Below are 53,438 nucleotides of genomic sequence, written 5' to 3'. Positions count from 1 at the left end.
GGAACCGAGCGGGTGGTGACCGAAGGCCATCTTGAATGTCGGTGTCGCACACTCTTTCTCCGAATGCGCGATCGTCAGTGTCGCGTCCAAGTCGGTGATCAGCGGATGCTCGGCATCGATCCCGTGATCCGGCGAACAGTCACCAGCACGGTCCCACGCCGCGGCACGGGCGGCCGCGCGCGCAGATCGTATGGCGGACAGGGATTTCGGCGCATCCGCAGCCAGCACGGCGATCGTCCGCGACACCGTCGGGTCCGACGCCACCGCACCGAACACGCCCGGCTCGGCCCGCAGCATGCCGATATCGGCCGAACAGTCCCCGCCCAGCGCGACCGCGATGGCCAGATCCAGCACGATCTTGCCCGGATCATGCACGGATAAAGGTTTCCGCCACGGCTCGAGCACCTCCGACAACCCGCTGGTCAGACCCACCGCCTCCGCAGCGCGCAGCAGCAACACCGTCCCCGCTTGCGACACGACACCCGAACCAGCCCCGTCCGCGGCCAACCGCGGATACGGCGAACTACACTTACCCACCTGAATGGTGCTCCTGACAACGCGAACAATACGACCTTCGACAAGCCGTATTATCGCAGCTCAGAGCACCATTCTTCATTCACGGCGCGCCGCCTATCCCGCACTCTGGTGAAAGCCGGAGGCTAATGCGACCAGCGCAGCGTCCAGGCTGTGCTGAAGCCTCCTTCCTCGTGGGCTCGATTGTCCCGAGTAGCCGCTGGAGTCAGTCAACCCACGCTCCGCTCTCCGGGGGTTTACAGGCTCAAACGGCTGAGGGGATGGCCAGTATGAGGAAGCAAGGGAAGGGCAGTCGCTGTTGCTTTTGACCGTCCAAACGCCCTCATACAACCGCGAATTGCTACGCACTCTGCCGTATCGCTGTTCTCGAAACCAATTGCTGCACAACACGATTACCGTACGAGCCCGGACAACACATACCCCCGAACCAATCAGAAGGTTGGGAGTTCGAGTCTCTCCGGGCGCGCATAGTTATCGAAGGTAGCTGAAATTCGGTGACCTGATTCAATCCTGCCTCCTCCGGCAGGCTGTGTGCAGAGTGCTGCGGCGGAGCCGCTGTTTGCAGCCGGGTTGTCACCTCCACCATCTACCATGGATGACACGCGATCCTCGGAAGAGGGATGAGGGGGACATCATGACGGCCACACTTCCGCACAATGTCAGGACGCTGACCGCCGACGACGTGCGAAGCGAACTCGCTCGGCTGACCGCAGCGGTCGAGGCGCGTGGTTACACGCTCGACCAGTTCAAGGAAGCCGGCGAACGCTGGGAGCTCGACGCGGACGAGCGGGGGCTGCTCTCGGACGTCTGCGGACTGGAGTTCTTCCTCGACCGCATCGGTCGTTGAGCAGCCTGCAAGAGCAGGCCGCCGACTTCGCAGAACGACTGACCAATACGGTCCGGTATGTCTCCGGACCGGACTGTGCTGCGTTCATCGCCGATGCGGTGCCGAGGCCAGCTCCTTCCGGGTTCGCCAAGAACCGGCCAGCGGCATCGTGCTGTTCGACGAGGTCGGCGAGTTCCTGCGCCTCACAGCGGATTATGTCTGTGAATGGGACCGCGATAGAGAATTTCTTGCGATCGAACAGTCGAAGGTTGCCGTGTACGTCGCTGAAGATGGGCGCCAGCCATTGTTCCGATACGAGTTCGAGCGGGCGACGAACTCGCGGATTCCGTCGGCGCACATCCAGTTCCATGGTGAGCATCCCGAGCTGGAACGAGTGATGCGTGAGTGTGGGGAGAGCACCCCACGAGCCAGGAAGCGAAAGGAAGGCAAGACCAAGTCGGTGCTCAGCGCCTTGCACTTCCCGGTCGGCGGTCCGCGATTTCGCCCGGTCCTCGAGGACGTACTTCATATGCTCATCGAAGAACTGGGCGTCAAGCCGCAGGCCGGGTCTGTCGGCGATGCCTACCGGTACCTCGAGGCCGCTCGCGAGCAGTGGCGATGGACTCAGGTGGCGACTTGCGTGCGAGACGCGCCGTCCGCTGCCGTCGTTGTGCTCCGCAAGCTCGGGTACCGCGTAGAACTGCCTCCCGACGGGCCGAAGCCCGATCGAGGCGACAAGCTGCGCGCGATCTGAGAATACCGAGTACAACGCGTCGACCGGAATACCTTGCGGCCAAAGTTCTTTCAGATCCATGAGGAGCGTGAGTTCGCAGAGACCGAGGTGGGCGTAGTAATGCGTTTGCGCGGTCAACGTACCCAGCTCGGTGCTTCCCGCTCGGGGTTCCTGAGGTTGACTCATTCGCCGTACCCCGGCAGGGCCGACCATCGCGCGAAACTCATACGCGGTTCGACGGTTTCGACGTCGGCAACGCCCATGACGGCGTCCAGCGTGAGTGTGTCGAGGTGTGCCGGAGATGGGGCGATCACGGCGTCGGCTTCTGCCGCACGCGCTCTGTCGGCCAGCGGAATCAGACTTACCTCCGGTGGCCAGACCAGTCGATAGCCGAGGCGGCGCGCCAACCTGCGCACCCGTGCTGCGTCCCAGTCCGGTGCGACGCTGACAACCGGGTCGATCCAACCCAGTGCGGTTGGTGGGTGGGCCGTCATCGGGTGGTCTCTCGGGTCCGGTGTTTACCGGCTGAGCGCATCAATCCGATTACGTTGTCGCGCTTGGCACCTTCCTCGGTCGTTGAGGAGCACCCGCCGCCGGGGAGTGGTCTGTCGCCAGCTGGGCGTCACCAGGGCGGGATCGGCCGTGCGCTGGTTCGGGATTGCGTCGACCCGGCGGCGGGGCCTGCTGATAGCGTCGCCGCCGGTCGGTTCGGTTCGATGCAGTTCCGCGTCCACAAGCGTCCACAGCGCGCTTACGATGAGCGCATGGACGGCGGGGACCTCGACTACACGGTGGTCACCGGTGCGCGTTTGCGCGCTGCCCGCGAGGCGGCAGGGGTCAGCCTGTCGATGCTGTCGGCGCGGACGCATTACTCCAAATCCCTATTGGGACAACTGGAAACGGGTCAGCGTCGGGTCTTGTCGGAGCACATTCGCGCCTACTCCGATGCGCTGGGGATTGGCTCCTCGCTGTTCATCGAACCCTCCGACGGGGAGAAGGCAGCGGCCGAGTGGCTGAAGCGCATCGAGGCGTCGGATATCGGTGGTGACACCCTCGATCGGATAGAGCTGGCGGTGGACGACTTGGCGGCGGCTTATCCGACGACGCCGCCGGGCGAGTTACTTGTGCGTATTCGGCAGTATCTCGGTTACGCCGGCCGTCTGATGGACAGCAGGATGACGTTGGCGCAGCACCGGCGGTTGCTCGTTACGTCCGGATGGTTCTCACTGCTGGCCAGCACGTGCCATATTGATCTCGGTGAGTTGCCCGCCGCGGCGGCGCGCGGGCATTTGGCTTGGGCTCTCGCGGCGGAATCGGAGCACCGCGAGATATCGGCGTGGTGTCTCGAAACACGAGCGTGGCAGAAGCTGACGGATGGTGAGTTCGCCGAGGCGGCCAAGCTGTCGCGGTCCGCCCAGGAAGTTGCCCCGGAGGGCACCTCGGTCTATATCCAAGCGACCGCGCAGGAGGGGCGCGCGTTATCCCGGCTCGGCGACGGCAAGGGCGCGTACGGAGCACTCCGCAGAGTCGCGAGGCTGGTATCCGGAATGCCTGCACCGGACCGGCCGGAACACCACTTCCAGTACGACCCAGCGAAATCCGATGCGTATGTGGCTACGACACTGGCATGGCTCGGAGACCCGGCGGCCGAGTCCTACGCGCGGCATGTCCTCGCCGACCTCGCCGCCGCGCCGGCTGCACGTCCGCGCCGTATCGCATCGGCGAACCTCGACCTGGGCCTGGCTCTCGTCGCCGCCGACAAACCCGACGAGGCCGCGCACGCCGCGCTCACGGCGGTCACGTCCGGGCGACTGGTCCCATCGAACTATTGGCGGGTGTCCGAAGTCGTGGTCGGAATCGAGAACCGCGATTCGTCCGACGCCTCCGTCGTCCGGGATGCTTTCCGAGATATCTACTCGGTACCACCCGATAAATCGTCGTATCTCTGAGCCTTCCGGGCTTATTGCCAAGGTAGCCAGAATATTTCGAGGTAGCCTGTTGTTACGAAAAGTCGAGGTGTGGTCGTTGGACGATGTTCTGGTAACTCTGTATCGACGGGACGGGCGACGATGACACGGATCGCGATCACTGGACACCGTGGATTGCCTTCGGCAACAACGGAACTGGTGGACAAGGCATTGCGTTCGGAGCTGGCGGAGCGCACCGATGACGAGCTGGTGGGCTCGAGTTGTCTTGCCGACGGCGCTGATGCCTTGTTCGCCCGCGCTGTCCTCGACGCGAGGGGCTCGCTCGTGGTCGTGGTACCGCGCAGCAGTATCGGAACGGTCTGCCTGTTGAACATCACCCGATATACGACGAGCTGATCAGACGAGCAGGCGATGTAATCGCCCTGGACTACCGGGAATCCACGTCTGAGGCGCACCAAGCCGGGAGCGAGCGGATGCTCGATGATGCCGACGAACTGTTCGCCGTGTGGGACGGGAAACCGGCGCGGGGATACGGGGGTACCGCCGATGTGGTGGCTGTCGCGCGGCAGCGAGGGATGCCGGTGACGGTGATCTGGCCCGATGGGGCGCAGCGGGACTGATGGTGGTCGGCATTTCCTCTCGAGGTTCGGGAGGTGTGTGCGGTTCCGGGCGAATCCGAACCGCTGCGCGGATTTCGAACAGAGTCTCCGGAACCCGCATCCCTTACTGCAAGGGCTTCATGAAGGTCCAGAGGTGTTGTTCGTTGTCGTAGGCGCTGTATTCGCGGTAGCCGTAGAACTGGTCCACGGGCTCGTAGATGATGTGGGCGCCTGCGGATTTGGCGGTGCGGTAGTGGGCGTCTACGTCGTCGACGATGATGGACATGCCCTCGGTGCAGGCGCCTACCTGTTTGGGGGAGCGGAGGGCGAATTGCTCGGAGACCTGGTGTAGCCAGATGACGCCGTCGCCGGCGGTGAGTTCGGCGTGGTGGGCTATTCCGTTCTCGCCGTGGTTGATTTGGCCGGGTTCGAAGCCGAAGGCTTCGGTCAGGAATGTGTAGGCGGCGTCGATGTCGGTGTAGACCAGGGTGGGGATGCGGCGTTGAATGGCGGTGTTCAGCATGGCCATGTCCTCCAGGGTTTCGAGTAGTTCGTGGGTGTCGGGGGTGCGTTGGTCGGCCAGCGTGCCGGTCATGGTGGTCAGGCGTTGGCGTAGGCGGTGGCCGATGGCTAGGTTGTGGTCGAGTTGGGCGATGTGGCGGTTCATCATGGCGACCAGGTCGTAGTCCGGGTCGTCGAGTGCGGCCGACACCTCGTCCAGGCGTAGGCCGAGCTGCCGGAGCAGGTTGATCCGGTACAGCCGCTCCACGTCTTCGGACGAGTAGAGGCGGTGTCCGACTCCGCTGCGGCCGGACGGCGACAGCAGGCCGATTTCGTCGTAGTAGTGCAGCGTCCGGACCGTCAGGCCGGTCGCCGTGGCCAGGTCACCCACCTTGAGGTAGCTCGCCTTCGTCACAGTTCCGACCGTAGGACCTCACGCCGCGGGAGGTGCAAGTCTTGTTTGGTGAGACATGGTCGGTACCGAAAAGTCAGGAAACTTTGTCGGCAGCGACTCGCCATCAGACCCGGGAATCGGCAGTGGGTCGACCGCCCGACGTACGGTACAGCCTGGGCTTTTTCAGCGCTCATACACGAGAAGGGAGAGGTTCTCCATGCGTGTATCCATTCCTCGGGGTGCAGATTATCTGGCTCTCGCGACCGGTGAGTCGCGGATTCTCCGGCTGCGGTTTTCCGAGCCGCCGGCCACAGCGATCGCTCGCCTGCCGGCCTTCGAGCCTGGCTCGCCACAGCGGGTGCTGCTGCTCGGCGCGAACGGTTTCATCGGGATCAACATGTTGCGGGCACTACTGGACGACGATCGGGTGGAGGGGGTGACCGTGCTGGTGCGGGCCAAGACATCACGCGGCATTCGCGACCGAGTCCTCGCCACGGCACGCCGCTTTCACGTGACCCTGCCCAACGTGCACAAACTGGTGGTGCTCGAGGGCGACTACACGCAGCCCGATTTCGGGCTCGCCCCTGCCGACTATGGGCAGCTGCAACGCGCGATCGGTGCCGTGGTTCACGCCGCCGGGTCCACCCTGTACGCGCCATATCTGCACCACCGGGGCCAGGGATTGGTGCCGATGCTGCGGCTGATCGAGTTCTGCCTGGAAGGGCGCGTCAAACGTCTCGAGGTCATCGGCTCCGCCGCGTCTGCGGCGTTCACCCGTCGCCGGGACTTCTTCAAGTTCGATCTCTTCCACTCCGGATATCCACGGAACAAGTGGGTCACCCATCAGGTCGCGGTCGAAGCGCACCGCCGTGGCGTGCCCGTAACCATGTGCTTGGCGCCGTACGTCATGGGCGGTCCGAAGACGGATTTCCACGATCCCGGTGGCCGCTACATCGCGTACCGCATGTACAGCTACCTCCGCGAGATCGGCAAGATCTACGACTCCGACGTGCAGCTCCCCTGCGCGCCCGCCGATTGCGTCGCCGACGCCGTCGTGGAGAACCTGTTCTCCCCGGACCCCAGAACCGTTTACTACCCCTACATGCCGTTCACCGCACGCGATGCTGCCCGGCTTTTCGGATGGCAGCCGGTTCCGATGCCCGAGTTCATTGCGGCGCTGCGGCGCACATATCCGTTGAACTCGCCCGGACGGCTGCGCACGCTCCTCAAACCGTCTGCCGCGACCCAACTGCAAATCAAACGAGCGCTCATCCTGCGCACACTGCTGAACCGCCGCAACGAACAAGCCCTCCGAACCAGTGTCGAGCACCTCCTCGAGATCGGTCGGCCGGTCACGCTGCCCGGCGACATGACGCCCTCGGATGTCATCGCAGCCTGCATGCGCACCAACGCACCCCGAAGCGACAAACATCTGACGCGAGACATAACAAGCCCCGCTGAACCGCAGCCCAAATTCGTCGGCATCAGACCCTGACCAGCCTCGGGGTGAGCACCAAATGCGTTCAGACCGAGTCCGGATCTCCTTGGCGCGGGCGTCTATTCGCTGTCGAGGCGGAACGCCGGCCTCAGTCCGGGGGTAGTAGAGGGCGGCGGAGTTCGGTGACCGCGATGCGGGCGGATTCGGTGATGGCGGCGTCTACGACGGGGAGTTCCGGGTCGGCTCGGGCCGCGCGGGTGAAGACCGCTACCGCGACAGGGTATTCGTCGGGGAACTCTACGACGGCTACCTCGTTGCGGATTACGCCGATGGTTCCGGTCTTGCCTGCGACCGAGACGGTGCGGTGGGGGAAGGCGGCGGCGATGCGGTGCGGCCAGACCTGGCGGCGCATTACCGAGCGGACGAAGTCGGTTTGTTCGGGGGACAGCACCCGGCCGGCCCACAGGGCGCGTAGGAGGCGGGTCATTTCCTCCGGCGTTGTCGCGCTGGTGTAGGACGGGTCGTAGGCGGAGACCGACCAGGCCTCGTCGTTCTCCGCGAGGGTCGCGAATGCCTCTGCGGTGGTGTGGGTGTCGGTGTCGCGGACCAGGCTGCGGTGCAGGTCCGCGGTGCCGCCCACGATCCGGGTGCGGGTGAGTCCGAGGTCGTTCAGTAGTTCCTCGACCGGGCCGAGGCCGGTCTCGCCGAGCAGCACGTCGGCCGCGGCGTTGTCGGAGACCGTCATCATCGAGGTCGCCAGGTCCCGCAGGCTCATGGTCACCGGGTCGCGCAGGACGGCGATGCCGGTCGGTCCGGGCGTGCAGTCGGCCGGGAGCACGGTGAGCCGCGCGGTGGGATCGATCCGGCCGGCGTCGACGTGCCGGCAGAACGCGACCAGCAGCGCCAGCTTGTACACCGACGCGATGACCACCCGCTCGTCACCACCCACCGAGATCTCGGCGGCGGAGGTCTCGGCGGCGGAGTCGTCGCAGCGGCGGGCGTGCAGCCAGCCGGTGCACCCCGCGTCGGCGAAGACCGCGCGGATCCGGTCCGCGGCGCTCACCGCAGCCGCTCCCGGAACAGCACCCCGTCGACGGCGTCGGCGTGCGCGTCGGCGCCGGGCCGGTGGACGACGCGCACGCGCAGCGCCAATGCCTGCGGCGCCAGGCGTATCCAGGTCACCCCCGGGGTATCGGCGGGCGGAATCGCGGTGAGCCCGAAGCTTGTTCCCGCGGCGGTCGCGGCGAGTACGGCGCGGTCGTCGGGCGCCGGCACGGTCGGTGCGTCCAGGCCCCGCTCGCGCAGCAGATCCAGCAGGGTGTCGACGGCGGGCGGGTTGGTGGCGCGCGGCGGGCAGGCGAAACTCAGGCCGGCGAGCATCGGGAAGCCCGGCCGCTCGGCGGCGGCACTGCGATGGTCGGCCGGAACCACGAGCCACCTCGGCACCTTGACGACCGGCCGGGCCTCGACGCCGTCGACGAGCGCGGGATGCTCGATCACCGCGACGTCGCACAGTCCGGCCCGCACGTCGGCGACCAGGTCGACGGTCGTGCCCACCGTTGTGGCTACCGTCGCATCCTCGGCAACGGTCGTGCGCAGCGCGCCCACGCAGGCCGTGACCATCCGGTCGGGCAGCGCCGCGGTCGCTCCCCAGTGCACGGTGCCACGCGAGTTCGCGATGCGGTGGGACTCGGCGAGCAGGCGCTCGGCATCGTCGACCAGCAGCCGCGCCCGGGGAAGCAGTTGCAGCCCGGCCGAGGTGAGTACGGCGCCGTGGCGGGTGCGGTGGATGAGATCGATGCCGAGATGCCGTTCCAGGCGGCGAAGTCCCTGCGACAGCGGCGGCTGGGTCATGTCGAGCGCGGCCGCCGCCCTGCCGAAATGTCTCTCGTCCGCGACGGAGACGAAGAAGCGGAGGTGGCGGATCAGATCCATGCGGTCATTGAACCAGCGGTCCGGCGGGCCACCGGCACGCTGCCCGCGCGCGGTCGGTGCCGGAGCCGAACCGTTCGGCGAACCAGCGGCGATATCGAATTCGACTCGCACACGCCCGGGTCGGATATTGGCGGCGGCCGCCGCATCGGTGGTGGGCTGCGGCGGTGATCTCATCAACAGCAACACTTCGGGTTTCGCGCGGCCGCCGGGTCGTCGTCGCGACGATGGCCGCGCTGTCGCTCGTCGCCGCGGGCTGCGGTTCGGATACGGAACCCGCGACGGCGAAGGCGCCGGCCGATGCGGGCCGGGCCTTCGCCGATCTGGAGACGCAGCACACGGCGCGACTGGGCGTCTACGCGGTCGATACCGGCACCGGCCGCACCGCGGTCCATCGCGACGGTGAGCGGTTCCCGGTCGCGTCCACGTTCAAGGGGCTCGCGTGCGGCGTTCTGCTGCGCGACCATCCGCTGTCGACGGGCTACTTCGACCAGGTGATCCGTTATCCCGCAACCGATCTCGTCGATGCCTCGCCGGTGACCCAGAAGCGCGTCGACACCGGCATGACCGTCGCCGAGCTGTGCCACGCCGCGATCACCGCGTCCGACAACACCGCGGGCAACCAGCTGCTGAAGCTGCTCGGTGGTCCGGCGGGCTTCACCGCGTCCCTGCGCTCCCTCGGCGACACCGTCACGCGCCTGGACCGCTGGGAAACCGAGCTGAACACCGCGATTCCCGGCGACGAGCGGGATACCACCACGCCCGCGGCCCTCGCCGCCGACTACCGGCTCCTCGTTCTCGGCGACGTCCTCGGCGAATCCGAACGGGCGCAGCTGAAGTCGTGGCTCGTCGACAACACGACCGGCGGTGCGCGGATCCGCGCCGGACTGCCCGCGGGCTGGATCGTCGGGGACAAGACCGGCAGCCCCGCGTACGGCGGCGCCCTCGACGTCGCCATCGCGTGGCCGCCGGATCGCGCGCCACTGGTCATCGCGGTGCTGAGCGGGAAGTCCGAACCGACGGCCGCCGCGGACAACCCGCTGGTCGCCGAGGCCACCCGTGCGGCGGTCCGGGAACTCGGCTGAGTCGCACGAACATCGCTGCCGCCGTTCGGTGCCGGGTGGCTCTCCCGTCTGATTGTCACGTTGTGTGGGGTGTAAGCCGTGTGGTGGCGGCGGAAGTGGTCTGCGCTGCTGTCGGGGGCTCGGTCGAGTCGCGCGAAGATCGTGGTAGCCGTTCGGTGCCGAGCCACCTCTCCCCGGACCGATCGTCACGTTGCGCAAGATGAGCCGCGCGGCGGTGACGGTGACGAGAACCGGGTAGGTTGCGAGATTTGCTGGTCGTCCGGGTAGCCCGCGCCCCGGGATCGTCCGCCGAACCGGCGCGGACATGGTTGCCGCGTTTCGTCTGTGACCGGATGCCACGCGAGCGGGCCTGCGGGCGATGCCGGCGGCGTGCCCCTGGTTTCAGCGGGTCGTCTCGATGATTTCACCCTGCTAGGTTCAGAACGATTTTGTCGGGTGGAGGAGCGGCGGGGAGTCATGACGGATCCGGTGGTGCAGGTCGACGTTGTTGCGCTTCGTATGCTGGCGGCGAAGTTGGCGATCCACGCGGCGCAGGCCAAGGGATTGACTCCCGCCGAGTCCGGGCAGGAGGCCGTGGCAGCGGTGCCCGGTTCGGCGATGGCCGCGGCCGCGGCGGGGCTGGTCGACCCGATCACCCGCGCCTACGGATCGATCGCGGCGACCTTGCAGAACCTGTCCGAGACCGCGGGCGGTTCCGCGGCCGACTATGAGGCCGTCGACAAGGCATTCGCCGTGGCCCTCGCCCGCTATGAGCGGGGCGCGCAGTGACCCTGACGGTGTCTCGGATCCGGGCCGGCGATCCGGACCGGTTCGCGACGGCGGCGACGCAGCTGACCCAACTGAATCAGAAGTTCATCACCACCATCGCCGATGTGAACTCCGATTTCGATACCGCGCTGGAGAACTGGCACGGTGCGGGCGCGTCGAAGGCGTCCATCCGCAAGACCGGCGACACGGTGGCCGCCACCCACATCTCGACCGCGGTGGCCGACCAGGTCGACGCCCTCAACGACGCCGCGGCCGCCCTGGGCGCGGCCCGCAAGGTGGTGGTCGATACCGCCGACGCCGCGATCGCCGACGGCTGCACCGTGTCCGAGGACGGGCACGTGAGCGCCCCCGATTTGGGCGGCGGATTCTGGCAGCCGCTCGCCGACGACGCGGCCGAGACCTACGAGGCGAAACTGCGGCCCGCGCTCATCGGCTTCAACGAACTCGACGTCCTCTACGCGTCGAAGCTCACCGCCGCCAACGAGGCGCTGGCGGCACTGGTCAAGGATCCCTCGGGCGGCGCGCTGTCGGACCGGGTGCAGCAGATCATCGACGGCACAGCGCAATTGCCGGAGGATCCGAAGGCCTTCGCCGCGTTCTGGGATTCGCTGACACCGGCGGAGAAGGACGCCCTGTTCGCCGACGATCCGGCCATCGGCAACCGGGACGGGATGCCGGCGATCGACCGCGACCACTACAACCGGATCAGGCTCGCCGACGAGCTGGCCCGTGCCCGTTCGGGCAGTGATCCCAGGCTGGCCGACAACCTGCGGGACCTCGAGGCGATCGAGCGGACGCTGAATCAGGACCCCAACCGGATGCTGCTGGTGCTCGACACGCTGTCGGGACGCCAGCCGCATGCCGCAGTCTCGGTCGGCAATCCGGATGTCGCCGACCACATCTCGGTCACCGCCCCCGGCGTGGACACCACCGTGAGCGATTCGCTGGAGGGCATGACCAGCGAGGCCGACGCGCTGCGGCGGACGGCGATGACACAGCTCGACAAGGCCGGCCGGGGGGACGAAACGGTCGCGACCGTCGTCTGGATCGGTGCGGATCTGCCGCAGCCCAAGGCTTCCGGTCCCGGGGGCGAGGTCCAGATGGCCAGTCCCGCACTGGCGTTGGCGGGTTCGGAGAAGTTGTCGTCGTTCTACGACGGCCTGGCGGCATCCCACGACGGCGGCACCGATCCGCATCTCACCGCGGTCGGGCATTCGTACGGATCCACGATGACCGGAATCGCCATGCAGCGCCAGGATTACGACGCGGTCGACGATCTCGTGGTCTATGGATCCCCCGGGGTCGGGGTTCCGTCCAACAGTGGCGCCGCCGAGGCCCTGCACCTGGATCCCGGTCACGCCTATCAGATGACCGCCCACAGCGACCCGGTCGCTCAGCTCAACACCTTCGGGATCAGCCCGGGATACCTTTCCGACTTCAAGGACATGTCCACCCAGTCGACCACCACCCCCGACGGGGTGGAACGCGACGGAGCCACGGGTCATGCCGAATACGCCCGCAACGGCGACAACGGTCAGCTCCGCACCTCCGGTTACAACACCGCTGTCGTCGTCGCCGGTCTGCCCGACCAGGTCATCGAGGGCGACTCCGGCGGTGAGGTCGTCCTGAAGGACATCTTGACCGGGCGGATCATCCCGCATTGATCCGTTCCCGACTCGCGACCCTGGCCCTGACCGTTGCGCTGCCCCTGACAGGATGTGGTGACATGCACGCCGACTCCGCCGGCCCCTCCGGCGAGGGCGAAACCACCCGCGCCGCACAGCGACTCACCGAACTGCCTTCCCTGGAAGCGACCCAGGCGCAACTGACGTCGGTGGTCGAACAGCTCGGCGCCTACATCGCCACGCTGGTGCCCGGCATCCAGTGGCGATGGAACCGCGAGCAGAGCCGGAGCGGCTGCGCCCGGCCGTACGACCGCACCGGCGGAGCGAACCTGTACCTGCGGAACTACCTGGGCGACAAGCCGATTCCCGCCGAGGTATGGCCGCGGGTCGTCGACCGCGCCCGGGAACTGGCGGCCACGCTCGGAGCGACCGGTGCCCAGACCTTCCGAGATGACCCGGGCAACAAGGACGCCCGCTTCTACAGCCCGGAAGGCACCGCGATCAGTCTCGGCTACCAGGTCAATACCGTCATCGCGGCCGATACCGGCTGTCGGCTTCCCGCCGGGGGCGCGACATCACCGCCCGCGACCCGATGACTCCCGTGAGCAACGATATGGATCCGAACGTGGCACTGAGAGAGATGATGCGCGCGGCCGCGCGCACGGATGCGGCCGTGGCGCAGATCCGCGGCCAGGGGCAATCCGGTGGTGGCCGGGTACGGGTCGAGGTCGACGCCACGGGCACCATCACGAAACTGGATATCGCCGAATCGCCGCACCCGATCGCCGTGGGCGACCTGCCTGCCCTGATCATCGAGGCCCAGCGCCTGGCCTGCGCCCAGGCCCGGGAATCGGCCGAGGAGCTGCGCCGCGACCTCAGCGACAGCCCCGAGGCACAGGCGATGATCCGCGAATTCCACCGGCGGCCCGCGCCCGATCCTTCGCAGGTCCCGTCCGAATTCGGCGCCACCGAATTCGATTACCTCGACGACGCTGTCTGGGAACCGGCGTGGCGCCGGTCCTGGGAGGAATGAGCGGGGCTGTCCGCGACCGAGGGCGACCCTGTCCGGTCGCCCGCACAGCGGTGTTGCTCGACAACCCCGCACCCGCACTCGAGTAACGTTCTTGCGCGGGCCCGGCACTGCGGTGGCGGCGCCGACCGGTTTCGACAGCCGAAAGGGACGGGTGTGACAGGTGCGCGGATGGTCGGGCTGTTCGCCGGAATCGGTGGACTGGAGCTCGGCTTGGGCGCGCACGGCTGGCGGACCGACCTGCTGTGTGAGATCGATCCCGGGGCGGGGGCGGTGCTGTCGGCGCGCTTTCCCGAGACCGAACTGCATGCCGATGTGACGCGGCTGCGGGCGCTGCCGGCGGGCACGGAACTCGTCGCCGCCGGATTTCCCTGCCAGGACCTGTCGCAGGCCGGGCGCACCGCCGGAATCTCGGGTGCGCGTTCGGGTCTGGTGGGTGAGGTGTTCCGGCTGGTGCGGCGCAAGCGCGGGCCGCGCTGGCTGCTCATCGAGAACGTGCCGTTCATGCTGCAACTCGACCGGGGGCAGGCGATGCGGCACATCACCGAGGCGCTGGAGCAACTCGGCTACACCTGGGCGTATCGGGTGGTGGACGCCCGCGCCTTCGGCCTGCCGCAGCGGCGGCAGCGAGTCCTGATGCTGGCGTCGCGCACCGAGGATCCGCGGCCGGTGCTGTTCGGCACCGACGCCGGCCCCCGCACGATCGGCGATCCCGACGCCGATCCGTGCGGCTTCTACTGGACCGAGGGGGTGCGCGGGCTCGGCTGGGCCGTGAACGCGGTGCCGACGCTGAAGGGCGGATCGGGCCTGGGTATCGCGAGCCCGCCCGCGGTGCGCCTGCCGTCCGGCGAGATCGTGACGCCGGGGATTACCGATGTCGAACGCCTGCAAGGCTTTTCGCCCGGATGGACGGAACCGGCGCCGGCCGCGCCCGGGGTCCGGCAGGGACATCGCTGGAAACTGGTCGGCAATGCGGTGAGCGTGCGGATGGCGTCGTGGGTGGGCGGCCGGCTGGCCGACCCCGCGGTCGATATCGTTCCCGACGACCTGCCGCTGCCTGCCGATCGCTGGCCGGCGGCGGCCTGGGGCCGGGCCGGGATCCGCCATCGGGTGGGCGTGTCCACCTGGCCCCTGCACGAGCCGTACGAGGATCTGCGCTGGTTCCTGGAGGACGCCCGGCTGCTGTCGGCCCGGGCCACCGCCGGGTTCCTGCGCCGCGCCGCCCGCGGCAACCTGCGTTTCCCGCCCGGCTTCCTGACCGACGTCGAGAAGCACCTGGTTCGCATGGGAGGTTTCCCCCAGGAGGCGGCATGAGGTCGAATGGCGGAGTGAGAAGCAGGCCCCGCCCATACCGTCCGCCGCGCCGCTGTCCAGTGTGCAGCTGTCCGGTGTGCAGCCGTCCGCTGTGTCGCGGAGCTACGCCGTGACCGCGGGCCGCCCCGGCACCGACGCGCGGACCAGCGCCCGGATGTCCCGGCAGCGCCGCGTGGGCACCGCGCCGGAGACCGCGCTGCGCAAGGAACTGCACCGGCGCGGCTGCCGGTTCTTCGTCGACCGAGCGCCGCTGAAGGGTCTGCGCCGCCGCGCCGATCTGGTCTTCCCGCGCCGCAGGGTCGCCGTCTACGTGGACGGATGTTTCTGGCACTGCTGTCCGGAGCACGCCACCTATCCGAAGAACAACGGGCAGTGGTGGGCCGACAAGCTGGCCGGGAACGTCGCGCGCGACCGCGACACCGATGCCCGGCTGGCCGCCGCCGGCTGGCTGGTGGTGCGGGTGTGGGAGCACGAGCCCGCCGAGGTGGCCGCCGACCGAGTGCAGGAAGCGCTCGCCGGGCGATAGGCCATCATGGAGAGGGAACCACGGCAACCAGCTGACCAGTCTGTACTCGGGCCGGGGACGCGACGAAACGAGAGCCGTGACGAAGCGAGAGCTGTGACGAAGCGAGAGCGATGACGCCGAGCGATCATCAGCGTGCGGCGGCGGCCGTGCTCGAGCGGGATCCGCAGCCGGTGAGCCGGCGACCGCGGATCCTGCGCTGGTGCGTGGCCGCGGCCGTCGCGGTGGCCGGTATCTGTTATTCCTCGTGGGTTCTCGAGTTCGTGCTGCCAATAGGACTGAATCCGGTCGACTCGTTCCTCAGTGAACTCGATGCCGACGGCAAGCCCTACGGCTGGGTGTTCTCCACCGGCGACACGGTCGCGGGCAGCCTGGCGCTGGCCGCCGCGGTCGGTGGGCTGTGCGCGTTCCGGCGGCGTCGGCTGTCGACCGCGGCGTGGATAGCCCTGGGCTGTTTCGGCGCGTCGACTATCGCGGACGCGCAATGGCCGATCCAGCCCTGTCCGGGCGGCTGTGACAACGGCCTGTTTCCGCAGTTGCACCAGGTACACGCGCTGACCAGCACGCTCGCCGTGACGTCGATCTTCGCGGCGATGGTCCTGTTCGGCCTGGCCGCGTTCCGGTACCGCTGCCGGCCGGTCGTGCGGCATGCCGGGCTGTGGATCCCGCTGCTCGGGGCGGCGGCCACCGTGTGGATGATGATCGCCGACAACCTGTCGGGTGACTACGCGCTCGGGATCGCCCAGCGCATTCAGGTGGGGTCGATGTCGCTGTGGCTGGTGGTGCTGGCCGTGCAGATCGTCGTGGCGGAGCGGGCGGTCAGCGGCGGCGCTCGCGCACGGCCACCAGCGAGCGCGGGGCCGCCGACGCGACCGCCCCGGATATCGCCATGGCGGCCAGGATGGCCAGAGCCGCGGCCCCGACGGCTGTTTCGATAACGATGTTCATGACTCCACGGTGGCACCGCCGTCTGGCCGGTATCCGTGCGCAGTATGGGGAAATCCTGAGAATTACCGGACGGTCACGGTGACCGACGCCTCCTGCGTGCGTGCCGGGAGTTTCCCGGTGTCGATCGCGAGGATCTCGCCGCTGTCCTGGAGCCCGTTCGGCAGCGTCTTCGGGCGCAGGCCGAACGGTGGCCGGTCGCCGCTGCTGCCCGCGAGGCCGAAATCGCTGTCGTTGGCCACGTAGAGCGTCTTGCCGCCGTCGGCGGTGGCGACGCCCTCGATCTTGTCGTGGCCGAAGAAGCCGCCGTCGGCCGCGAGCCCGGCGACCACACCCGCCAGGTCGAGATTCGAGCGCTTGGTCACCGGGGTGATCCCGGCCCGGCGCAGGGCCGCCGTGCCGTCGGCGGTGGGCACGGCGCCGACGGAGGTCTCCAGCGGCTTGTCATCGATCAGCAGTCCGAGGTTCGGGTCGTAGCGGGCGCCGGGTACGGCCGCGCGCGGGCCGACATCGGTGGCTCCGGCGAGGTCGATGGTCCACAACTTCTTGTTCGCCTTCGGGGCGAGCTCGCCGTCGCGCTCGTCGACCAGGAACGTGGTGTCGTCGAGCGCGGTGATCTCCGAGACGGCCAGCTTGCTCTTCGGATCCTCCAGCGGATACACGAATTCCGCGACCGCCTTCGAGGCCAGGTCGACGGTCACGATGCGGGTCATCGGAACTTCTCGGGCCGAGCCGAGCCCCGGTGTCTGCAAGCCGCTCTGGACGATCCCGACCAGCTTCGAGCCGTCCGGCGTGACCGTCAGTCCCTCCATGCCCTGGTTGGGCGTGCGCAGCGACAGTTCCTTCGGCAGGCCGCTGCCCGGCGCGAGCCGCTCGATCTCGGTTCCGGCGGCATCGAGGTGGACCAGGAACGGGCCGTACTCGTCGGAGACCCAGAACGTTCCGTCGGGCAACGCCACCAGGCCCTCCGGGTCCAGGCCGTGATCGGTCGGCGGCAGCGCGGCGCCGTCCAGGCCGCGGATCGTCTCCCCGGTGGTCGCGGCCGTATCTACCAGGCCGTTGAACGGGACGCCCGCGCGATTCTTCAGATCGATGGCCGACTTCAGCACCGCGCGGGCGCCGGTCAGCTGGAACCGGCCGATCTTGGGCACGTAATCCGGTGTCGGCGTGAGCTTCTCGTTCTTGTCCGGGCCGTCCACGTTGGGGCCGCGGTCGGTCAGGCCGTAGAACTCGCCGGGTGAGCCGGGTACCGGGGTGAGCGCGGAGCCGAATCCGCTGCCCTGCACCGTCGTTCCGCCGAACTGCCCGAGCGGCGGGATGTCGGTGGTGTAGAGGCGCATCGCGTCGGTGGTCGTGACGTGGAGCGTGTCCGAGCCGGTGAAGCCCTGGTCCGGAATGTAGGTCACCGTGCCGCCGGCGCGGCGCTCGAGACGTCCGTGTTCGGGGTCGGCGATCGCGACCGCGGCGCTGCCGCCCGCGCGGGCGAGCAGATCGTCCATGGAGATCGCCAGCGGCCGATCCTTGCCGGTGGTCAGGTCGTCCGGGGTGTTGCCGGACGAGCAGGCGGTGACGGCGACGGCGCACAGGGCGGCCGCCAGCGTCACGGATCGGAGGGTGCGGCTGGTACTCACCCATGTTGCCTACAGTGTGCGGGCAACGCCCGAGCGACGATCGTTTGAACAGTTGTGTCCGGGAGGCCGGTTCAGGGGGCGGCGCGGCGCCACCGCCGTGAGTAAGGTCGCACTCGTGACCAGCAACGCACCGGAGCTCGGCGAGCACCTGTCCCTGCTCGACACCGTCGAGGCGGCCGACCGGCGGCTGTTCGACGCGCTGGCCGACCTGAACGACGGCGACGTGGCCGAGCCCTCGCTGTGCGCCGGCTGGACCCGCGGCCACGTCCTGACACACCTGGCGCGCAATGCCGACGGGCTGGTGAATCTGCTGCTGTGGGCGCGCACCGGCATCGAAACCGCGCAGTACGCCAGCGATTTCCTGCGTGACTCGGATATCGCGAGGGGAGCGCCGCGGCCGATCGGCGAGCAGATCGAGGATCTGCGCGCCGCCTCCGAGCGCTGGCTCGCCCTGGCGCGCGCCATGCCCGCCGAGCGCTGGCCCACGCCCGTGCGTACCCGCGGTGGAAAGGACGTGCCGGCCACCATGATTCCGTGGCTGCGGCTGCGCGAGGTGGAGATCCACCGTGTCGATCTGGCGATCGGCTACCGGCCGGCGGACTGGCCCGCGGAATTCGTCGCGCGCCTGTTGCCCGAGGTGATCGCGGGCTTCGACAGCGCCGCGGAGCCGTCGGCCTCCGATCCGGACGAGACCGGGGCCAGTTTCACGATCAGCACCACCGACACCGGTTACACCGCCACCGTCGGGCCGGCGCCGACCACGGTCGTCGGTGGCCCCGCCGCGCAGGTGCTCGCCTGGCTCATCGGCCGCTCCGACGGCACCGATCTGACCGGCGACCGTCCCGACCTGCCTGCCTGGTTGTAGGCGGTACTCCCGGGGTCGGCGGGGTCAGAGTTTCCGCTCGGCCGCGTAGTCGAATTCGCGCACGTCGGCGGCGACGATCAGGGCGGACAGATCCGCGCCGGGCCCGTCGCCGCGGAACGCCTCGACGGCCGCGCGGGAGGTCCAGCGCTCGTAGACGGTGACGCGATCGGATTCGACCAGGTCCGCGCCGAGGCTGTAGTCCAGGCAGCCCGCGGTCGCCCGCGCCGCCTCGACCACCGCGCGGCAGCTGTCGAGATAGCGGGCGCGGTCGGTGACGCGGAGGTATCCGGCGATGATCAGCACAGCGCGCAGTGTAGGCCGGACCGGGCACGAGGCCCCGAAAATCTGTGGCGGCGGCCCCGCTCGTGCTGGCACTCTGGATGACCGGACCCCGGCGCGAGCTGCGAGCGCCCCGCTGCGTGGGCCCGCGAACAATCTCGCGCGAGACGATTAGGGGGGAAGCTGTGTCCGTTGCTCTGGCGGGAGCCTCGTCCGATACGGAGGCCGACAGTACCGGATCGATTGTCCCCGTCGATGATTCGCGTCCCGGTCCGCTGCGGCGGCTCTGGCCCGATATCCGGCCGTACCGGCGCGCGCTGTACACCGGCGCGGTGCTGTCGGCGCTGGGGATGGTCTCCGATCTGCTGCTGCCGGTGCTGACCGCGCGGATCGTCGACGGTCCCATCTCCCGGCGCGACTTCGGCGCGATCTGGTCGCCGCTGGTGCTGGTGATCGTGCTGTCGGTGTTCAGCACGGCGGCGTCGTGGCTGCGCCGCTGGATCATCGCGAAACCGGCCGCGCAGTTGGAGGTCCACCTGCGCGCCAAGCTGTTCCGGCGGTTGCAGATCCTCTCGGTCGGCGTGCACGACGGCCTGGAATCGGGCCAGCTGACCTCGCGCGCCATCACCGACATGTCGACGCTGCGCCGGTTCTTCGCCTTCGTGGCGCCGTCGCTGGTCGCGCTGACGGTGACGCTCGTGGCCGGTGTGCTGATCCTGTTCGGATTCGCGTGGCAGATCGGCCTGGTCGAGTTGCTCATCGCCGTGCCGCTGGTGCTGCTGGCCCTGCGGTTCGAGCAGGAGTACGGTCGCGCGTCGCGGCGTGCCCAGGACCAGTCGGGCGATCTGGCCACCACGGTGGAGGAGTCGGCACAGGGCATCCGGGTGCTGAAGGCGTTCGGCCGCGGCCCGTGGTTCGGCCGGCGGTTCGAGTGGCAGGCCCGGGATCTGCAGCGCTTGGAGCTGGTCAAAGTGGGGCTGGCCGCGCGGCTGTGGACGGCGTTGAACACCTTGGCGGGCTTGGGGATCGCGGCCGCGCTCGCGATCGGCTGCTACCTGCTGACGGTGAACGCGATGACGCTGGGCACGCTGATCGCGGGCATCACGCTGGTCACCTATCTGCAGTGGCCGATCATCGGCCTGGGCTTCCTGCTGGCGGAGTCGAATCAGGCCCGCACCGCGGCGGAGCGGTACTGGGAGATCATCGACACCCCGGTGGAGATCACCGATCCCGTGCATCCGGCGCCGGTGCCCCGGCCGCTGCGCGGCGAACTGCGGTTCGAGAGCGTGCGTTTCCGGTTCCCGGACGCCGAACGCGATCTGCTGCACGATATTTCGCTGCGGATCCGGCCGGGGGAGACGGTCGCGGTGGTCGGCGCGACCGGTAGCGGGAAGTCGGCGCTGCTGGGTCTGGTTCCGCGGCTGTTCGACGTCTCGGGGGGCTTGGGCGGCTCGGACGTCACGGACGTCTCGGACGGCTCGGTCACCATCGACGGCGTCGACATCCGCTCGCTGCGGCTGACCGACCTGCGCGCGATCGTGTCGGTCGCCTTCGAGGATCCGGTGCTGTTCTCGGCGAGCGTGCGGGAGAACATCACGCTCGGCTATCCGGACGCGACCACGGAGCAGGTGCGCGCCGCGCTCGAGGTCGCCTGCGCGACGCAATTCGTCGACGACCTTCCGTGGGGCCTGCGCACCCGCATCGGTGAGCAGGGTTTGAGCCTGTCCGGTGGGCAGCGCCAGCGCCTGGCCCTGGCCCGGGCGGTGCTGGATCGGCAGCGGCATACGGGAGGTCATCTGGTGGTGCTGGACGATCCGCTGTCGGCGCTCGACGTCACCACCGAGGAGCTGGTGCAGGCGCGGCTGCACGCGGCGCTGGACGGCGCCACGGTGCTGCTGGTCGCCCATCGTCCGTCCACGGCCGCCTGGGCCGACCGCGTCGCGGTGCTGGACGGCGGCCGCATCATCGCCGACGGCCCGCACGAGCGACTGCTGGAGACCTGCCCGCGCTATCGCGAACTGATGGGAGGTGAGGTCGATGCCGAGCCGGCCGCGCACGGTGGCTGAACCGAACCTCGGACCGGCCCGCCGCGCCGTTCGCCGAGGGTTCGACGATCCGATACGAAGGAGGTGACAACATGCCGGAAGATACTGCCGTGCAACCGAATACCGAGCGCGGTCCGGAGTCCTCGCCGGCCCGCTCCGCCACCTCGGTGGCCGATGCGAAAACACCGCCTTCGCTCGACTCCGAGGCCGAGTGGCGCGGGGTCGCCTCGGAGGACACCGAGGCGACCGATGAGGTGAATCTGGCGCTGGCGGCGCGGCAGCGGCGGCTGCTGTGGTCGCTGGTGCGGCCGTACCGGTTGTGGGCGCTGGCCGCGCTGGCGCTGGTGCTGGTGGACAACGCGGCCATGGTGTCGGCGCCGCTGTTCGTCGCGCACGGGCTCGATGCCGGTGTGCGCCCGGCGATGTCGGGCGACTGGGTGCCGCTGGCGCTCGCGGTCGGCGGGGCGGCCGGCTGCGCGCTGCTGGGCGGCGTCACCACCTTCCTGTTCGTGCGCATCACCGGGCGGCTGAGCCAGCAGATCCTGTTCGATCTGCGGATGCGGGTGTTCACGCAGGCGCAGCGGCTGTCGATCGAGTTCCACGAGAACTACACCTCCGGCAAGATCGTCGCCCGGCTCACCAGCGATCTGGAATCCCTCGACGATCTGCTCGAGCGCGCCCTCAACGACGCCCTGAGCGCGGTGCTGTCGGTGGCGACCATCGCGGTGATCCTGCTGTGGCTGGACATCCCGCTGGCGCTGGTGGTGCTGGCCGGATTCGTCCCGCTGCTCTACGTGACCCGCTGGGCGCAGCGGCGGCAGCGCGCGGGGTACCGGCGCACCCGCAGCACCATCGCGAAGGTGGTGGTCCACTTCGTGGAGGTGATGGGCGGGATCCGTGCGGTGCAGGCATTCCGCCGTGAAGACCGCAACGCGACCATCCTGGCGACCGAGGACGCCGAATACCGCGAGGCCAACGCGGGAGCGCTGCGCGGCATGGCCTCCTATATCGGCCTGGTGCGCCTGATCAGCAATGGGACCACCGTGGTGATCCTGCTGGTCGGCGCGTGGCGGGTCATTCACGGCCACATCGAGATCGGCGTGCTGGCGGCGTTCCTGCTGTATCTGCGGCAGTTCTACGGACCGCTGGACGAACTGGCCCAGGTATTCAACTCCTATCAGTCCGCGGCCGCGGCGCTGGAGCGAATCTCCGGAGTTCTGGAGGAACGTCCCACGGTGCCGGAACCGCGGGCGCCGAAACCGATCGGCCGGGCGCGTGGTGAATTGCGGCTGGAAGACGTTCAATTCGAGTACCCGGAACGAAAAACTCAGGAGGGCGACGAAAGGCCGGAAAAACCGGGGACAACTTCGGTGCTGCCGCAATTCTCGCTGGATATTCCGGCGGGGCAGGTGGTCGCGCTGGTCGGTGCCACCGGTGCGGGCAAATCGACGCTCGCCAAACTCGTCGCGCGTTTCTACGATCCGACCGCCGGCATCGTCCGGCTGGACGGGGTGGATCTGCGGGAGGTATCCGATGTTGAGCTGCGCGCCAATATCGCCATGGTGACGCAGGAGTCGTATCTGTTCTCCGGTTCGGTGGCCGACAATATCCGGCTCGGCCGACCCGACGCGGCGGAGACGGAGGTGCATGCCGCGGCCCGGTCCGTCGGGCTGTACGACTTCGTGATGTCGCTGCCGGAGGGTTTCGACACCGATGTGCGCAAGCGCGGCGGGCGGCTGTCCGCCGGGCAGCGGCAGCTGGTCGCCTTCGCCCGGGTGTTCCTGGCCGATCCGGCGGTGATCGTGCTCGACGAGGCCACCTCGAGCCTGGACATCCCCGGTGAGCGCCAGGTGCAGCACGCGCTGGAGACGGTGCTGCGCGATCGCACGGCCGTGATCATCGCGCACCGCCTGTCCACCGTCGCCATCGCCGATCGGGTGCTGGTGCTGGCGGCCGGTCGCATCGTCGAGGACGGTTCCCCCGCCGAATTGGCCGCCGCCACCGGACGTTTCGCGTCGTTGCACCGGGCCTGGCAGGAGTCGCTGGTGTGAGGTCCGGCGCCGCGGCCCGACGGGTCGCGACGGTACCGGCGTCCGGACCGGACACGCGAGGTCGCGGCCGTGCGGCGGTTTCCGAATGGTTGCCGAGGTGCGGGGCGACCGACGGTAGGGGGCGCGGCACGCGGGGCTCCGAAGCACTACGGCGCGCGGGCGCGAGAGGGCGCGTCGCTTACGGTAGAGACGTGAGCGAGGCAGCCCAGGGCAACCCGACGGCCCCCGAGAACGCCGCGAGCGTGGACACGGCAGCGGCGGTGTCGCGCTGGCCGGCGATGCTCACCTGGCGATCGCACAACGCGTCGCGCATGGAGTCGGTGCGGGTGATCGTCAACGGCAACCGGGTCCGCGCCTCGGGCCGGATCATCGCGGGCGAATGCACCGACCACCCCGCCTTCAGCGCCTCCTACGACCTGGTCACCGACGAGATCGGGGTGACCAGGCGGCTGTCGCTGCGCAGCACCGTGGCGGCGGGGGAGCAGCACGCCTCGATCGCGCGCGACGAGGAGAACTACTGGCTGATCGATGCCGGCGGCACGCACGTCCGGTCCACCTTCGGCGGCGCCCTGGACGTCGACGTGGTGCTGAGCCCCTTCTTCAACACGCTGCCGATCCGCCGCTACGGCCTGGCCCAGGCGGCCGGCGACATCCAGGTCCCCGTGGTCTACGTCCGCCTGCCCGACCTGCTGGTGCAGGAGGCGAGCCTGACCTACTCCAGCGGCGCCGACGGCATCCACGTCCTGTCCCCGGTCTCCAGCGCGACCGTCACCGTGGATCCGGACGGATTCCTGCTCGACTATCCGGGCCTGGCCGCGCGGATCTGAGCGGCGTTCCGCCGGGTGCCGGAGTGTGTTGTGAGTACTCCGTTGGACGTGCTCACCGGCGGCATGAGCACTACGTGCCGGTCGGCGTCGGACAGGCAGGCCGAGTGAATCCCACGGCGGGCCAACGCTCAATCAGGCGCCCAGTTCGCGGATCACGCCGCCGCGCTGCCCGGCCTCATGCAGTTTCTCCAGCCAGTCGTGGTCGCCCGGGCGGATTCCGGTGATGTCCCAGCGTTCCAGGGTGTCGTAGCGGTCGCGCTCGCTGTAGCCGGCGTCGATCAGTGCGCCGAGGGCGCCGTCGGCGGCCAGGGTGTCGCGCGCGTCGGTGAGCAGGCGCAGGGCGTCGTCGAGGGCGTCGCGCAGGGCGTCGGCGTTCGGTTCGCAGATGGCGCGCACCAGGCCGGGGGCGGTGGCGGCGACCCGGGTGCCGTCGCGGAACGAGCCCGCGGCCAGTCCCAGCGCCAGGTCGCCGCCGGCCGCCCCGGCCACCGCCAGCGCCTCGGCCAGCACGTGCGGCAGGTGCGACACGCGGGCCACCGCGCGGTCGTGTTCGGCGGCGACCACCGGCACGAGATAGGAGCCGCAGTCGAGGGCCAGCCGCGCCACCCGTGTCCACGGCTCGGCCCGGGTGCCGGTGTCGACGCCGATCGCCCAGGCCGCGCCGCGGAACAGCTCGGAAGTCGATGCCGCCCAACCGGATTCGGCGGTACCGGCCATCGGGTGCCCGCCCACGTAGTGCGCGCCCAGCTCGTGCCGGTGCACGGCCGTGGCCACCGGCGCCTTGACGCTCACCACGTCGGTGAGCGGGCAGCCGGGCGCGAACAGCGCCACGTCGGACAGGATCGCGTCGAGGGCCGGCATCGGGACGCCCACCACCAGTAGCGCATCGGCCGCCGCGGCACGCCGGAGCACGGCCTCGATATCGCTGTCGACATCGAATCCGTCGCTCCGCGCGGCGCGCGTTCCGGCCTCGGAACGGTTGTAGCCCCAGGCGTCATAGCCCGCGGCGACGGCGGCGCGCAGCACCGAGCCGCCGATCAATCCGGTTCCCAGCACGCAAATCGCCGATTTCCGATCGTCCGTCACTCGATCAGATTCGCATACGACTTCAACATTTCCCCCCAAGCGGACTACCGTTGCGGCCATGGCAGCACAGCGCTCGAGCACGAACAAGGCGGCGTCGGACGATTATGACGACGTCGAAGGGTTCGCAGTGGCGGTTGTCCGCGAAGAAAGCACCTGGCGATGCAGCCCGCTCAGCCCCGCGGCACTGAACAGTTTGTCGGCGGCCGAACACGAACTGCGCGCATTGCGCAGTACCGGAGCGGTGTTCGGACTGCTCGATGTCGACGATGAATTCTTCATCGTGTTGCGCCCCGCGCCCACCGGCAGCCGGCTGTTGCTCTCGGATGCCACGGCCGCGATCGATTACGACATCGCCGCGGACGTGCTCGAGGCGCTGAATGTCGAGGTTCCCGATATCGACCCCGACGAACTGGACGACATCGAGCCGTGGGAGGAAGGCGATCTCGGCGTACTCGCCGATCTCGGTCTGCCCGAGCCGGTGTTCAGCGTGATCCTGGACGAGACCGATCTCTACCCCGACGAACAGCTCGGAATGATCGCGCAGCGCCTGGGTTTCGCCGACGAGCTCGCGGCGGTGCTGGACAAGCTGCCGCGCTGAGTGTTGGGTGCCGAGCTGTCACCGAACGCCGACCGGATAGCCGATGCCGGGAGGGTCTGGTGCACCGAACGGTCGGCCGTTGCCGGGCAAGCGACATTGCTGCGTGGTCGTCGGCTGCCGGGCAGGCATCGGAATCGAGGACCCATCGCCCGCTCGGGCGTCGGGTGCGGGACGGCCGTCGGCCTGCCGGGTGGGTGCCTGACACCGAGCAGGCAACAGCTGTGCGTCGTCGGTCGAATGCCTGGTCGTCGGCCGGAGGGCGTGATCCTGTGATGCCCTCGGACGAGGACCTGATCCGCGCGGCATTATCGGCCGCCGCGGCCGCCGATCCCCGCGACGTGCCGGTCGGCGCCGTCGTCTTCGACTCCTCGGGTCGCGAACTGGCCCGCGCCGCGAATGCTCGCGAGGCGCTCGGCGACCCGACCGCACACGCCGAGGTGCTGGCCCTGCGCCGGGCCGCCGAGGCGCACGGCGACGGCTGGCGGCTGACGGGCACCACCCTGGCGGTGACGCTCGAGCCGTGCACGATGTGCGCCGGTGCCCTGGTCGCGGCTCGGGTGGACCGCCTGCTGTTCGGCGCCTGGGAACCGAAGACGGGCGCGGTCGGCTCGCTCTGGGATGTCGTCCGTGATCGCCGTCTCAACCACCGTCCCCAGGTTCGCGGCGGCATCCTCGAAACCGACTGCGCCGCAACGCTGGACGCCTTCTTCCGCACCCAGCGCCCCTGAGCCGCCCGGCGACGATTTCGAGATTCGCGCCCCCGTCCGGTACTGTCACGGGCGGTGGCGTGTCCGAGCGGCCTAAGGAGCACGCCTCGAAAGCGTGTGAGGGGTAACCCCCCTCCGAGGGTTCGAATCCCTCCGCCACCGCCACAAACCCCCTGGTCAGGGGATTTTCGACAGAGAATCCCCTGCCGGTGGTCAACCAGCGGTCAACACATCTGAGGGGATGTCGGCGCACCGATCCGTTCCGGAAGGTGTACCAAGTTGTCCAGCATCCGCATCCGCACACGAGCCGACGGCAGCTCGTACTCCCAGGTCCTCTACCGCCACGACGGCACCCAGTCCTCAGTCAGTTTCGACGACCACGCCGCCGCGCTGCGCTGGCGCGACATCCTCGATCGCGTTGGCCCCGCCGCCGCGCTGAGGATCCTCGACGCCGAACGCAGCGCCGGCACCACCATGGTGCTGCTCGACAAGGCGCTCACCGACTACATCGACCAGCTCACCGGCATCACCACTGCCACCCGCGCCCAGTACCACGGATATCGTCGCAACGACATCCTGCCGTTCATGGGCACGCTGCCGGCCGTGTTCATCGACCGGGTAACCGTCGCTCGCTGGGTCAACGGAATGGAGGCCGCCGGCGCCTCCGGCAAGACGATCGCCAACAAGCACGGATTCCTCGCCGCAGCCATGGCCTGGATGGTCGACGAGAAGATCATCACCGCGAATCCGTGCGTCGGAATCCGTCTGCCCCAGCACAACTCGGAAATGTGCTTCCTTGAGTTGGAGGAGTACACGTTGGTGCGCGACACCATGGCCGACCGCTGGTACGTGCAGACCGAATTCGCGGTTGCCTCGGGCGCACGACCCAACGAGACAGCGGCCGTGCTTGTCGGCGACATCAACCGCGACCAGTGCACCGTCCGAATCAGCAAGGCGTGGAAGCGGACCCGCGTCAACGGCTGGGTCGTCGGCCCGCCGAAGACGAAGAAGTCGGTGCGCACCATCAACCTGCCGCCGGAAACCATCGAACTACTCGACCTCGATCGCCCGTCCGATCAGCTGCTGTTCCAGACCTACGACGGCGGCCCGGTCCTCGCTGACTACTACCGCAAACGCGCCTGGAATCCGGCGATCGCCAAGCTCGTCCAGATCGACGCCGACGGCAATGTCGTCGTCGACAAGCTGAACGGGAAACGGCCCCGGTCCTACGATCTGCGGCACACCTGCGCCAGCTGGATGATCGCCGCCGGCGTCCCGCTGCCGTTCATCCAGGCTCACCTCGGCCACGAGTCCATCAAGACCACGGTCGATCGGTATGGGCACCTCGACCGCAACGCGGGCGCTGCCGCTGCCGAGGGTCTTGCCGCGATCCGACGCAGGGTTCCCGGCACCACCGCGCCGGTCCGATCACCGCGTCGTTCGGAGCAGGCGGAGCGATCGCTCACGCCTTCCGCCGACGAGGTCATTGCGGCGGACACCGGCACAGCCCGCACGGCATTCGAGCAGCTCCGTCCACTCTTCAGCAACGGGGGTGACCGGTGATGGGCACGGTGGTCGAATTCAATTCGTCCAGCGCTAACGGATCGAATGAATCGAATCCGGTGAGAACCTGCCAGTTTCCGCTGGGCGCGGATCGCCTGTGCGGGGCGGCGGTCGAACGCCGGGAAGGTCCCGGCGCTCCCAACCTGTTCTGCGCCGACCCGGCGCACACCGCGCGCCGCGCGTTCGATGAGCGGCGCAAGATCGCCCGCAAGGCGGAGAAGGCCGCCGCGCGGGAGGCCGCCCCGATCACCCGGCCGGTGACCGACCGGGTCGCGACCCTGGCCGACCTGGTGGCCGAGATGCGTGAGCTGACCGAACGGTTCACGGCGGTGGCTCACGACGCCGGCGACGTGGTCGCGGCCGTCGCCGACCCGGCGTCGCTGACCGAGGAGATCGCGCACATCCAGCGCGAGTGTGATCGGAAGGTGGCAGAGGCGGAGGAGGCGCGCGACGCGGCCGAACGGCGTGCCCGGCTGGCCGAGCGGGAACGGGATGCCGCCCGCGCGGCGGAGGAGGTCGCTGCCGCGGCGGCGGAGGAGGCTATCGACGAGCGGGACGAGACGTTGAAGCGCACCACCCGCATCGTCGACGACGCCAAGCAGCAGATCACCGAGACTCAGCAGGAAGCAGAGGAGGAGACGACCCGGGTGTACGCGGAGGCCGAGGACGCTCTGCTGCAGGCCCGGGAACGTGTCGATGCCGCCCGCCGGTCCGAAGCGGTCCCGCGGCATCAGCAGGGCGAGGCGACGCGAGCGGCGGAGGAGCAGGGTGCCGAAGCCCGGCGGCTGCACGACGATCTGCAGGCCGAGCGCGCACAGCATCAGGAGCGGGTCGCGGAGCTACAGGACGCTCGGGTGGAGGATATGGCCGCCGCGCACGCCACCGCCGACCAGAACGTGCGCGACATGCGGCAGCAGTACGCCGCTGAACTCGCCGCTGTACGTGAGGCCGCCGCCCGGGACCGTGCCGAACTCCGGAGTGACCTGGACGCCGCGCGGGCCGAACTCGGCGAGAGGCGCGGTACCCGCAGGTGAGGGCGTAGCAACAAGGGGGTGCCAATTCGGCACCGCCTTGGGCTAGGGTAAATCGTCTCTGGTCTCCCGTCGGGTCCAGTGCTACCCGACGCAATTCTGCCCAAGTCAACCTTCGGAGTGGCCGTCAGGACGTTCGGTGTCAGCCGTGCCACGTCGAGCCTCACGCTCTATCAACTGGCCGTTCTCATCGTAATGGGCATTCACGAAATAGCCCGGTGTCAAGCCGCGTCGACGCATCTCTTGGGCGATTTCGGCGGCGACTCGTCGTAGATCGACAACCCGTCAGAAAGGTGGCGGTTCGTTGACTATCTTGGTTGGCGAAGTCCTGATGCGCTCTTCGATTTCTGCGGTATCTTGCTCGCCGAGCAAGCCGCGCACATCATCCGGCAAATCGTTGAAGATTCGCTCCAGAGTCTTCCGCTGGTCCTCGTAGTGGATACTTAGATTAAACAGCTCGGCGTCGGTCTCTACGAGCGCGTGCGTGAGTGCTCGGATTCTTGAGAGCGCCTGAATGGCGTTCGTGTCGTCGATCAACCGGTCGAGTGGCACTCCCAATATGCCCGCGACAGCCTTCGCCTCGCCGAGCTGAACTTGGCGGCTGCCATTCTCGATCTTGTACACGGTGGCCTGGTGCCACTTGAAGCCGCGCTGCGACATCTGCTCAGCAAGTGCCTCCTGGGAGATGTTCTTGTCGCCGCGAAGCGTCTTCAAGTTCGCCGCGAACACATCCTCTGCCGATAGCGTTTCCCGTGCCGCCTTCTCGGCCCGAATCGCCGCTAGTGCTTCTGCGCCCGTTCGCCGCGAAGCGCTGGGCCGCGTGAAGCGCGGGGTGTCAGCACTTGGTTCGGGCTGCTCACTCACTCGGTGCTCCTCAATGCTTACCGGTACGTGCCAACGATACTCCACATCAGTGTTTGCAACCAATCCAATCTAGTCTTAATCTGTTCTGACTATATCAGGGCATCCAGTTTGGAGTTGAAAAGATGGCAGCTCGGGCAGTCATGACCCCTCGGAGTGCCGATCCGCGTCGAGGGCGGCCCTGTTCATGGCGTCGACCGCGATGGCTCGCTGACGTACCCAGTAGGCCACTGACTTGGCCGCGTCCTCCAGATGCTTCTCTGCGTCTTGCAGTCCTTGCTCGATGGTCTCCAGGTGCTCGCGCATCGACTCCATGGAGTATGGCTCGTGATCTGGGCTGGCCCCATAGAAGACGGACAGGGGCGGAACTCCGAAGATCTGAGCCAGCGCTACGGCCTCCGCAACCCGGAGCGGGCGAATGCCGCGCTCAATCTTGGCGACCGTCGTCTGGTGCATCTCGAACCCCAGGTCGTTCAACTTATCTGCCAGGTCGTCCTGCGACCAGCCTCGAGCCCTCCTCCACCCCCGAACCTGCGCACCGTAGTTCTTTTCCCAGAACTCCAGATGCTCGCGCGTCGACGCCCGTATCCGTTGCCGCTCCGGCTCATACTCGGCTTCGAGCTTCCTTTTGTACTCCTCAAGCTCCTCCTGTCGGATTCGTTGCAGACGTTCGAAATGCTCTTCCAAGCCGTCGAACAGCGGTCCGTTGTCGTCTTGGGCCATACCAACGCACTCTAAGCGTCTCAAGCCCAAAAGCAAAGCCCCTCAAGCTTGCGCAAACGAGCGGCTAAGCGTAGCGTCTGCAAACAGAAGGCTTGAATCTCAAGCCTTACAAGCTTAGGAAGGTGGCCAATTCGATGACGTCCAGCAACATCCACGGCAAGGAACCCCCGAGAGGGCACGAAGATGTCGCACAGCAGATGCGCGAGTTCCTGAGCACCAAGGAAGTGTCCGAGATGACCGGCGTCGCGCCGGGAACGCTGCGCTACTGGCGGCACCTCGGCATCGGCCCGGCGTCGTGGACCCTCGGCCGCAAGCGTGTGGTCTACAAGCGCGCCGATCTCGATCGCTGGCTCGCAGAGCAGGAAGCGACCACCGTCCGGGGGGATCTCGCCGAAGCCTCTCCCGACCCAGTAAACAGCGACAGCACCCGTTCCCTCCGCCAAGAAGTCCCGGGTGCCGCCGCCTCGACCACTCGAACCACCACGAAGGAAGCCGAGCGTGCCCAAGCGTAGTAGCTCACCCTGTCCGAACAGCGATTCGAACGCCGCTCTCACCATCGAGGAAGAACTCAACCTTCGCGCCCAGCTGATGGAGAACGTCAGTGAGGTGGATCGGCTCCTGCGCGAGTGCTGCGCCTTCGCGTACAAGATCCCGACTGATCCTCGCCTGTACATCGAGCCGTTCGAAGAGATCGGGCGGCTCGTCCACGAACTCGACGCGGCCCTGTGGACGAATAACGGCGACCAGATCGCGCGCCAGATCGAGGATGCCCTCCGGGACGGCGGTGATCACGTATGACCTCGCGATTCGTCTGGTGGGCCGAGCCCGCTGAGATCGAGCTGACCGGCTGTACATTGCTGGTCGGCGGCGCGGACGTCGACGGCGCCGAACGGGCAGTCATCGTCGCCGTCGGCGCGGGATTCTCCTTCGAACTCGCGCTGGACGCGGAACGTGTCGACGATTTCGTCGGACAACTAGATGCGACGAGACAGGGTGTGGAGCCTCGGCCGTCGACGCTGCGAAGCGACCGGCGGCGAGGCGTGCGGACCGTCGTTCTCGAGCTGGGAACGGATGCTGCGGCTGGCGAACTCGCAGGGGTCCTGCGCGGACTGGGCGAGTCCCTCCGGGAGCCGGTGGCGGGCGGCGCGCTGTGACCGCCACGGAGACCGCTGAGACCGCCACGATGTCGTTGGAGGAAGCCAGCCAGCGGCTCGGCGCGCCGTCGCCGGACTGGCTGGCCCGGCAGCTGCGCGCTCAGAAGCTCCCGGGCCGGAAGGTCGGTCGCTCCTGGCGAATGACCGAGGGCGACATCGCGACAGCGATCGCACTACTGGCGACGGGACCACGGCCCGCCGTCCAGGCACCCCAGTCCGCGAATCCGGCCGGTCTGACCGCCGGTTCGCGGAAACGGTTGGAGCGCCGCAACTCTCGCTGAGTCTGGTCCTCCGCGCGGGCCCATTCGAATGCGCCGACAACCGCGCGGCGGGCATGGCGTCGGCGAGGGGGAGACCGCCGGGCGACCCCTCACGCCCGTCCCTCGCCAGACGCCACTCAGCTTCCCCCTCCGGAACCCTCAATTAGGAACTTCATGGAACCCTCAAAAGTCCTGTCTCGCAACGAGATCGAGGTCAATCGTCGGACCGTCCTCCCTGTCCGGGAAGGCTCCGCGACCGTTTTCACCCACGACGACCTGGTCAGCTACATCCGCTCGGTGTCCGCGCGGGCGGTGAGATGAACGCCCCGGCCTACACCGCAGATGACGCGCTGAAGTACTTGGCGCGGCGAGTGAAGACCGACCTCGAATGGGCCACCGACTCGATCGGCTGGGAGTTGGCGTTCGTCCCTCATCCCGGTCTCGATTTCGAACCGCAGCTTGACGGGTTGAGCGATCTGCTCGACGAGCTGATGAAGACCCTGGGTCCGATCGTCCTCGATTGGCACCACTACAGCGACGGCCGACCGGTGACAACGAAGGTCGAGGTCGAGTACGGCCACATCTTCGAGCGCACCTGGCATCCGAATCCTGCTGTGGACACGCCAGAGGTCATCACCGGAAAGCGTTCTGCCGACCCCGGGACGCCCGACCGTGGGACGTACGAGATCCACATTCGCCCGCCGTCGACCGTCGAGGTTGTCCTACTGCCGCCCAAGCCCTCACTGCGCGCAGTCCCCACCTCATGACGAGGGCCGCCGCGGCTAACCGGGGCGGCCCTCACCTACCAAAGCCCACGGCTACCACCCCGCGGACGATCTCACTCCAGTAAGGAGCTTATCAATGCACACCAGGAACCACGTCGTTCAGTCTCGTGACGCCGAGACGGAAGCGACGATGATCATCGCGCTCCGCGACGCCATCGCGCGGAGCGGTCACACGCTGCACGACATCGCCGACGCCGCCGGCATGTCGCGCAACGACCTCGAGGAAACGCTCGTAGGCCGCCGGCACATCTACGTAGCCGAGGCCGTGCTGATCGCGATCCGGCTGGGCCGCGAGGCGGCCAGCTTCTTCGCCAGCCCGCAGGCCGCGCTGACCGAAGCGGAGCGGGCCGAGTTGTTCGAGTTGGCCGATGCGTTTGCCCATCTGGCCATCGAGGACGAGGAACCGCTGGAGGTGCCCCCGAGCGAGTACCTGGAGTCCGACGTGGTGACGTTGCGCTGCTCGTTCTGCAACGCGGTGGTCGGTAAAGCGAACGCTCCCGCCCCGGCGGTCCCGATCCGGTGCCAGGAGTGCCAGGCCCGCAAGGAGGCCGGGCTGTGAGCACTGACGCATTGGTCGCCGAGCTGTATGCCGACCTTCCCCCTGTGCCCGGCTGCGAGACCGACGGATGGCAGGTGCTGCGTGGCATCGAGGCGATCGAACGCACGTGGGTGCGCATGTTCGAAACCGGTTGCCGTGGAATCGATGTGGAGTTGCTGGTGAGCGACTGCTACGACGGCTCGGGACCGATCGAACGCAGCGCGCCTGCCGTGATCCTGCGGTCTGACGGTGATTACACGCTCACGCCGGACGTTGCCCGCCGGGTCGCGTTCGTGCTGATGCAGGCGGCCGACGAGGTCGAGCAGATGGGCAGGGTCCGATGAGTCGTCGTTCGTTCTTGAGCGTCATGCATTGCGTCGTCGACGACGACCTGCGGGTGCGGCTCAATCTGTCCGGGGACCTCGTTCTCGTGGATCTGGCCGGCGCCGGGCATCAGCTGTATCTCGGCCGCGAGCACGCGCGGCAGCTGGCCGACGAGATCCATCGCGTCCTCGCCGAGACGGAGACGCCAGGGGCCGAGCGGTGAGCACCAATACCGAGCTGGCCACCGGTGCCCTGTCCCGCGAACTCGCGGAGCTGGAGGAGTTAGACGTAGTGCTGGGCGAGCCGTTCGAGACGGCGGTCAGCATCCATCAGGGGTCGGACTGGCTTGAGATCGGTTGCGTCGTCATCCGCGACGAGGGCGGGGTCGAGGCGATCCCGGAGCGAGACTGCACCGCGGGTCAGATTCTGGTGCTGCTGAGGCACGCGGAGGACGCGCGGCTCGCTGGCCCGGTCGGCTCGTGGTGGCAGTGCATTCCTGAGGTCGGTTGGTTTGCAGCAGTTCTCGTCCCTATTGACGAGCGGGCAGGGGTGGGACTGTGAGCGACCAAGGAGGTGGTCGGTGAACGAATCCGACCTACGCGAGCAGCGGGTACACGCGGCCGCGGTACTGGCTGCCTTCGGCAGTGTGCCGCGCCCGTGGCGGCGCCATACCGGGTGCTACGTGCGCGCCGCGCACCGGAGCCTGACAGACAGCGAGATCGCAAGGCTCCTCGGCCTTTCCGAGGAAGAAGTGCGCCGCGAGTACGCGGCAGGGGGTCAGGGATGACGCTGACGCGGGCGCGGTTCTGCCGCGCCCGCCCGGCCGCGGAGAAGGAGATCTCGATGAGCTGGCAGGCGTGCCGCTGGGCGGCCAGAACCGCGAAGACACAGGGCGGCAGCGAGAAGTGCGTCCTGTTGGTTATGGCCGAGATCGCAGACGAGGAGGGTCGCGGCGTCCGCGTATCGCAGAGCACCCTCGTGGAGCGCTGCGAGTTCGCGGAGCGCACTGTCCGCCGGGCACTGGAGGGCCTGGAGAAACAGGGGCTGATCCGCAGGGGCGATCAATCCCTCGTCCAGCACCTCCCCGCCGGGCAGCGGCCGGTCGTCTGGGACCTCGCAGTCGGTCAGGTCGCGGTCCCGGCGGCATCCTCCGAGGACACCGACACGTTGGTCGATACACCGCCCGACCCCGGTCACTCCGACCCCTCACCCCGGTCACCACGACCGCTCACCCTGGTCACTGTGACCGGTCACCCCGGCCAGGATGACCCCTCACCCCGGCCACAGTGGCCGGTCAACCCCGGCCAGGATGACCGGTCGACCCCGGCCACAGTGGCCGACAAAGCTTCCTATGAAGCTTCCGGTGAAGCTTCTAGGGAAGCGCGCCCGAAAACTACGAAGCGCGGAACCAAGCCCAAGACCTCCCGACGCAAGCCCGAGACCTCCCTCCCCGACAGTTGGAAGCCGAACGAGGGCCACAACAACCTGGCCAAGGAGCTGGGTCTCTCGACAGCCCAGGCGAGAGCCGAGTTGGAGAAGTTCAAGGACCATGTTCGGTCGAAGGACATTAGGTATCGGGACTGGAATTTCGCATTCCGGAACTGGTTGCGCAAGGCCGTCGAGTTCGGCCTCAAGCCTGCCCACGGTCGGGAACCTTCGGCAGCACCGATGGCCGATCCCAGAACCGGCAACCTCGTAGAGCCAAGGTGGTGACCGGGTGAGCCTCCGAGACATGGCGTCGATCATCGCCCGAGAAGCCGAGACCGACGACGAAGCCGCCTGGGCGGACATCGGCCTCGTGGTGGCCGAGACCCACGTGCCGCAGAACGGCTTCTGCCGCGAGTGCGGCGAGGAGTGGGCCACCTCCCGGATTTCCCCGGCTGCGGCGCGTACTGGGAAGCCAGGGCCTATCTCGGCATGTTCATCGCCGCCCGCGTGAAGCAGATCGCCGACCGGTGGAAGCCGGTCGTACCGTTCCCAGACAGGAGGGCCGATTGTGGATGACTACCTGTTCGACTCCGGCGCCGAGCGCCTGGTCGTGCTCGCTCCGCTGGACAACCCGCACCTGCTCCCGGCCGTGGTGGCACTGCCGCCGGCAGTTTTCGTGCAGGGCCTGCATCAGGAACTCCACGCGATCTACCGGGCCCTGGTCGCCGACGGAGAGCCGGTGGACCACCTGTCCGTGTCCCGGCGTGCCATCGCCCGCTTGGGGATCGGCAAGGGCAAGGCGGTCGAGTCGTTCGTCATCTCATCACTCGGCAAGACGACGGGGACCGCGATCGGTTTCCATGTCGAGCGCCTGCACACGCTCGCCAAGGCACGCGCCGTCGACACCTCGGCAATCCGGCTGCGGCAGTTCGCCGAGGAGAGCGTCACCGGCGGCGACGCCGAGACCTTGCGGGTCGGGGTGGATCGAGCCATCGAGGAGCTGAACGCCATCCGGGCGGACACGTCGAGCGTCATCACCGACGACGACCTGCCGCCCAGCCTGGCCGACGTGCTCGGTTACTCGGAGGAGTACGACTGGCTGGTTCCGGGGGTGCTGGAGCGCACAGATCGGCTGATCTTGACCGGCTTCGAGGGCACAGGGAAGTCGTACCTGCTGGCTCAAGTGGCATTGTGCATCGCTTCGGGCTTGAACCCCTTCGGCGGTTTTCCCGGCGGGGAACCGGGCCGCGTGCTGGTCGTGGACTGCGAGAACTCCGAGCGGCAGACGGCCCGGCGATACCGGCGGATGCGCGGCATGGTGGAGAAGTGCTGCAGCCGCGCCGGTGTCCAGGTGCCCGACTGGTCGAAGCAGCTGCGGTTCGTCCTCCGGCCCGAGGGCGTCGCCCTGAACGATCCTCGCGAGTTCGCGAAGGTCGAGCGAGCGGTCCGCGCTACGGACCCGGACATGGTGATCGTGGGCCCGTTGTACCGGATGCACACCTTGGATACCCGCGACGAGCAGGCCGCGAAGGAACTCACCGACCGGCTCGACGAATTGCGGGTCAGGTACCGGTTGGCGCTCGTCGCCGAGGCGCACGTAGCGCACGGCAGCGGGCGAGAAGCGCGGGCGCTCAAGCCGATCGGGTCGTCGCTGTTCCTGCGGTGGCCGGAATTCGGGCTGGGGCTCCGGCCGGCGCAGGGCACCGAGGAGGAAGAACACCCGAGCAAGGTGGACATCGTGGCATGGCGCGGTGGCCGTGAAGACCGGGTGTGGCCGTCGTACCTGCGCCACGACTTCCAGCGGCTGCCATGGCTGGCCGACGAACGGTATTGGATGCGCCTGGAGCAGGCCGGTGTGAAAGCAGGTGCGGCATGACCGATCAACCGGACACCACCGGATCGCACGACGACACCTTCGCGGAGATCCCTGAGCCGAAGTGGCTGGATGAGCCGTACTGGCCGCCGGGCTACCTCGACGTGTTCAAGGACCTCGACCAGGACTTCGGCGCGAAATCTGAACCGGCACGCAGAGATCCGGCCGTTGAAGGCGTGCTGGACGAACTCACGCAAGCCGGATGGTCACCGACCGGCTCTTGGTCCGCGACGAGGACCGCGCCGTCGCCCGCGCGGTGCTCTACACCGCCGCGGACTACAACACCGGATTCGCAGCAGCACCGGACGACGTGGTCGAAGCCTGGGCGAAGGTGCTGTGCATCGGCATCCACGACGGGCTGCGCACCCACTACCGGCGGTGGTGGCTGACGATCGACCTCGCGGAGCAGGCGGTCCGCGAGCACTTCGCGAAGTCGACGGACGGGCACATGGTGCCGGGCGACATCATCCACCACGCAGACCTGTTGCGGCAGAAGGGATCAGCGAAGAAATGACCCAGAACCTCGAACACGAATGCCGCCAGGGCCGTCGCTGCAAGGCGCGCGTGCGGGCCGACGAGGGCAGTTGGCAGGGCGCCGGCGTCGAACGTCCCGACACCCTGTGCCGACCATGCGAGGAGCATGCCTTCGCCGATATCCGGCAGCTCCGCGACGATTGGCTCCTGCTGTCTGCGGCACGCACCGAGCAGACCCGCGCGGGCGGCGGGCCGAAGGTGTCCCGGAGCGCCGAACTACCGGTGCCGATCCGCCTCGCCGCGGACACCTTGCTGACGCAGATCACCGAGGAGGCTTACCGCTGGGCGCAACGCCTGCCCGGCGATGGCGACGACCTCACGGTGATCACGAGCCACCTCGGCACGCTGGTGGATTTGCCGCCGCAGGCCGTCACGGTGTGGATCCCGCACCCAGACGGCGGCGACAGCATCGGCGAGACCGTCATGGACGGCGTGGACGCCGTCCTGCGGCTCGCGGCGCTCCACCGGCGCGCGGTGAAGGCCCTCGGCCTCGAGGAGGTCAGGGACAACCGCCTGAACGAGGTCTGTCACGTGTGCGGCATGGCCGCGCTCACCGCGAGCGTCCGGACGAACCTGATCACGTGCCACGCCTGCCGGAACGTGTGGGACCAGGACGAGTTCGCCCGCTTGAACAACCCGCTAGTGGCCGCATGAGTATGCGACGCTCCACCCTCGACTGGGCCCGCGATGTCGCAACCTGGTATCGCAACGCCCTGCAGGCGGTCGACCCAGAACGTTGCAGCCGCTTGGACGAGGCCGCCCGCGCGAACGGGCAAACCTGGGTCGCGCCGGTCCCGATCGATTCGGACAAGGTCATGGAGACCCTCGACCAGAAGCTCACCGCCCCGCAGATCGAACGCTTCTGGGGCGTGAAAGCGTCCACCGTCCGCTCCTGGGCACGCGCCGGGCGCCGGAACCCGCGCGACCCGTCCAAGCCGCTCCTGCGGCAATACGAGGGCGAGAACGGCCCGCTGTACATCCCGCGCGAGGTGCTGGCTGTCCAGTCCCGTCACCGGATCGTCGAGAACCCGACCGAGTGACCCCGAGGTACAACGATGACTGACGACGATCAGCCGCGTCTGATGCGACTGGTGCTTGCATTGTCGGCGGGCAACCGCAAACGATGCGGACAAGACACGCCGTGACCCGCGTAACGCTGCGCGGGTCACGGCGGATGTTCCGGACGTGGGCCGAATGCGATCCGATCGTGATCCGTTCGGACTACCGTGTATCCGACTGGAAACGGGCCCAGGCGAGAGGAGGCGACCTTGACGGACATCCGCGACAACGACGTGCGATTCTCCCTCCGGATTCTGAATGTCGCAGACAGCGCCCGCTACCTCGGCATCAGTGCGACCACGCTTGGCCGTTGGACAAAACCCGGCGACCGCGGGGACTCGCTCATCCACGTTCGTGAGGCTCCGTTGCGCAAGGCAAGCGTGCCGTTCATCGGGCTGACCGAAGCATTCGTGCTCAACGCGCTACGAGCCGCCGGGGTGCGCCTGCACAAGATCCGGCCCGCGCTCACCGAGCTACAGCGCCGCTTCGGCACCGAATACGCCCTCGTCTCGCCGAACCTGGCCACCGACGGGGTCAGCGTGCTGTGGGACTTCGCCCGCACCCACGAGGGCTCCGATCTCATCGACAGCAGCGGCCAGCACGTCTTCCGGGAGATCGTCTCCGACTACCTGCAATACGTGACCTGGGGCGAGGACCAACTGCCGACGCAGCTGCAGCTTCGCTGGGAGCCATCCAAGATCGTTGTGAATCCGCGTATCGCGTTCGGCCAGCCACGTTTCGGCGATTCCGGCCCCCGCGTGGCCGATGTCGCGGCGATGCTGAAGTCGGGCGAGACAGCTGAAGTGGTGGGGGATGAGTTCGGAATCTCGACCGAAGATGTCAGGACCGCCGCACGCATCCTCCTGGGCCGCGCCGCCTGAGTTCTACATCGACGAGAACTTCGCCGGCCGGACCCTGCGACGCGCGATCGAAGATCTCGGGTACTGCGTCCACACCCCCGCCAGGCTCTACGGCAGCCGCGCCAAGGCCCAAGGCACCCTGGACGAGGTGTGGCTGCGTGATGTCGGCAAGCACGGATGGGTGGCCATCGGCCGTGATACGACGATTCTGTCCGAACCGGACGAACTGGCCGCCTACAAGGCGGCGAAGATCCACATGTTCCTGTTCGACGGCAACGCCAATCGCGACGAACTGGTCCGCACCCTCCACGCGCTCTTGCGAGACATCTGCACCCACAGCTCCGCAGGCAAACCAACAGTATGGCGCGCTCACGGCGGCGATCACCCGAGACTCGAACAGCTCTAAGAGCCTCTGTACCGCTATAACAGCAGTCCAGGGGGTCGGGCTGCGAAAACACAGCACGTCGGCGCGTCAGCTGGACATTCGCTCGAGTGCCAGGCACGATGATCATGGAGGGGCACAGCTATGCCTCGATTCCCCAAATCCTCGCAGCGCGTCAACCCGGTGAATCATCGTCGCGGGCAAGCGCACCCACGATCCCGACACGGGTGAGGTGTCTGCTGCGCGCTGTGATCTCGACTCCCATCCAGGTTGCTCATGCCGCTCCCGATGGGACCTGCCCGGCACGATGCGCTGCGAACGCCGTCCGGATGACCGCCTTCTGCCGCTCTGACAGTGGCGGGCAGTTCTCCAGCTGACGCGCGATCCACTCGCGCTTGTCGGACTCGTACTGCTCCCGCAATGCGGAGGGCTCCGACGACGTAAGCATCTGGGCCACTTGGGATTCGGTGTATTTCAGACTTGGGTTCATGCCGCGACCTCGTCCGGCACGAGGTCTCGCATAGGACAGCTCAATGCCTTCGCGATCATCCCCAGTTCGACGCTCACCGAGCGCCACCCCGGCGCTGAAGGTACCGCCGACTACGCGGCGATAGCCCGTGCGGATCAGGCTTCGGGACGATCGCTGGGATGGCCATGAACTCGATGGCCGCCCGGATATCTCCTGCCGACATCGTCCAGGTGCGGCCGGACTTGTGGCCGGAGATCTGCCGGCCCCGCAACCGTTTCAGCAACCAGTCCTCGGTGACCCGAAGGCGCTCGGCGCTTTCGGCGAGGCTGTACAGCCTCAGATCGTCGAGTGGCATTGGCACAGACTCCGGTTAGCCGCAACGTCTCGCAGCACCTGCTTCTCGCTCGGCAGGGATCGGCTGAAGCGCTCCAAGTCTTCGGCGTCGATGAGGATCGTCGAGTTGAGGTACCGCGCAGCCAAGAGGCCCTGGCGGACGAGCCTGCGGAGGGTGGACTCCCCGATGCCGGTTACCTGATGGGCTTGGCGGATGTTGTAGGAGATCTGCTGCGGTGCGAATTCGGTAGTCATGCCGCTCCTTCTGGTGCACACGACTTGGCGTAGGACACCAGCTCGTCGTGGTCGAAGTAGGTGCGCTTGCCGTCGACGCGGCCGATGATCTTGCCGTCGGTCCGGAGCCGGTCCAGTTGCCGCAGGGAAATCGAAAGCATCTGCGCGGCGTCAGCTCTCGTGTAACGGATCCGCTCAGTCAACTCCCGCGCACATCCGAATTTATCGTTGATCGACTTATTTGCGCTGATCATGCGGCATGACTATCCACCTCAACATCGAAGATATCGATCATTCACCCGGCGTGGCGACCACATAGCAACCGTTGCATCACCTCGACCGACAGGAGAACCTGAATGGGAAGCGTCGACCTACCCATGCTGCTCACCATCGCCAAGATCGTCGTCGCAGTGCTGAGCCTGCTGGCGTAGCTCATGCCCACCCGGCCGCCCCGCCTGTGCAACAAGTGCCGCAAGCCGGCACCAGCAGGGTGGCGGTGCATATGCACACCGGCTTGGTCGGGCAGCAACGGCTACACCGGCAGCGGCAGCACCCGGCGATGGCGCAAGCTGCGAGCCGCGAAACTCACCGCCGATCCGATGTGCGAGCGGTGCGGGTGCCGGGCATTGGCCGTCGAGGTCGACCACATCGTCAACGTCGGATCTGGTGGTGACCGATACGACTGGGCCAATCTGCAATCGCTGTGCCACGACTGCCACGCGGCGAAGACGGCGAGCGAGACCCGCACCATCCCGACGCCGTCCTGACACTGCAAAACCGCAGTTCAGGGGGGTAAGGGGGTGCAAGTCTCTGACCTGCGGTTATAGGACCACGCCGCGGTAGCCTTCTTGCTCTCCGCTCAGAATCTCGAGGTCAGGGGGTTTTCATGGGTCGCACAGCTGCCCCCGCCTCGCTGCGGTTGATCGGTGGACGCTCGGAGGGCCGCGATTCGGGTGGCCGCGTAGTCGAGCCGCCGCCGGCGTTCCGTCGGATCCCTCCGAAGCCCCCGACGTGGCTGTCGCGGGAGGCGAAGGCCGAATGGAAGCGGATCGTCCCGGGCCTGTCCCGGCTGGATCTCCTCAAGGAGGAGGACAGGGCCGCGCTGACGGTCTACTGCGAGACCTGGGCACGGTTCGTCGAGGCGACGAAGGACGTGCACGCGAACGGATTCACGATTACGAACCGCACGATCCGCAAGGATGGCACCGAGTCGGAGTGGACGGCGAAGAATCCGGCCGTGGCCGTCGCGGAGACGGCGGCGGTCCAGCTGCGCGGCCTGGCGCAGGAGTTCGGACTGACGCCGTCGGCGGAGAGCAAGCTCGCCCGCACCCCCGATGGTGGCGGCGACGATGGCAACCCGTTCGAATAGTCCGAGCCCGCACGGCATCGAGCTGCCGAACGAGGATGAACTCGACCGGCTGAAGCTGTCCCCCGAGGTCGCCTGGTACCTACTCAGCCGTGGCATCCCGTTGCCGGACTGCCCGCCGCGGTGGAAGACGCCGGAGCCGCGCGACGTGCCGGGAGCCCGGTTCGACCCGGATCGGGTGGACAAGGTGCTCACCACCTTCCGGGCTCTGCGACACACGAAGGGGCGTCTCGCCGGCCAGCCGCTGGTGCCGGATCCGTGGCAGGTGGCCTACATCCTGGCGCCGACATTCGGGTGGATCCGCCTCGATGAGGACTTCGGGGTGTACGTACGAATCATCCGCACCCTGTACGTGGACGTGCCGCGCAAGAACGGTAAGAGCACGCTGTCCGGCGGCATCGGCATCTACCTGACCTGTGCTGACGGCGAAGAGGGCGCGCAGGTGATCACCGCGGCGACGCGGCTGGAGCAGGCGCAGTTCGTGTTCGCTCCGGTGAAGCAGCTAGCCGAGCAGTCGCCTGCGCTGCGTAAGCACACGACCGCCTACAAGGCGAAGATCGTCCACAACCGCACTGGCAGCTACTTCCAGCCGGTCGCGAACGCGGGTGATGCTCAGCACGGCGCCGACCTGCACGGCGGCATCGTGGACGAGTTGCACCTGCACAAGACCAATGACCTGGTCGAGGCGATCGAGACCGGTACCGGTTCCCGGACGCAGCCGTTGATCATGTTCATCACGACGGCGGACGCGAGCCGGAAAGAGACCACCTACGACCGGAAGCGGACGCTCGTCGAGCAGCTGGCCCGCAGCGCGTTGAAGGACGAAACCACCTTCGGCGTGATCTGGGCGGCGGACCCGAAGGCGGACCCGTTCGCCGAGGACACGCAGCGGTCGGCGAACCCCGGATTCGGGATCTCTCCGACGCGGGCGTTCCTGCGGCAGGCCGCGGTGAAGGCCCAGCAGTCACCGGCGGACCTCGCCAGCTACCTGCGGCTGCACCTCGGCATCCGCACGAAGCAGACGACGAAGTACCTCGACATCGACGCGTGGGATCGCAACGCCTCGATCGTGGACGAGCTGCGGCTGCATGGCCGGAAGTGCTACGGCGGACTGGATCTGGCCTCGACGAGCGACCTCTGCGCCCTGTGCTGGGTGTTCCCGGACGAGGCGCGCGGCGGCTATGACCTGCTGTGGAGGCTGTGGACACCTGAGGACAACATCGCGGCCCTCGACAAGCGGACCGCCGGCGCGGCGACCGCCTGGGTACGGTCCGGCGTCTTGGTCGCGACGCCCGGCAACGTCGCCGACTACGACTTCATCCAGACCGCGATCCTGCGCGACGCCGAGCTGTTCGACGTAGCCGAGATCGCCTACGACCGATGGAACTCGACTCAGCTGGTCAACAACCTGACCGCCGAGGGCGCGCCGATGGTGACGATCGGGCAGGGCTACGCCTCGCTGTCGTCGCCGACCAAGGAACTCCAGCGGCTGATCAACCTCGGCACCGAGGAGACGCCGATCCTGCGGCACGGCGGCAATCCGGCGGTGCGCTGGACTGTGGACAACTTCGCGGTGGCGATGGACCCGGCCGGAAACGTGAAGCCGGATAAGGCGAATGCCGCCGACAAGATCGACCCCGTCGCGGCCTTGATCATGGCACTCGCCCGTGCGATCGACGCCGGGCCCGAACAGCGCAGCGCTTACGAGACCGACGACCTGATGGTCGTGTGAGGAGGGGCCGAATGGGCTACGGCTACGTGGCACACCGCCGGGTGGTGGTGAATCTGCGCACCGGCCGCGCTATCGCGGGCGTCATCACGAAGTGGCGCGGCCCTTTCTACGTGCTGCGGGATGCCACAGTGCACGAGGGCGACCAGCAGGCGCCGGCCGACGGCGAGGTGCTGGTGGAGAAGTCCCATGTCGACTACATCCAGGCGCTTTGATGGCGTTCGTTGTGAGCGACGGCGCTATTCGGTCGCTGTCGCGGCCGGGGCAGCCCACATTGCCGCGGATGACGATCTCCGACGGTCGCACCATCGACTACTACGAGCTGTGGCGCACGCAGCCGGCCGTGCGCACGTGGGTGTCGTTCCTGGCGCGCAACATCGCTCAGCTCGGTGTCCACGTCTTCGACCGGGCGGGCGACACCGACCGGCGGCGGCTGCTCGAACACCCTGTCGCCCAGCTGTTCGAGCAGCCGAACCCGTGGACGACGCGATACCGGCTGATGGACGCGCTCGTGCACGACTACGCGATCTTCGACCGCGCGTACTGGTGGAAGACTCGCACCGCCGCAGGCAACGGCCTGGTCCGGCTGCCCCCGCCTCTGGTGTCTCCCAAGGGAGACAATTGGCTGACCCCCGACAAGTTCGAGGTGTCGGCCTCCAAGGGTAAGCGCGAGATCCCCGCCGACCAGATCGTCTACTTCCGCGGCTACTCCGGCACCGACGACTTCGGCACCTCGCCGATCGAAGCGCTACGCCAGACCCTCGCCGAGGAGTTCGCGGCCACCCGGATGCGGGAGCAGGTGCTGCGCAACGGCGCCCGGGTGTCGGGCTACCTGCAGCGGCCAGCCGAAGCGCCGCAGTGGTCGGACACCGCCCGGGAACGATTCCGTAAGGCGTGGCAGTCGCAGTACACCGGCAACGGCCCCGAGGTGGGTGGCACGCCGATCCTCGAGGATGGCATGACATTCGAAGGCGCCAGCCAGAACGCGAAGGAACTCCAGTACCTCGAGGTGCGCAAGCTCAGCCGGGAAGAGGTCGCCGCCGCGTACTTCATCCCGCCTCCGATGATCGGAATCCTCGACCACGCAACATTTTCCAACATCACCGAGCAGCACAAGATGCTGTACCAGGACACGCTGGGGCCGTGGCTGGCGATGCTGGCCGAGGAGTTCGCACTCCAGCTCATCCCGGATCTGACCGCCGGCAGTGAGCGCGTCTACGTCGAGTTCAACTTGCGGGAGAAGCTCACCGGTTCGTTCGAGGAACGCGCCGCACAGATGCAGACCGCGGTCGGTGGCCCGTGGATGACCGTCAACGAGGCTCGCGCCCTGGACAACCGGCCGCCGATCGAGGGCGGCGACGAACTGATCCGGCCCCTCAACATCACCCAGAACGGCGATGACGAGCCCGTGCCTGCCGAGCCCGCTGACGAGGAACAGGGCGCCGACGAGCCCGAAGACGAGGACCAGGAGGACGCACCGTGAACACGAAGTCGTGCGCCGTGAAGATCAAGGCCGGGCCGGAATCCGGGCTCGCGGAGGGCGAGTTCATCGCCTACGCCTCGGTGTTCGGCAACAAGGACTCCTACGGCGACGTGGTTCAGCAGGGCGCGTTCACCGACACCCTCGAAGCCTGGACGGCGAAGGACAACCCGATCCCGCTGCTGTGGGGGCACAACACCGCGGACCCGGATTTCAACCTCGGGCATGTCGTCGAAGCAACCGAGGACGATCACGGTCTGAAGGTGCACGGGCAGCTGGACATGCAGTCGCCGAAGTCGGCGCAGGTGTATCGGCTGCTGAAATCGGGGCGCGTGAACCAGATGAGCTTCGCGTACAGCATCGTCGAGGGGGAGTGGGTCGAGCCGGTCGGCGAGGACAAGACCTACCGGGACGCCTACTACTCGCTGATCAAGCTGGATCTGTTCGAGGTTTCCATCGTGCCGATCGGCGCGAACCAGGAGACGGAGATCCTCGCGGTGAAGACGGCCGCCGCCGGGCTGCGGGCGAAGGCCGGGCGCGTGCTGAGCGCGAAGAACGAGAACGCGATCCGTGATGTGAAGTCACAGCTCGAGGAAGCCGCCGAGGCCCTCGATTCCGTTCTCGCCGCAGTGGGCGAGAGCAACGACGACGAGCAGGAACAGACCAGCGGTAAGGAACCGTCCCCGAGGAAGTCCGGCCAGACTTCCGCCGGTCAGACCACGCCGAATCCGGTCGTCTCCCTGGCGTCCTTGGATGCGCTCGCATTCGAAATCGAGTGCAGCGCATAGCCATTCAACGACCAGGAGGAACCCATCATGATGACCAAGACCAAGCTCGGCGAGCTGCAGAAGGCAGCGCAGGAGCAGGTGACCCGCGCTCGCGAGGTCGCCGAGAAGGCGCAGAGCGAGTCGCGGGAGATGACCGCCGACGAGCAGGGCACCTACACCGAGGCGATGGCCAAGGGCGGCGAGCTGCTGGAGCAGATCAAGGTCGCCAAGCGCGATCTGGAGATCCTCGACGAGGCCAAGAGCCTGGCCCAGGAGATCGGGGAGCCCGCCGTCGACGACGTCGACGCGCAGGGCCGCCCGCCGGTCCGGGAGCGCGTGAAGTCCCTCGGCCTGCAGGTCGTCGACTCGATCGAGTTCAAGAACGCCCTCGCGCCGTACAAGGGCGGGTACGTGCCCGAGCGGTCGCGGTTCCAGACCGACCCGATCGCCGTCAAGGGCCTGTTCGTGGGCGGCTCGGACACTTCGGCCGGCGCGTTCGTGGTCAACGAGCAGTCCGGCATCGTCGAGCCGCTGGGCCGCAAGGAACTGACCATCCGCGATCTCGTGTCGGTGCGTCGCACCGGCTCGGACGCTGTGGAGTACGTGGCGCAGACCAGCCACACCAACAACGCGGCACCGGTGGCGGAAGCGACCAGCTCCGCCTCACCGACGTCGGACCCGGAGACCGGCGCTGTGGTGCTGCCGTCCGGCGGCGGTTACAAGCCCGAGGGCGCGTGGGCGTACGAGCGCAAGGTCGCGGTGGTGAAATCTCGCCCGCGCCGTGCGCGCGACGCAACGAAACCGCCCCGGTCCCACAAGGACTGGGGCGGTTTTCGCATGTCCGGAGTTAGCCGATGACGGCAACTACATCCAGCGCACCCGGGGATGACACGACGACCGTCAGCCGCCGATGCCCATCCGTGCCAGCGCCCAGTCGGTGGCGGCGTCGCGGTCGCCGGGCGCGATACTGCGTGTGCTGTGTGTCGGCGGGGTGATGAGCGGGAACCGGCGGGCCCCGGTGGTCGGGCGCACCGCCCACCCCCAACCAGGTTCGCGCCGGACAACCCAGGACCGTCCGGGGCCGCGGTGTGGCCGCAGCAGCGTTTTCGCGGGTATGAGCAGGTTCTTGTCGATCCAGAACCGCAGGCTCGGTGTCATGGTGGCTGTCCTCAGCACTGGATGATTGCGTGGCTGGACGTGCGGCTGTGCGAGAGCGTTCGTCCGTCGGGAGCAGTCTCCCACATGGCGGCGACACCCTGCCATGCTCCGTTCTCGCACGGTGCCCAGGTGGCGATGTTGACGCGCGGTCGTGGGATCTGGTCGCTCTGCTCTGCGCCCTGGACGATCCAGCGGCCACCGCGCCGGTATTCGAGGGTGAGGGAGATGTGGAACCGATACAGCTCCCGGTCGGGTCTGCATTCGGTGTACCCGCCGACGATCACGGCCGCGGGTTCCTTCAGGTACGGGAATCCCTCATAGAACACGAAGTCGCATGCCGGCCACGGATCGGCGGACGCGGGCGGCGCGGCGGTCATGGATGCTGCCGCTCCGGTCAGGACGGCCGCTGTCGCGGCGAGAATGGCGTTGAATCGCATGGTGTTTCCCCCTTGTGCGCGGGAATCGCACGGGATCAGAATCTCATCGATGTCACTGCGTGTGCAACCGAAACATGTTGCAGCCCAAGCAATTTAGTGGCTACCCCCTTCGCTCGGTCCAAGCTCATTTGCTGCACTGTGGCGGGATCTGCCGCCGCCCGGCCGTGGTGATCCGCCATACCTGTGCCTGCCAATGCCGGGCCCGCCCGACCTGGCCCACCCAGCCGCGTTCGCGCATCGTCGCGATCGTTGTGTGCACCCGGTCCGGACTGAGCTTGATGTCCTCTCCGATGGCGCCGCAGTCGCGGGGCGCCCCGTCCGCGAGCAGTTGCAGGATCTGCTGCTGCCGTCTGCCGGTGCCGCATCTCACCGCGGTTACTTCCCGATCTCCGCGGATGGACCGCCGGCGTGCTGGGCGCAGACGGCGTGCCCGCCCTTGGTGAGCTGCCAGCGCCGCGCGCCGTACCGGTCGTTGCGTCCGGCTACTCGCACCCACCGGTGTTTCTCCATCCGGCCGATGACCTGCTGGACGCCCACGAGCGGGATATCGGTCTCGCGGGCGATGGTGGCGCAGTCGCGTGGTGTGCCGTCGGCGAGCAGGCGCAGGATGAGCTGCTGGCGCCGCCCGCCACCCCGCCTCACCGCGCCCTCGGCCGCATCCGGCCGGCCTCGACGAGCACCCGCCGCGCCTCGCGTTTCCGTGCGCAGTCGGCAGACCGGCAGTCGACGTGCTGCTGCATGATGGCGTGCGCCTGCGGGATCGTCGGCGGCCGTCCTGGCGCGGCGTGCGTGTAGGGGACCACGTACACCGTGTCGTCCCACCGCCGCTGCGGCGGATGCGGATCGAGGGTGCGGGCGGACTGCACGATCGGCAGGTCGCTACGCGGATAGGTGAGGTCGGCGTGGAGGATCAGCACCAGCACGGCGACCCCGATCAGGATGACGATGGCCGCCGCCCAGGCGGTGGCACTCACATCCACCACCTCGATCCGGTGCGCGGGGTCACCGCGTCGGGCGTGATCAGGTCGGCGTGGTCGGCGATCGCCGATCCCAACCCGTTGGTGTGGTCGGCGATCATCACCACGGCGTCGGCGTCGTAGTGGCGGATGCGCTCGAAGAGGATGTACAGCCAGTGATCGGTGCGTGGGAAGGCCCCCACGGTCTGGACGAGGTCGAGTCCGTGCTTCTTCGCCAGCAATTCGAGTTCGGCCCGAGCGGTGTCCTCGTCGTCGACGAGCGGCAGGCACAGCAGCCCGACAGCCTTGCCGGTCACCGCTGCCGCCTGGGGGTGGAGACGGCGCCGGGGTCCATGACGACCCGGTAGCCGATGAACGGGCAGTCGCCGGGCACGAGCCCGTTGTGGCGGGTGATCCGGCCGTGCTCGTCCAACGGCACCATCGTGCCCGGATGGCAAAACCGTGACGGGCATCCGACCTGGGACAGGTTGCCCGCGCCGTCCATGACGGCCACCGCGCACGCCGATGCGTAGATCCAGGGGCCGCCTACCGGGCCGGTCATGCTGCACCGCCGCTCGTGGTGAGGCCGAGGCCGATCACCTCGACGGCGGGATTCAGGCGGTCGAACACCAGGCCGCCGCCCGCGACGGTGACGATCTTGGCCCGCAGGCGGATCACTTCGTCGATGCCGTCGATGTGGCTGAGGCCGGGCACGATCACCGCGTCCGCGCCGGTGCGGCGCAGCTCCCGCAGGATCGTGACCAGCGGCGCTTCCCAGGTCGGATCGAGCGCGATCACCGTGTCGTCGACGGCGTAGCCGAGCCGTATGCCGGTGTCGGTCATCTGCTGTTCATCGCGGTCGCGGGCGCCGGTCAGGTCTGGCCGGATGCAGCGAATTGCGAGCCGCCCTTGCGTTGTGGCGTCTGGTTCCATGGTTCCGCCTCGTGTTCCTGGTGTGAGGGCACCCGCGCCGGAAGCTTTCCCCGAAATGTCCTGCCAATCAGGACAAATCCCGGGCGAGTGACGTAGTACTCCCGATGGTTCGCGCGTCGCGATTTCTTCGGAACCTCGTGCCCGGGACGTTGGCGGACGTTACGCTGCGGATCAAACGTCCCGAACGTCCCTGGGGGTCATGATGTCGTTGCAGTCGGCTCCGAACGAACGTCTTCGCGCTGCCATCGCAGACGCCGGTGTCACGACCGAGGCACTGGCCGGGCATGTTGGCCTCGACCCGAAGAGCGTCCACCGCTGGGTCACCAAAGGTGTTGTTCCGCGGCGCGGAGCTGCCCATAAGGCCGCTGAGCTACTCGGAGTTACGGTCGGGTTCCTGTGGCCGGAGCTGGGTACGTCACCAAGCCAGGCCGCGCAACAGGAGATCGTCGACGTCTACCCGCATCGCTCTGACACACCTCGCCGCTTGTGGCTGGATCTGTTGTCGGGCACTGAATCCGAGCTGTGGCTGTTTGCGAACGCCAGCCTGTTCCTGCCAGAGCAGAACCCCGAGTCGATCGAACTGATTCGGCGCAAGGCCGAGAAAGGCGTTCGTGTGCGCATTCTGCTCGGGGATCCGGACTCGCCTGAAATGGATCTGCGAGGCGAGGAGGAGAGGCTCTACGAAGCGATACCCGCGCGGATTCGCATGGCCCTCACCTACTACAGCCCCCTTGTCGGGGTCCCCGGCGTCGAGTTCCTGCTGCACCGCACGTGCCTCTACAACTCGATCTTCCGATACGACGATCAGATGTTGATCAATCAGCACGTCTACGGCACCTACGGGTACATGGCCCCGATCCTGCACCTGCGCCGAATCCAGGGCGGCGACTTCTTCGACATGTATGTCCGAAGCTTCGAACGAGTGTGGGAAACCGCTTCGCCGATCACGGATTCCACGTTCTGGAGCATGTACTCACGCGCGAACCTCAAGCCCCCAGTGTCTGCTTGATCGTCGCGAGAAACGCGGCAGTATCGGTGAGATCGGGCAACACCACATCAGCCCCGGCCTCGACGAGGGTGCCTATGGTGTCGCTGCCGGTGGCGACAGCGAAAACCTTGGCGCCCCCATCGAGTCCGGCTCGTACGTCGTTCGGTGTGTCACCGACAAGCACGGTGTTGTCACGGGTGAACGACACCCCATACTTCTCAGCCGCACGCTGCTGGGCGATACCAACCAAGCTGGCGCGGACCTCGTCATCCGAGCCGAATGCCCCGATCGCCCAGTCCAGCGGAGGTCCCGCCAACCCGAAAGTGTCGAGTTTCGTGAAGGCGTTGGGTTGAATGTTCCCCGTGAGCACCGACTGAACAATGTCGTCCAGCTGCGCGAGGGAGTCCAGCGCCTCCCGGACACCAGGTAACGCGCGGCCTCGGGCAGCGAGGTCGGGCCTGCGTGCCGACAACGATCGCTCCAGAGCGTTGAAGATCGGGGCATTGTCGTCGGGAAGCGACGTCCCGTGGAGGGCCGCCAGATCGCGCATGATCAGCGCGTCGGTGCTGCCGCCAGTACGCGGCCGGTGTTCGACGCGCCTGTCGGTAAGCAGTTCGAAAGCGCCGGCATACGCGTCCTTCGACACCCCGCCGTTGGCGATCATCGTGTTGTCCACGTCCCACAGGACAAGCATCAGCCCCACCCGAGGAAGCCTACGTGCCCTCGCGACGGTTTGCCCGAGCGCTTGAGCCCGCACGGACGAGAACTGCCGGTCTGCGCACGTGTTGACCCGGTCAACACGTCCCGAGTAAATTGCAGGTCACCCCAGCGCCGAGATTCACTCGAATGCGTTGAGAAGCAGGTGAGAGCGGGTAAGTACCGGACGTCGGTCGGGTTCGAATCCCTCCGCCACCGCCAGAGCCCTTGGCTTGCAATAGCAGGTCAGGGGCTTTTTCAGTCCATAACCCGGCTGCGGTACGACCGGATCAGGATCGCCCCGGCGAGCACGACGGCCCCGCCGAGGGCGATCGGCCACCCGATGTGTTGCTGCCGTGCTGCCCGGTCGTAACACTGTCCGGTGATGCTCTCGTACGGGGTGCCCGGGTGCAGGACGCGGTGGGCGAAGTCGACACTTTCGGCGTGGCTCGTGTCGACCCGGAATGCGCTACCGCAGGCGATAGGACGCCCGGACGTGGCGGGGTCCTCGAGGCTGATGGGCAACCACAGCACGACCGAGCCGCCGATGGCGGCGAGAGTGCCGACGATCGCGGCGGAGAGACGCAGGCTCATGGACGTAACTTCCGCCGGAGGCCCCCCGACGTTACGGTAGCGGGTCTGCGAGAGAGGTTCCGGCAGAACCACTCTCGGCGCACGCAATTCCCGCACCCGGAGGGTGGCCGCACTTCAGCCTGTCCAGCTGTTCCCGGTGCTCGTCGACAGCAAAGGCGATCTCGGTCCGGGCCGTGTCACGATGCCCCGACGTACTCGGCGATGTTTTCGTCGATGCAGTGTTCCTGTTCTGCGCCTCGCGCTCGGGCTGGGTGCGACAATGTGCTTCGTTCTCGTCGGTCGGTCGAACGTTCGTCGCCATAACCGCACCGTACTGCGGTAGTACCGGCGCATCCGGTGCCCATGCCGTCACGCGGCGTCGGACTTCTCGTGCCGGGTGGCCTCGGCGAAGATGCGCAGGCTCTCGGCGACCTTGGCGGACATGATGTTGAGCTGCTCGGCGGACAGGTCGGTGCTGGTGGCCGCGGCGGTGGCGAGATTGTCGCGGACCTGTTCCAGCCACTGATGCGCGAACTGGATTCGGCGGTTGGGAGGCATGCCGCCACACTACTCCGGTTCGAACGTAAGTTCGATAGGCGAAGGCGTGTCGGATGTGGCCGACGGGTGCGGACGCCAAGATCATCGGTACGTTGGAGGCCGTGGACCTACGGATCTTCACCGAACCTCAGCAGGGTGCGACCTACGATGACCTCCTCCGCGTCGCCAAGACGACCGAGGACGCCGGCTTCGGCGCGTTCTTCCGCTCCGACCACTACCTGAAAATGGGCGGCGTGTCCGGGCTGCCGGGCCCCACCGACGCCTGGATCACGCTGGCCGGGCTGGCGCGGGAGACCTCCCGCATCCGGCTGGGCACGCTGGTCACCGCCGCTACCTTCCGGCACCCGTCGGTGCTGGCGATCTCGGTGGCGCAGGTCGACCAGATGTCCGGCGGCCGTATCGATTTCGGTTTCGGCGCCGGTTGGTTCGAGAGCGAGCACACCGCGTACGGCATTCCGCTGCCGGAGCTGCGGGAGCGGTTCGACCTGTACACCGAGCAGCTCGAGGTGATCACCGGACTGTGGGAGACGCCGGAGGGTGGCACGTTCGACTACGTCGGCAAGCATTACGAGCTGGCGGATTCTCCGGCGCTGCCCAAGCCGGCCCAGCGGCCGCGGCCGCCGGTGATCATCGGCGGCGGCGGGAAGAAGCGCACGCCGGCGCTGGCGGCTCGGTTCGCCCAGGAGTTCAACCTGCCGTTCGTCGACTCCGCCACGGCCGCAGCGCAATTCGATCGGGTCGACGCCGCGGCGCGGGAGATCGGCCGCGATCCGGGCGAGATCACCCGCTCGGTCGCGCAGGTGCTGTGCGTCGGCCGCGACGACGCCGAGATCGCCCGCCGCGCTGCCGCCATCGGCCGCGAGGTCGCCGAGCTGAAGCAGAACGGGCTGGCCGGCACCCCGGCGGAGGTGGTCGACAAGATCGCCCGCTACCGCGAGGCCACCGGCATCACCCGGCTCTATCTCCAGGTACTGGACCTGTCGGACCTGGACCACCTGGAACTGGTCGCCGCCGAGGTCGCTCCGCAGCTGCGCTGAGGGCATCGACCGGTCCCGGGTCCCGGTGTGCTCTCGGCACGTCACCCCGACGTGTACTCGGCGGTTCCCCGTCATCCCGGCATGC

72 protein-coding genes and 1 tRNA gene (1 of these 73 only partly in view) are annotated in these 53,438 nt (G+C 67.8%); 50 read left to right on the top strand and 23 right to left on the bottom strand.

Annotated elements, in window-relative coordinates; all coding sequences use genetic code 11:
- Positions 1-537: the 5' portion of an IS1380 family transposase gene (locus D892_RS0110575; RefSeq protein ID WP_024801209.1), read on the bottom strand. 846 nt of this gene lie to the left of the window's left edge; only the first 537 of its 1,383 coding nucleotides appear in the window; the start codon lies at positions 535-537; the stop codon falls past the left edge of the window.
- Between the two features lie 631 nt (positions 538-1,168).
- Between D892_RS0110575 and D892_RS0110570 the strand changes: the two genes are divergently transcribed.
- Both D892_RS0110570 and D892_RS0110565 read left to right on the top strand, forming a co-directional pair.
- The gene (locus D892_RS0110570; RefSeq protein WP_024801208.1) at positions 1,169-1,381 is read left to right on the top strand and encodes a hypothetical protein; all 213 of its coding nucleotides are present in this window, start codon (positions 1,169-1,171) and stop codon (positions 1,379-1,381) included.
- A 148-nt stretch (positions 1,382-1,529) separates the two neighbouring features.
- Positions 1,530-2,114, top strand: coding sequence for a hypothetical protein (locus D892_RS0110565; protein ID WP_024801207.1), 585 nt, complete (start codon positions 1,530-1,532; stop codon positions 2,112-2,114).
- A 161-nt stretch (positions 2,115-2,275) separates the two neighbouring features.
- Here D892_RS0110565 and D892_RS0110560 read toward each other — a convergent pair whose 3' ends face one another.
- A complete protein-coding gene (locus D892_RS0110560) occupies positions 2,276-2,587 on the bottom strand; it encodes a hypothetical protein (protein WP_024801206.1) in 312 nt (103 codons plus the stop codon).
- 222 nt (positions 2,588-2,809) lie between these two features.
- On the opposite strand from D892_RS0110560, the gene D892_RS0110555 reads away from it, so the two are divergent.
- The 3 genes from D892_RS0110555 (at position 2,810) to D892_RS47665 (ending at position 4,641) form a co-directional block, all read left to right on the top strand.
- Complete coding sequence (locus D892_RS0110555) at positions 2,810-4,042, top strand: helix-turn-helix domain-containing protein (RefSeq protein WP_232236054.1); 1,233 nt, start codon at positions 2,810-2,812, stop codon at positions 4,040-4,042.
- Positions 4,043-4,162: 120 nt separating this feature from the next.
- On the top strand, positions 4,163-4,417 hold the full coding sequence (locus D892_RS47670) for a hypothetical protein (protein WP_198036876.1): 255 nt from the start codon (positions 4,163-4,165) through the stop codon (positions 4,415-4,417).
- A gap of 77 nt (positions 4,418-4,494) precedes the next feature.
- Complete coding sequence (locus D892_RS47665; protein ID WP_198036875.1) at positions 4,495-4,641, top strand: hypothetical protein; 147 nt, start codon at positions 4,495-4,497, stop codon at positions 4,639-4,641.
- 103 nt (positions 4,642-4,744) lie between these two features.
- Here D892_RS47665 and D892_RS0110540 read toward each other — a convergent pair whose 3' ends face one another.
- The gene (locus tag D892_RS0110540; RefSeq protein WP_024801203.1) at positions 4,745-5,536 is read right to left on the bottom strand and encodes a MerR family transcriptional regulator; all 792 of its coding nucleotides are present in this window, start codon (positions 5,534-5,536) and stop codon (positions 4,745-4,747) included.
- 337 nt (positions 5,537-5,873) lie between these two features.
- Here D892_RS0110540 and D892_RS0110535 point away from each other — a divergent pair, with 337 nt between their 5' ends.
- Positions 5,874-7,010, top strand: a complete 1,137-nt coding sequence (locus D892_RS0110535; protein ID WP_024801202.1) for an SDR family oxidoreductase — start codon at positions 5,874-5,876, stop codon at positions 7,008-7,010.
- Positions 7,011-7,101: 91 nt separating this feature from the next.
- Here the strand turns inward: D892_RS0110535 and D892_RS0110530 are convergent, their stop codons facing one another.
- Both D892_RS0110530 and D892_RS0110525 read right to left on the bottom strand, forming a co-directional pair.
- Positions 7,102-8,016 carry a serine hydrolase gene (locus D892_RS0110530; protein WP_024801201.1) on the bottom strand — a complete coding sequence of 305 codons (915 nt, stop codon included), beginning with the start codon at positions 8,014-8,016 and terminating at the stop codon, positions 7,102-7,104.
- Positions 8,013-8,888: a LysR family transcriptional regulator gene (locus D892_RS0110525; protein WP_024801200.1), complete on the bottom strand. Its 876-nt coding sequence runs from the start codon at positions 8,886-8,888 to the stop codon at positions 8,013-8,015. Before D892_RS0110525 ends, D892_RS0110530 begins: the two co-directional genes overlap by 4 nt.
- Positions 8,889-9,112: 224 nt before the next feature.
- Between D892_RS0110525 and bla the strand changes: the two genes are divergently transcribed.
- The 8 genes from bla (at position 9,113) to D892_RS40880 (ending at position 16,168) form a co-directional block, all read left to right on the top strand.
- Complete coding sequence (bla, locus tag D892_RS0110520) at positions 9,113-9,970, top strand: class A beta-lactamase (protein WP_024801199.1); 858 nt, start codon at positions 9,113-9,115, stop codon at positions 9,968-9,970.
- A 456-nt stretch (positions 9,971-10,426) separates the two neighbouring features.
- Entirely contained in the window at positions 10,427-10,738 is a 312-nt protein-coding gene (locus D892_RS0110515) for a hypothetical protein (protein ID WP_024801198.1), read from the top strand.
- Positions 10,735-12,402 carry an alpha/beta hydrolase gene (locus D892_RS0110510; protein WP_024801197.1) on the top strand — a complete coding sequence of 556 codons (1,668 nt, stop codon included), beginning with the start codon at positions 10,735-10,737 and terminating at the stop codon, positions 12,400-12,402. The genes D892_RS0110515 and D892_RS0110510 overlap by 4 nt, the downstream gene beginning before the upstream one ends.
- Positions 12,399-12,959 carry an LppA family lipoprotein gene (locus D892_RS0110505; protein WP_036566901.1) on the top strand — a complete coding sequence of 187 codons (561 nt, stop codon included), beginning with the start codon at positions 12,399-12,401 and terminating at the stop codon, positions 12,957-12,959. Before D892_RS0110510 ends, D892_RS0110505 begins: the two co-directional genes overlap by 4 nt.
- A 5-nt stretch (positions 12,960-12,964) precedes the next feature.
- Positions 12,965-13,396, top strand: coding sequence for a YbaB/EbfC family nucleoid-associated protein (locus D892_RS0110500; RefSeq protein ID WP_198036874.1), 432 nt, complete (start codon positions 12,965-12,967; stop codon positions 13,394-13,396).
- A gap of 168 nt (positions 13,397-13,564) precedes the next feature.
- On the top strand, positions 13,565-14,707 hold the full coding sequence (locus tag D892_RS0110495; RefSeq protein WP_036566898.1) for a DNA cytosine methyltransferase: 1,143 nt from the start codon (positions 13,565-13,567) through the stop codon (positions 14,705-14,707).
- Positions 14,708-14,816: 109 nt separating this feature from the next.
- On the top strand, positions 14,817-15,233 hold the full coding sequence (locus D892_RS0110490; RefSeq protein ID WP_024801193.1) for a very short patch repair endonuclease: 417 nt from the start codon (positions 14,817-14,819) through the stop codon (positions 15,231-15,233).
- Positions 15,234-15,343: 110 nt separating this feature from the next.
- The gene (locus D892_RS40880; RefSeq protein WP_024801192.1) at positions 15,344-16,168 is read left to right on the top strand and encodes a DUF998 domain-containing protein; all 825 of its coding nucleotides are present in this window, start codon (positions 15,344-15,346) and stop codon (positions 16,166-16,168) included.
- A 72-nt stretch (positions 16,169-16,240) separates the two neighbouring features.
- Here D892_RS40880 and D892_RS0110480 read toward each other — a convergent pair whose 3' ends face one another.
- A complete protein-coding gene (locus D892_RS0110480) occupies positions 16,241-17,806 on the bottom strand; it encodes an esterase-like activity of phytase family protein (RefSeq protein ID WP_198036873.1) in 1,566 nt (521 codons plus the stop codon).
- Positions 17,807-17,921: 115 nt separating this feature from the next.
- Between D892_RS0110480 and D892_RS0110475 the strand changes: the two genes are divergently transcribed.
- Positions 17,922-18,671 carry a maleylpyruvate isomerase family mycothiol-dependent enzyme gene (locus tag D892_RS0110475; protein ID WP_024801190.1) on the top strand — a complete coding sequence of 250 codons (750 nt, stop codon included), beginning with the start codon at positions 17,922-17,924 and terminating at the stop codon, positions 18,669-18,671.
- 24 nt (positions 18,672-18,695) lie between these two features.
- Here the strand turns inward: D892_RS0110475 and D892_RS0110470 are convergent, their stop codons facing one another.
- The gene (locus D892_RS0110470) at positions 18,696-18,974 is read right to left on the bottom strand and encodes a putative quinol monooxygenase (RefSeq protein ID WP_024801189.1); all 279 of its coding nucleotides are present in this window, start codon (positions 18,972-18,974) and stop codon (positions 18,696-18,698) included.
- Between the two features lie 161 nt (positions 18,975-19,135).
- On the opposite strand from D892_RS0110470, the gene D892_RS0110465 reads away from it, so the two are divergent.
- The 3 genes from D892_RS0110465 (at position 19,136) to D892_RS0110455 (ending at position 23,873) form a co-directional block, all read left to right on the top strand.
- A complete protein-coding gene (locus D892_RS0110465; protein ID WP_024801188.1) occupies positions 19,136-21,016 on the top strand; it encodes an ABC transporter ATP-binding protein in 1,881 nt (626 codons plus the stop codon).
- A gap of 71 nt (positions 21,017-21,087) precedes the next feature.
- Positions 21,088-23,046, top strand: coding sequence for an ABC transporter ATP-binding protein (locus D892_RS0110460; protein ID WP_024801187.1), 1,959 nt, complete (start codon positions 21,088-21,090; stop codon positions 23,044-23,046).
- Between the two features lie 278 nt (positions 23,047-23,324).
- On the top strand, positions 23,325-23,873 hold the full coding sequence (locus D892_RS0110455; protein ID WP_036568575.1) for a putative glycolipid-binding domain-containing protein: 549 nt from the start codon (positions 23,325-23,327) through the stop codon (positions 23,871-23,873).
- Between the two features lie 132 nt (positions 23,874-24,005).
- Here the strand turns inward: D892_RS0110455 and D892_RS0110450 are convergent, their stop codons facing one another.
- Positions 24,006-24,959: a prephenate dehydrogenase gene (locus tag D892_RS0110450; RefSeq protein ID WP_024801185.1), complete on the bottom strand. Its 954-nt coding sequence runs from the start codon at positions 24,957-24,959 to the stop codon at positions 24,006-24,008.
- Between the two features lie 58 nt (positions 24,960-25,017).
- Between D892_RS0110450 and D892_RS0110445 the strand changes: the two genes are divergently transcribed.
- The 5 genes from D892_RS0110445 to D892_RS0110425 all read left to right on the top strand — a co-directional run bounded on the left by D892_RS0110445 (position 25,018) and on the right by D892_RS0110425 (position 28,861).
- Positions 25,018-25,557, top strand: a complete 540-nt coding sequence (locus D892_RS0110445) for a tRNA adenosine deaminase-associated protein (RefSeq protein ID WP_024801184.1) — start codon at positions 25,018-25,020, stop codon at positions 25,555-25,557.
- Between the two features lie 272 nt (positions 25,558-25,829).
- Positions 25,830-26,285, top strand: coding sequence for a nucleoside deaminase (locus D892_RS0110440; protein WP_036566895.1), 456 nt, complete (start codon positions 25,830-25,832; stop codon positions 26,283-26,285).
- 53 nt (positions 26,286-26,338) lie between these two features.
- Positions 26,339-26,429, top strand: a tRNA-Ser gene (locus tag D892_RS0110435).
- A gap of 114 nt (positions 26,430-26,543) precedes the next feature.
- Positions 26,544-27,827 carry a site-specific integrase gene (locus D892_RS0110430; RefSeq protein WP_024801182.1) on the top strand — a complete coding sequence of 428 codons (1,284 nt, stop codon included), beginning with the start codon at positions 26,544-26,546 and terminating at the stop codon, positions 27,825-27,827.
- 59 nt (positions 27,828-27,886) lie between these two features.
- Positions 27,887-28,861, top strand: a complete 975-nt coding sequence (locus D892_RS0110425; RefSeq protein WP_156959459.1) for a hypothetical protein — start codon at positions 27,887-27,889, stop codon at positions 28,859-28,861.
- A gap of 282 nt (positions 28,862-29,143) precedes the next feature.
- Here D892_RS0110425 and D892_RS0110415 read toward each other — a convergent pair whose 3' ends face one another.
- A complete protein-coding gene (locus tag D892_RS0110415; RefSeq protein ID WP_198036872.1) occupies positions 29,144-29,722 on the bottom strand; it encodes a helix-turn-helix domain-containing protein in 579 nt (192 codons plus the stop codon).
- Positions 29,723-29,860: 138 nt separating this feature from the next.
- Complete coding sequence (locus D892_RS43595) at positions 29,861-30,442, bottom strand: helix-turn-helix domain-containing protein (protein ID WP_024801179.1); 582 nt, start codon at positions 30,440-30,442, stop codon at positions 29,861-29,863.
- 122 nt (positions 30,443-30,564) lie between these two features.
- On the opposite strand from D892_RS43595, the gene D892_RS49580 reads away from it, so the two are divergent.
- From D892_RS49580 to D892_RS45010, 18 genes are all read left to right on the top strand, one after another.
- A complete protein-coding gene (locus D892_RS49580) occupies positions 30,565-30,954 on the top strand; it encodes a helix-turn-helix domain-containing protein (RefSeq protein ID WP_063629952.1) in 390 nt (129 codons plus the stop codon).
- Positions 30,941-31,240, top strand: coding sequence for a hypothetical protein (locus tag D892_RS0110400; RefSeq protein WP_156959458.1), 300 nt, complete (start codon positions 30,941-30,943; stop codon positions 31,238-31,240). The genes D892_RS49580 and D892_RS0110400 overlap by 14 nt, the downstream gene beginning before the upstream one ends.
- Positions 31,237-31,596, top strand: a complete 360-nt coding sequence (locus D892_RS0110395; RefSeq protein ID WP_024801176.1) for a hypothetical protein — start codon at positions 31,237-31,239, stop codon at positions 31,594-31,596. Before D892_RS0110400 ends, D892_RS0110395 begins: the two co-directional genes overlap by 4 nt.
- Before the next feature lie 29 nt (positions 31,597-31,625).
- On the top strand, positions 31,626-31,877 hold the full coding sequence (locus tag D892_RS0110390; protein ID WP_036568568.1) for a hypothetical protein: 252 nt from the start codon (positions 31,626-31,628) through the stop codon (positions 31,875-31,877).
- Positions 31,878-32,173: 296 nt separating this feature from the next.
- Positions 32,174-32,623, top strand: coding sequence for a hypothetical protein (locus D892_RS0110380; protein ID WP_024801174.1), 450 nt, complete (start codon positions 32,174-32,176; stop codon positions 32,621-32,623).
- Between the two features lie 94 nt (positions 32,624-32,717).
- On the top strand, positions 32,718-33,200 hold the full coding sequence (locus D892_RS0110375) for a hypothetical protein (protein ID WP_156959457.1): 483 nt from the start codon (positions 32,718-32,720) through the stop codon (positions 33,198-33,200).
- Positions 33,197-33,523, top strand: coding sequence for a hypothetical protein (locus D892_RS0110370; protein WP_024801172.1), 327 nt, complete (start codon positions 33,197-33,199; stop codon positions 33,521-33,523). The genes D892_RS0110375 and D892_RS0110370 overlap by 4 nt, the downstream gene beginning before the upstream one ends.
- A 14-nt stretch (positions 33,524-33,537) precedes the next feature.
- The gene (locus tag D892_RS0110365; RefSeq protein WP_156959456.1) at positions 33,538-33,726 is read left to right on the top strand and encodes a hypothetical protein; all 189 of its coding nucleotides are present in this window, start codon (positions 33,538-33,540) and stop codon (positions 33,724-33,726) included.
- Positions 33,723-34,064 carry a hypothetical protein gene (locus tag D892_RS0110360; protein WP_024801170.1) on the top strand — a complete coding sequence of 114 codons (342 nt, stop codon included), beginning with the start codon at positions 33,723-33,725 and terminating at the stop codon, positions 34,062-34,064. The genes D892_RS0110365 and D892_RS0110360 overlap by 4 nt, the downstream gene beginning before the upstream one ends.
- Before the next feature lie 19 nt (positions 34,065-34,083).
- Positions 34,084-34,290 (top strand): hypothetical protein, encoded by a 207-nt coding sequence (locus D892_RS46545; protein ID WP_156959455.1) that lies wholly within the window; start codon positions 34,084-34,086, stop codon positions 34,288-34,290.
- Positions 34,291-34,346: 56 nt separating this feature from the next.
- A complete protein-coding gene (locus tag D892_RS43590; RefSeq protein WP_198036871.1) occupies positions 34,347-35,216 on the top strand; it encodes a helix-turn-helix domain-containing protein in 870 nt (289 codons plus the stop codon).
- A gap of 19 nt (positions 35,217-35,235) precedes the next feature.
- The gene (locus D892_RS0110350) at positions 35,236-35,442 is read left to right on the top strand and encodes a hypothetical protein (protein WP_156959454.1); all 207 of its coding nucleotides are present in this window, start codon (positions 35,236-35,238) and stop codon (positions 35,440-35,442) included.
- A gap of 57 nt (positions 35,443-35,499) precedes the next feature.
- Positions 35,500-36,807, top strand: coding sequence for an AAA family ATPase (locus D892_RS43585; protein WP_024801167.1), 1,308 nt, complete (start codon positions 35,500-35,502; stop codon positions 36,805-36,807).
- Positions 36,808-37,006: 199 nt separating this feature from the next.
- Positions 37,007-37,318: a hypothetical protein gene (locus D892_RS0110340; protein ID WP_024801166.1), complete on the top strand. Its 312-nt coding sequence runs from the start codon at positions 37,007-37,009 to the stop codon at positions 37,316-37,318.
- Positions 37,319-37,368: 50 nt separating this feature from the next.
- On the top strand, positions 37,369-37,992 hold the full coding sequence (locus tag D892_RS0110335) for a hypothetical protein (RefSeq protein WP_156959453.1): 624 nt from the start codon (positions 37,369-37,371) through the stop codon (positions 37,990-37,992).
- Complete coding sequence (locus D892_RS0110330) at positions 37,989-38,378, top strand: hypothetical protein (RefSeq protein ID WP_156959452.1); 390 nt, start codon at positions 37,989-37,991, stop codon at positions 38,376-38,378. Before D892_RS0110335 ends, D892_RS0110330 begins: the two co-directional genes overlap by 4 nt.
- 228 nt (positions 38,379-38,606) lie before the next feature.
- Positions 38,607-39,278 carry a DUF433 domain-containing protein gene (locus D892_RS0110325; protein ID WP_024801163.1) on the top strand — a complete coding sequence of 224 codons (672 nt, stop codon included), beginning with the start codon at positions 38,607-38,609 and terminating at the stop codon, positions 39,276-39,278.
- Positions 39,235-39,663, top strand: coding sequence for a hypothetical protein (locus tag D892_RS45010; RefSeq protein WP_024801162.1), 429 nt, complete (start codon positions 39,235-39,237; stop codon positions 39,661-39,663). The genes D892_RS0110325 and D892_RS45010 overlap by 44 nt, the downstream gene beginning before the upstream one ends.
- Positions 39,664-40,444: 781 nt before the next feature.
- On the opposite strand, the gene D892_RS0110305 is transcribed toward D892_RS45010, so the two are convergent.
- Both D892_RS0110305 and D892_RS49575 read right to left on the bottom strand, forming a co-directional pair.
- Entirely contained in the window at positions 40,445-40,696 is a 252-nt protein-coding gene (locus D892_RS0110305; RefSeq protein ID WP_024801159.1) for a helix-turn-helix domain-containing protein, read from the bottom strand.
- Entirely contained in the window at positions 40,693-40,929 is a 237-nt protein-coding gene (locus D892_RS49575; RefSeq protein ID WP_024801158.1) for a helix-turn-helix domain-containing protein, read from the bottom strand. Before D892_RS49575 ends, D892_RS0110305 begins: the two co-directional genes overlap by 4 nt.
- 180 nt (positions 40,930-41,109) lie before the next feature.
- Between D892_RS49575 and D892_RS49570 the strand changes: the two genes are divergently transcribed.
- The 7 genes from D892_RS49570 (at position 41,110) to D892_RS0110255 (ending at position 46,875) form a co-directional block, all read left to right on the top strand.
- The gene (locus tag D892_RS49570) at positions 41,110-41,442 is read left to right on the top strand and encodes an HNH endonuclease signature motif containing protein (protein ID WP_051499037.1); all 333 of its coding nucleotides are present in this window, start codon (positions 41,110-41,112) and stop codon (positions 41,440-41,442) included.
- A 119-nt stretch (positions 41,443-41,561) separates the two neighbouring features.
- Positions 41,562-42,044: a phage terminase small subunit P27 family gene (locus D892_RS0110280; protein ID WP_024801156.1), complete on the top strand. Its 483-nt coding sequence runs from the start codon at positions 41,562-41,564 to the stop codon at positions 42,042-42,044.
- Complete coding sequence (locus tag D892_RS0110275) at positions 42,025-43,773, top strand: terminase large subunit (protein ID WP_051499590.1); 1,749 nt, start codon at positions 42,025-42,027, stop codon at positions 43,771-43,773. The genes D892_RS0110280 and D892_RS0110275 overlap by 20 nt, the downstream gene beginning before the upstream one ends.
- 11 nt (positions 43,774-43,784) lie before the next feature.
- Positions 43,785-43,985, top strand: a complete 201-nt coding sequence (locus D892_RS40845) for a hypothetical protein (RefSeq protein WP_036566892.1) — start codon at positions 43,785-43,787, stop codon at positions 43,983-43,985.
- A complete protein-coding gene (locus D892_RS0110265) occupies positions 43,985-45,253 on the top strand; it encodes a phage portal protein (RefSeq protein WP_024801154.1) in 1,269 nt (422 codons plus the stop codon). The genes D892_RS40845 and D892_RS0110265 overlap by 1 nt, the downstream gene beginning before the upstream one ends.
- On the top strand, positions 45,250-46,038 hold the full coding sequence (locus tag D892_RS0110260; protein ID WP_024801153.1) for an HK97 family phage prohead protease: 789 nt from the start codon (positions 45,250-45,252) through the stop codon (positions 46,036-46,038). The genes D892_RS0110265 and D892_RS0110260 overlap by 4 nt, the downstream gene beginning before the upstream one ends.
- Positions 46,039-46,065: 27 nt before the next feature.
- On the top strand, positions 46,066-46,875 hold the full coding sequence (locus D892_RS0110255; RefSeq protein ID WP_084161012.1) for a phage major capsid protein: 810 nt from the start codon (positions 46,066-46,068) through the stop codon (positions 46,873-46,875).
- Between the two features lie 42 nt (positions 46,876-46,917).
- Here the strand turns inward: D892_RS0110255 and D892_RS0110250 are convergent, their stop codons facing one another.
- The 8 genes from D892_RS0110250 to D892_RS0110215 all read right to left on the bottom strand — a co-directional run bounded on the left by D892_RS0110250 (position 46,918) and on the right by D892_RS0110215 (position 49,501).
- The gene (locus tag D892_RS0110250; protein WP_024801151.1) at positions 46,918-47,175 is read right to left on the bottom strand and encodes a hypothetical protein; all 258 of its coding nucleotides are present in this window, start codon (positions 47,173-47,175) and stop codon (positions 46,918-46,920) included.
- Positions 47,176-47,186: 11 nt separating this feature from the next.
- A complete protein-coding gene (locus D892_RS0110245; protein ID WP_024801150.1) occupies positions 47,187-47,612 on the bottom strand; it encodes a hypothetical protein in 426 nt (141 codons plus the stop codon).
- Positions 47,613-47,736: 124 nt separating this feature from the next.
- Complete coding sequence (locus D892_RS0110240) at positions 47,737-47,982, bottom strand: hypothetical protein (RefSeq protein ID WP_024801149.1); 246 nt, start codon at positions 47,980-47,982, stop codon at positions 47,737-47,739.
- Positions 47,983-47,987: 5 nt separating this feature from the next.
- The gene (locus tag D892_RS0110235) at positions 47,988-48,254 is read right to left on the bottom strand and encodes a hypothetical protein (RefSeq protein ID WP_024801148.1); all 267 of its coding nucleotides are present in this window, start codon (positions 48,252-48,254) and stop codon (positions 47,988-47,990) included.
- On the bottom strand, positions 48,251-48,586 hold the full coding sequence (locus D892_RS0110230) for a hypothetical protein (protein ID WP_156959450.1): 336 nt from the start codon (positions 48,584-48,586) through the stop codon (positions 48,251-48,253). The genes D892_RS0110235 and D892_RS0110230 overlap by 4 nt, the downstream gene beginning before the upstream one ends.
- Positions 48,583-48,885 carry a hypothetical protein gene (locus D892_RS0110225; RefSeq protein ID WP_024801146.1) on the bottom strand — a complete coding sequence of 101 codons (303 nt, stop codon included), beginning with the start codon at positions 48,883-48,885 and terminating at the stop codon, positions 48,583-48,585. The genes D892_RS0110230 and D892_RS0110225 overlap by 4 nt, the downstream gene beginning before the upstream one ends.
- Positions 48,882-49,130, bottom strand: coding sequence for a hypothetical protein (locus tag D892_RS0110220; RefSeq protein ID WP_024801145.1), 249 nt, complete (start codon positions 49,128-49,130; stop codon positions 48,882-48,884). Before D892_RS0110220 ends, D892_RS0110225 begins: the two co-directional genes overlap by 4 nt.
- On the bottom strand, positions 49,127-49,501 hold the full coding sequence (locus D892_RS0110215) for a hypothetical protein (RefSeq protein ID WP_156959449.1): 375 nt from the start codon (positions 49,499-49,501) through the stop codon (positions 49,127-49,129). The genes D892_RS0110220 and D892_RS0110215 overlap by 4 nt, the downstream gene beginning before the upstream one ends.
- Positions 49,502-49,700: 199 nt before the next feature.
- Between D892_RS0110215 and D892_RS0110210 the strand changes: the two genes are divergently transcribed.
- Positions 49,701-50,510 carry a hypothetical protein gene (locus tag D892_RS0110210; RefSeq protein WP_024801143.1) on the top strand — a complete coding sequence of 270 codons (810 nt, stop codon included), beginning with the start codon at positions 49,701-49,703 and terminating at the stop codon, positions 50,508-50,510.
- Here the strand turns inward: D892_RS0110210 and D892_RS0110205 are convergent.
- From D892_RS0110205 to D892_RS0110195, 3 genes are all read right to left on the bottom strand, one after another.
- Entirely contained in the window at positions 50,488-51,183 is a 696-nt protein-coding gene (locus tag D892_RS0110205) for an HAD hydrolase-like protein (RefSeq protein ID WP_024801142.1), read from the bottom strand. The genes D892_RS0110210 and D892_RS0110205 overlap by 23 nt on opposite strands.
- 260 nt (positions 51,184-51,443) lie before the next feature.
- Positions 51,444-51,779 carry a hypothetical protein gene (locus D892_RS0110200; protein WP_024801141.1) on the bottom strand — a complete coding sequence of 112 codons (336 nt, stop codon included), beginning with the start codon at positions 51,777-51,779 and terminating at the stop codon, positions 51,444-51,446.
- A 348-nt stretch (positions 51,780-52,127) separates the two neighbouring features.
- Positions 52,128-52,316, bottom strand: coding sequence for a DUF6374 family protein (locus D892_RS0110195; protein ID WP_024801140.1), 189 nt, complete (start codon positions 52,314-52,316; stop codon positions 52,128-52,130).
- A 101-nt stretch (positions 52,317-52,417) separates the two neighbouring features.
- Here D892_RS0110195 and D892_RS0110190 point away from each other — a divergent pair, with 101 nt between their 5' ends.
- Positions 52,418-53,353, top strand: coding sequence for an LLM class F420-dependent oxidoreductase (locus D892_RS0110190; protein ID WP_024801139.1), 936 nt, complete (start codon positions 52,418-52,420; stop codon positions 53,351-53,353).
- The last annotated feature ends 85 nt before the right edge of the window (positions 53,354-53,438 follow it).

The sequence above is a fragment of the Nocardia sp. BMG51109 genome (assembly GCF_000526215.1).
Taxonomy (GTDB): domain Bacteria; phylum Actinomycetota; class Actinomycetes; order Mycobacteriales; family Mycobacteriaceae; genus Nocardia.
This window is presented reverse-complemented; position numbering and strand designations above follow the sequence as displayed.

Excerpts from the sequence above, each read along its gene's own strand:
- D892_RS0110570 (WP_024801208.1), top strand. The coding sequence starts at position 1,169 with ATGACGGCCACACTTCCGCACAATGTCAGGACGCTGACCGCCGACGAC.
- D892_RS0110560 (WP_024801206.1), bottom strand. The coding sequence starts at position 2,587 with ATGACGGCCCACCCACCAACCGCACTGGGTTGGATCGACCCGGTTGTC.
- D892_RS0110555 (WP_232236054.1), top strand. The coding sequence starts at position 2,810 with ATGCAGTTCCGCGTCCACAAGCGTCCACAGCGCGCTTACGATGAGCGC.
- D892_RS47670 (WP_198036876.1), top strand. The coding sequence starts at position 4,163 with ATGACACGGATCGCGATCACTGGACACCGTGGATTGCCTTCGGCAACA.
- D892_RS47665 (WP_198036875.1), top strand. The coding sequence starts at position 4,495 with ATGCTCGATGATGCCGACGAACTGTTCGCCGTGTGGGACGGGAAACCG.
- D892_RS0110525 (WP_024801200.1), bottom strand. The coding sequence starts at position 8,888 with ATGGATCTGATCCGCCACCTCCGCTTCTTCGTCTCCGTCGCGGACGAG.
- bla (WP_024801199.1), top strand. The coding sequence starts at position 9,113 with ATGGCCGCGCTGTCGCTCGTCGCCGCGGGCTGCGGTTCGGATACGGAA.
- D892_RS0110515 (WP_024801198.1), top strand. The coding sequence starts at position 10,427 with ATGACGGATCCGGTGGTGCAGGTCGACGTTGTTGCGCTTCGTATGCTG.
- D892_RS0110495 (WP_036566898.1), top strand. The coding sequence starts at position 13,565 with ATGGTCGGGCTGTTCGCCGGAATCGGTGGACTGGAGCTCGGCTTGGGC.
- D892_RS40880 (WP_024801192.1), top strand. The coding sequence starts at position 15,344 with ATGACGCCGAGCGATCATCAGCGTGCGGCGGCGGCCGTGCTCGAGCGG.
- D892_RS0110460 (WP_024801187.1), top strand. The coding sequence starts at position 21,088 with ATGCCGGAAGATACTGCCGTGCAACCGAATACCGAGCGCGGTCCGGAG.
- D892_RS0110455 (WP_036568575.1), top strand. The coding sequence starts at position 23,325 with ATGCTCACCTGGCGATCGCACAACGCGTCGCGCATGGAGTCGGTGCGG.
- D892_RS0110445 (WP_024801184.1), top strand. The coding sequence starts at position 25,018 with ATGGCAGCACAGCGCTCGAGCACGAACAAGGCGGCGTCGGACGATTAT.
- D892_RS0110440 (WP_036566895.1), top strand. The coding sequence starts at position 25,830 with ATGCCCTCGGACGAGGACCTGATCCGCGCGGCATTATCGGCCGCCGCG.
- D892_RS43595 (WP_024801179.1), bottom strand. The coding sequence starts at position 30,442 with ATGGCCCAAGACGACAACGGACCGCTGTTCGACGGCTTGGAAGAGCAT.
- D892_RS0110395 (WP_024801176.1), top strand. The coding sequence starts at position 31,237 with ATGACCTCGCGATTCGTCTGGTGGGCCGAGCCCGCTGAGATCGAGCTG.
- D892_RS0110390 (WP_036568568.1), top strand. The coding sequence starts at position 31,626 with ATGTCGTTGGAGGAAGCCAGCCAGCGGCTCGGCGCGCCGTCGCCGGAC.
- D892_RS0110380 (WP_024801174.1), top strand. The coding sequence starts at position 32,174 with ATGAACGCCCCGGCCTACACCGCAGATGACGCGCTGAAGTACTTGGCG.
- D892_RS0110375 (WP_156959457.1), top strand. The coding sequence starts at position 32,718 with ATGCACACCAGGAACCACGTCGTTCAGTCTCGTGACGCCGAGACGGAA.
- D892_RS43590 (WP_198036871.1), top strand. The coding sequence starts at position 34,347 with ATGAGCTGGCAGGCGTGCCGCTGGGCGGCCAGAACCGCGAAGACACAG.
- D892_RS0110350 (WP_156959454.1), top strand. The coding sequence starts at position 35,236 with ATGGCGTCGATCATCGCCCGAGAAGCCGAGACCGACGACGAAGCCGCC.
- D892_RS0110340 (WP_024801166.1), top strand. The coding sequence starts at position 37,007 with ATGGTCACCGACCGGCTCTTGGTCCGCGACGAGGACCGCGCCGTCGCC.
- D892_RS0110330 (WP_156959452.1), top strand. The coding sequence starts at position 37,989 with ATGAGTATGCGACGCTCCACCCTCGACTGGGCCCGCGATGTCGCAACC.
- D892_RS45010 (WP_024801162.1), top strand. The coding sequence starts at position 39,235 with ATGTCAGGACCGCCGCACGCATCCTCCTGGGCCGCGCCGCCTGAGTTC.
- D892_RS0110305 (WP_024801159.1), bottom strand. The coding sequence starts at position 40,696 with ATGACTACCGAATTCGCACCGCAGCAGATCTCCTACAACATCCGCCAA.
- D892_RS49575 (WP_024801158.1), bottom strand. The coding sequence starts at position 40,929 with ATGATCAGCGCAAATAAGTCGATCAACGATAAATTCGGATGTGCGCGG.
- D892_RS49570 (WP_051499037.1), top strand. The coding sequence starts at position 41,110 with ATGCCCACCCGGCCGCCCCGCCTGTGCAACAAGTGCCGCAAGCCGGCA.
- D892_RS0110280 (WP_024801156.1), top strand. The coding sequence starts at position 41,562 with ATGGGTCGCACAGCTGCCCCCGCCTCGCTGCGGTTGATCGGTGGACGC.
- D892_RS0110275 (WP_051499590.1), top strand. The coding sequence starts at position 42,025 with ATGGCAACCCGTTCGAATAGTCCGAGCCCGCACGGCATCGAGCTGCCG.
- D892_RS40845 (WP_036566892.1), top strand. The coding sequence starts at position 43,785 with ATGGGCTACGGCTACGTGGCACACCGCCGGGTGGTGGTGAATCTGCGC.
- D892_RS0110265 (WP_024801154.1), top strand. The coding sequence starts at position 43,985 with ATGGCGTTCGTTGTGAGCGACGGCGCTATTCGGTCGCTGTCGCGGCCG.
- D892_RS0110255 (WP_084161012.1), top strand. The coding sequence starts at position 46,066 with ATGATGACCAAGACCAAGCTCGGCGAGCTGCAGAAGGCAGCGCAGGAG.
- D892_RS0110250 (WP_024801151.1), bottom strand. The coding sequence starts at position 47,175 with ATGACACCGAGCCTGCGGTTCTGGATCGACAAGAACCTGCTCATACCC.
- D892_RS0110245 (WP_024801150.1), bottom strand. The coding sequence starts at position 47,612 with ATGCGATTCAACGCCATTCTCGCCGCGACAGCGGCCGTCCTGACCGGA.
- D892_RS0110220 (WP_024801145.1), bottom strand. The coding sequence starts at position 49,130 with ATGACCGGCCCGGTAGGCGGCCCCTGGATCTACGCATCGGCGTGCGCG.
- D892_RS0110215 (WP_156959449.1), bottom strand. The coding sequence starts at position 49,501 with ATGGAACCAGACGCCACAACGCAAGGGCGGCTCGCAATTCGCTGCATC.
- D892_RS0110210 (WP_024801143.1), top strand. The coding sequence starts at position 49,701 with ATGATGTCGTTGCAGTCGGCTCCGAACGAACGTCTTCGCGCTGCCATC.
- D892_RS0110205 (WP_024801142.1), bottom strand. The coding sequence starts at position 51,183 with ATGCTTGTCCTGTGGGACGTGGACAACACGATGATCGCCAACGGCGGG.
- D892_RS0110200 (WP_024801141.1), bottom strand. The coding sequence starts at position 51,779 with ATGAGCCTGCGTCTCTCCGCCGCGATCGTCGGCACTCTCGCCGCCATC.
- D892_RS0110195 (WP_024801140.1), bottom strand. The coding sequence starts at position 52,316 with ATGCCTCCCAACCGCCGAATCCAGTTCGCGCATCAGTGGCTGGAACAG.